Source organism: Cecembia sp., from assembly GCF_007126775.1.
Taxonomy (GTDB): Bacteria; Bacteroidota; Bacteroidia; order Cytophagales; family Cyclobacteriaceae; genus Cecembia.
Genome location: NZ_SLAP01000123.1, coordinates 1 through 56798, shown reverse-complemented (window position 1 = coordinate 56798; position 56798 = coordinate 1). Strand labels below are relative to the sequence as shown.

The 56798-nt window shown below is 40.9% G+C and carries 65 protein-coding genes and 4 tRNA genes (1 of these 69 running past the window's edge); 12 read left to right on the top strand and 57 right to left on the bottom strand.

Features of this window, described 5'->3' with window-relative positions; all coding sequences use genetic code 11:
- The 7 genes from QZT73_RS08650 to QZT73_RS08620 all read left to right on the top strand — a co-directional run.
- Positions 1–676, top strand: partial view of a chemotaxis protein CheB gene (locus tag QZT73_RS08650; RefSeq protein ID WP_291787654.1) — the 3' end only. 2801 nt of this gene lie to the left of the window's left edge; the window shows 676 of its 3477 coding nt (coding positions 2802–3477); its start codon lies beyond the left edge, outside the window; its stop codon occupies positions 674–676.
- Complete coding sequence (locus tag QZT73_RS08645; protein ID WP_291787652.1) at positions 676–1128, top strand: response regulator; 453 nt, start codon at positions 676–678, stop codon at positions 1126–1128. Before QZT73_RS08650 ends, QZT73_RS08645 begins: the two co-directional genes overlap by 1 nt.
- A 49-nt stretch (positions 1129–1177) precedes the next feature.
- Entirely contained in the window at positions 1178–1717 is a 540-nt protein-coding gene (locus QZT73_RS08640) for an AraC family transcriptional regulator (RefSeq protein ID WP_291780613.1), read from the top strand.
- A gap of 287 nt (positions 1718–2004) precedes the next feature.
- The gene (locus QZT73_RS08635; protein WP_291787650.1) at positions 2005–2454 is read left to right on the top strand and encodes a hypothetical protein; all 450 of its coding nucleotides are present in this window, start codon (positions 2005–2007) and stop codon (positions 2452–2454) included.
- Between the two features lie 369 nt (positions 2455–2823).
- Entirely contained in the window at positions 2824–3528 is a 705-nt protein-coding gene (locus tag QZT73_RS08630; RefSeq protein ID WP_291780607.1) for a hypothetical protein, read from the top strand.
- A 12-nt stretch (positions 3529–3540) separates the two neighbouring features.
- Positions 3541–4707 carry a hypothetical protein gene (locus QZT73_RS08625; protein ID WP_291787647.1) on the top strand — a complete coding sequence of 389 codons (1167 nt, stop codon included), beginning with the start codon at positions 3541–3543 and terminating at the stop codon, positions 4705–4707.
- Positions 4708–4769: 62 nt separating this feature from the next.
- Positions 4770–5831 (top strand): DUF6340 family protein, encoded by a 1062-nt coding sequence (locus QZT73_RS08620; protein WP_291787645.1) that lies wholly within the window; start codon positions 4770–4772, stop codon positions 5829–5831.
- Positions 5832–5943: 112 nt separating this feature from the next.
- Here QZT73_RS08620 and QZT73_RS08615 read toward each other — a convergent pair whose 3' ends face one another.
- The 51 genes from QZT73_RS08615 to QZT73_RS08365 all read right to left on the bottom strand — a co-directional run bounded on the left by QZT73_RS08615 (position 5944) and on the right by QZT73_RS08365 (position 46004).
- The gene (locus QZT73_RS08615) at positions 5944–9144 is read right to left on the bottom strand and encodes a S41 family peptidase (RefSeq protein WP_291787643.1); all 3201 of its coding nucleotides are present in this window, start codon (positions 9142–9144) and stop codon (positions 5944–5946) included.
- A 164-nt stretch (positions 9145–9308) separates the two neighbouring features.
- Positions 9309–10589 (bottom strand): phosphopyruvate hydratase, encoded by a 1281-nt coding sequence (eno, locus tag QZT73_RS08610; RefSeq protein WP_291780597.1) that lies wholly within the window; start codon positions 10587–10589, stop codon positions 9309–9311.
- 24 nt (positions 10590–10613) lie between these two features.
- Complete coding sequence (gene carA, locus QZT73_RS08605) at positions 10614–11708, bottom strand: glutamine-hydrolyzing carbamoyl-phosphate synthase small subunit (protein WP_291780594.1); 1095 nt, start codon at positions 11706–11708, stop codon at positions 10614–10616.
- 128 nt (positions 11709–11836) lie between these two features.
- Positions 11837–12409: a 50S ribosomal protein L17 gene (gene rplQ, locus QZT73_RS08600; protein ID WP_291780589.1), complete on the bottom strand. Its 573-nt coding sequence runs from the start codon at positions 12407–12409 to the stop codon at positions 11837–11839.
- A gap of 5 nt (positions 12410–12414) precedes the next feature.
- Positions 12415–13404 carry a DNA-directed RNA polymerase subunit alpha gene (locus QZT73_RS08595; RefSeq protein WP_291780586.1) on the bottom strand — a complete coding sequence of 330 codons (990 nt, stop codon included), beginning with the start codon at positions 13402–13404 and terminating at the stop codon, positions 12415–12417.
- A 31-nt stretch (positions 13405–13435) separates the two neighbouring features.
- Entirely contained in the window at positions 13436–14038 is a 603-nt protein-coding gene (gene rpsD, locus QZT73_RS08590; RefSeq protein ID WP_291780583.1) for a 30S ribosomal protein S4, read from the bottom strand.
- Positions 14039–14058: 20 nt separating this feature from the next.
- Entirely contained in the window at positions 14059–14457 is a 399-nt protein-coding gene (gene rpsK / locus QZT73_RS08585; RefSeq protein ID WP_009034192.1) for a 30S ribosomal protein S11, read from the bottom strand.
- 15 nt (positions 14458–14472) lie between these two features.
- The gene (gene rpsM / locus QZT73_RS08580) at positions 14473–14850 is read right to left on the bottom strand and encodes a 30S ribosomal protein S13 (RefSeq protein WP_291780579.1); all 378 of its coding nucleotides are present in this window, start codon (positions 14848–14850) and stop codon (positions 14473–14475) included.
- A 5-nt stretch (positions 14851–14855) separates the two neighbouring features.
- On the bottom strand, positions 14856–14972 hold the full coding sequence (gene rpmJ / locus QZT73_RS08575; RefSeq protein WP_009034194.1) for a 50S ribosomal protein L36: 117 nt from the start codon (positions 14970–14972) through the stop codon (positions 14856–14858).
- Between the two features lie 6 nt (positions 14973–14978).
- A complete protein-coding gene (gene infA, locus QZT73_RS08570; RefSeq protein WP_219290765.1) occupies positions 14979–15197 on the bottom strand; it encodes a translation initiation factor IF-1 in 219 nt (72 codons plus the stop codon).
- A 2-nt stretch (positions 15198–15199) separates the two neighbouring features.
- Positions 15200–15973, bottom strand: a complete 774-nt coding sequence (gene map / locus QZT73_RS08565; protein ID WP_291780571.1) for a type I methionyl aminopeptidase — start codon at positions 15971–15973, stop codon at positions 15200–15202.
- The gene (gene secY, locus QZT73_RS08560) at positions 15970–17292 is read right to left on the bottom strand and encodes a preprotein translocase subunit SecY (RefSeq protein ID WP_291780568.1); all 1323 of its coding nucleotides are present in this window, start codon (positions 17290–17292) and stop codon (positions 15970–15972) included. Before secY ends, map begins: the two co-directional genes overlap by 4 nt.
- A gap of 4 nt (positions 17293–17296) precedes the next feature.
- On the bottom strand, positions 17297–17743 hold the full coding sequence (gene rplO, locus QZT73_RS08555) for a 50S ribosomal protein L15 (RefSeq protein WP_291780565.1): 447 nt from the start codon (positions 17741–17743) through the stop codon (positions 17297–17299).
- Between the two features lie 2 nt (positions 17744–17745).
- On the bottom strand, positions 17746–17925 hold the full coding sequence (gene rpmD / locus QZT73_RS08550) for a 50S ribosomal protein L30 (RefSeq protein ID WP_009183363.1): 180 nt from the start codon (positions 17923–17925) through the stop codon (positions 17746–17748).
- A gap of 4 nt (positions 17926–17929) precedes the next feature.
- Positions 17930–18448, bottom strand: a complete 519-nt coding sequence (gene rpsE / locus QZT73_RS08545) for a 30S ribosomal protein S5 (protein WP_291780560.1) — start codon at positions 18446–18448, stop codon at positions 17930–17932.
- Between the two features lie 8 nt (positions 18449–18456).
- Complete coding sequence (gene rplR, locus QZT73_RS08540; protein ID WP_291780556.1) at positions 18457–18807, bottom strand: 50S ribosomal protein L18; 351 nt, start codon at positions 18805–18807, stop codon at positions 18457–18459.
- 5 nt (positions 18808–18812) lie between these two features.
- Positions 18813–19370 carry a 50S ribosomal protein L6 gene (rplF, locus tag QZT73_RS08535; protein WP_291780553.1) on the bottom strand — a complete coding sequence of 186 codons (558 nt, stop codon included), beginning with the start codon at positions 19368–19370 and terminating at the stop codon, positions 18813–18815.
- A 9-nt stretch (positions 19371–19379) separates the two neighbouring features.
- The gene (gene rpsH, locus QZT73_RS08530) at positions 19380–19775 is read right to left on the bottom strand and encodes a 30S ribosomal protein S8 (RefSeq protein WP_291780550.1); all 396 of its coding nucleotides are present in this window, start codon (positions 19773–19775) and stop codon (positions 19380–19382) included.
- Between the two features lie 84 nt (positions 19776–19859).
- Positions 19860–20129, bottom strand: a complete 270-nt coding sequence (rpsN, locus tag QZT73_RS08525) for a 30S ribosomal protein S14 (protein ID WP_009183368.1) — start codon at positions 20127–20129, stop codon at positions 19860–19862.
- Between the two features lie 8 nt (positions 20130–20137).
- Positions 20138–20692: a 50S ribosomal protein L5 gene (gene rplE, locus QZT73_RS08520; protein ID WP_291780547.1), complete on the bottom strand. Its 555-nt coding sequence runs from the start codon at positions 20690–20692 to the stop codon at positions 20138–20140.
- Positions 20685–21029, bottom strand: coding sequence for a 50S ribosomal protein L24 (rplX, locus tag QZT73_RS08515; RefSeq protein WP_291780545.1), 345 nt, complete (start codon positions 21027–21029; stop codon positions 20685–20687). The genes rplE and rplX overlap by 8 nt, the downstream gene beginning before the upstream one ends.
- Before the next feature lie 2 nt (positions 21030–21031).
- Positions 21032–21400, bottom strand: a complete 369-nt coding sequence (gene rplN, locus QZT73_RS08510; RefSeq protein ID WP_009183371.1) for a 50S ribosomal protein L14 — start codon at positions 21398–21400, stop codon at positions 21032–21034.
- Between the two features lie 2 nt (positions 21401–21402).
- Complete coding sequence (rpsQ, locus tag QZT73_RS08505) at positions 21403–21666, bottom strand: 30S ribosomal protein S17 (protein WP_291780616.1); 264 nt, start codon at positions 21664–21666, stop codon at positions 21403–21405.
- Between the two features lie 8 nt (positions 21667–21674).
- A complete protein-coding gene (rpmC, locus tag QZT73_RS08500) occupies positions 21675–21869 on the bottom strand; it encodes a 50S ribosomal protein L29 (protein ID WP_291780537.1) in 195 nt (64 codons plus the stop codon).
- An 8-nt stretch (positions 21870–21877) separates the two neighbouring features.
- On the bottom strand, positions 21878–22297 hold the full coding sequence (gene rplP / locus QZT73_RS08495) for a 50S ribosomal protein L16 (protein WP_291780535.1): 420 nt from the start codon (positions 22295–22297) through the stop codon (positions 21878–21880).
- Positions 22298–22320: 23 nt separating this feature from the next.
- Positions 22321–23052 (bottom strand): 30S ribosomal protein S3, encoded by a 732-nt coding sequence (gene rpsC, locus QZT73_RS08490; RefSeq protein ID WP_291780532.1) that lies wholly within the window; start codon positions 23050–23052, stop codon positions 22321–22323.
- A 9-nt stretch (positions 23053–23061) separates the two neighbouring features.
- On the bottom strand, positions 23062–23451 hold the full coding sequence (rplV, locus tag QZT73_RS08485) for a 50S ribosomal protein L22 (protein WP_291780529.1): 390 nt from the start codon (positions 23449–23451) through the stop codon (positions 23062–23064).
- 2 nt (positions 23452–23453) lie between these two features.
- Positions 23454–23732, bottom strand: coding sequence for a 30S ribosomal protein S19 (gene rpsS / locus QZT73_RS08480; protein WP_009034213.1), 279 nt, complete (start codon positions 23730–23732; stop codon positions 23454–23456).
- A gap of 2 nt (positions 23733–23734) precedes the next feature.
- On the bottom strand, positions 23735–24559 hold the full coding sequence (rplB, locus tag QZT73_RS08475) for a 50S ribosomal protein L2 (protein WP_291780510.1): 825 nt from the start codon (positions 24557–24559) through the stop codon (positions 23735–23737).
- 13 nt (positions 24560–24572) lie between these two features.
- On the bottom strand, positions 24573–24860 hold the full coding sequence (rplW, locus tag QZT73_RS08470) for a 50S ribosomal protein L23 (RefSeq protein WP_291780507.1): 288 nt from the start codon (positions 24858–24860) through the stop codon (positions 24573–24575).
- 4 nt (positions 24861–24864) lie between these two features.
- Positions 24865–25494: a 50S ribosomal protein L4 gene (gene rplD, locus QZT73_RS08465; protein ID WP_291780504.1), complete on the bottom strand. Its 630-nt coding sequence runs from the start codon at positions 25492–25494 to the stop codon at positions 24865–24867.
- Between the two features lie 4 nt (positions 25495–25498).
- Entirely contained in the window at positions 25499–26131 is a 633-nt protein-coding gene (gene rplC, locus QZT73_RS08460) for a 50S ribosomal protein L3 (protein ID WP_291780501.1), read from the bottom strand.
- 253 nt (positions 26132–26384) lie between these two features.
- Positions 26385–26690 (bottom strand): 30S ribosomal protein S10, encoded by a 306-nt coding sequence (gene rpsJ, locus QZT73_RS08455; RefSeq protein ID WP_009183381.1) that lies wholly within the window; start codon positions 26688–26690, stop codon positions 26385–26387.
- A gap of 12 nt (positions 26691–26702) precedes the next feature.
- The gene (fusA, locus tag QZT73_RS08450; protein WP_291779314.1) at positions 26703–28823 is read right to left on the bottom strand and encodes an elongation factor G; all 2121 of its coding nucleotides are present in this window, start codon (positions 28821–28823) and stop codon (positions 26703–26705) included.
- A 6-nt stretch (positions 28824–28829) separates the two neighbouring features.
- The gene (gene rpsG, locus QZT73_RS08445; protein WP_291779312.1) at positions 28830–29297 is read right to left on the bottom strand and encodes a 30S ribosomal protein S7; all 468 of its coding nucleotides are present in this window, start codon (positions 29295–29297) and stop codon (positions 28830–28832) included.
- Positions 29298–29320: 23 nt separating this feature from the next.
- A complete protein-coding gene (rpsL, locus tag QZT73_RS08440) occupies positions 29321–29710 on the bottom strand; it encodes a 30S ribosomal protein S12 (protein ID WP_009183384.1) in 390 nt (129 codons plus the stop codon).
- 101 nt (positions 29711–29811) lie between these two features.
- Positions 29812–30141, bottom strand: coding sequence for a DUF3467 domain-containing protein (locus QZT73_RS08435; protein ID WP_291779302.1), 330 nt, complete (start codon positions 30139–30141; stop codon positions 29812–29814).
- A 71-nt stretch (positions 30142–30212) separates the two neighbouring features.
- Complete coding sequence (rpoC, locus tag QZT73_RS08430) at positions 30213–34523, bottom strand: DNA-directed RNA polymerase subunit beta' (RefSeq protein ID WP_291779299.1); 4311 nt, start codon at positions 34521–34523, stop codon at positions 30213–30215.
- A gap of 47 nt (positions 34524–34570) precedes the next feature.
- Positions 34571–38446, bottom strand: coding sequence for a DNA-directed RNA polymerase subunit beta (rpoB, locus tag QZT73_RS08425; protein WP_291779296.1), 3876 nt, complete (start codon positions 38444–38446; stop codon positions 34571–34573).
- Between the two features lie 155 nt (positions 38447–38601).
- Positions 38602–38985: a 50S ribosomal protein L7/L12 gene (rplL, locus tag QZT73_RS08420; RefSeq protein WP_291779293.1), complete on the bottom strand. Its 384-nt coding sequence runs from the start codon at positions 38983–38985 to the stop codon at positions 38602–38604.
- Positions 38986–39027: 42 nt separating this feature from the next.
- Positions 39028–39570 carry a 50S ribosomal protein L10 gene (gene rplJ, locus QZT73_RS08415; protein ID WP_291779290.1) on the bottom strand — a complete coding sequence of 181 codons (543 nt, stop codon included), beginning with the start codon at positions 39568–39570 and terminating at the stop codon, positions 39028–39030.
- 2 nt (positions 39571–39572) lie between these two features.
- A complete protein-coding gene (gene rplA, locus QZT73_RS08410) occupies positions 39573–40271 on the bottom strand; it encodes a 50S ribosomal protein L1 (protein ID WP_291779287.1) in 699 nt (232 codons plus the stop codon).
- 10 nt (positions 40272–40281) lie between these two features.
- Complete coding sequence (rplK, locus tag QZT73_RS08405; protein WP_291779284.1) at positions 40282–40725, bottom strand: 50S ribosomal protein L11; 444 nt, start codon at positions 40723–40725, stop codon at positions 40282–40284.
- A 3-nt stretch (positions 40726–40728) separates the two neighbouring features.
- Entirely contained in the window at positions 40729–41286 is a 558-nt protein-coding gene (nusG, locus tag QZT73_RS08400; protein WP_291779281.1) for a transcription termination/antitermination protein NusG, read from the bottom strand.
- 20 nt (positions 41287–41306) lie between these two features.
- Positions 41307–41495, bottom strand: a complete 189-nt coding sequence (gene secE, locus QZT73_RS08395) for a preprotein translocase subunit SecE (RefSeq protein ID WP_291779277.1) — start codon at positions 41493–41495, stop codon at positions 41307–41309.
- Between the two features lie 18 nt (positions 41496–41513).
- Positions 41514–41584, bottom strand: a tRNA-Trp gene (locus QZT73_RS08390).
- Between the two features lie 110 nt (positions 41585–41694).
- The gene (gene tuf / locus QZT73_RS08385) at positions 41695–42882 is read right to left on the bottom strand and encodes an elongation factor Tu (RefSeq protein ID WP_291779274.1); all 1188 of its coding nucleotides are present in this window, start codon (positions 42880–42882) and stop codon (positions 41695–41697) included.
- 60 nt (positions 42883–42942) lie between these two features.
- Positions 42943–43014: transfer RNA gene (locus QZT73_RS08380), tRNA-Thr, on the bottom strand.
- A 30-nt stretch (positions 43015–43044) separates the two neighbouring features.
- A tRNA-Gly gene (locus QZT73_RS08375) sits at positions 43045–43117 on the bottom strand.
- A 42-nt stretch (positions 43118–43159) separates the two neighbouring features.
- Positions 43160–43242 (bottom strand) — tRNA-Tyr (locus tag QZT73_RS08370).
- 155 nt (positions 43243–43397) lie between these two features.
- Positions 43398–46004 (bottom strand): M1 family metallopeptidase, encoded by a 2607-nt coding sequence (locus QZT73_RS08365; protein WP_291787640.1) that lies wholly within the window; start codon positions 46002–46004, stop codon positions 43398–43400.
- Positions 46005–46054: 50 nt separating this feature from the next.
- On the opposite strand from QZT73_RS08365, the gene QZT73_RS08360 reads away from it, so the two are divergent.
- The 4 genes from QZT73_RS08360 (at position 46055) to QZT73_RS08345 (ending at position 48582) form a co-directional block, all read left to right on the top strand.
- Positions 46055–46549, top strand: coding sequence for an acetyl-CoA carboxylase biotin carboxyl carrier protein subunit (locus QZT73_RS08360; protein ID WP_291779267.1), 495 nt, complete (start codon positions 46055–46057; stop codon positions 46547–46549).
- Between the two features lie 102 nt (positions 46550–46651).
- On the top strand, positions 46652–47362 hold the full coding sequence (pyrH, locus tag QZT73_RS08355) for a UMP kinase (RefSeq protein ID WP_291779264.1): 711 nt from the start codon (positions 46652–46654) through the stop codon (positions 47360–47362).
- Positions 47363–47373: 11 nt separating this feature from the next.
- Positions 47374–47934, top strand: coding sequence for a ribosome recycling factor (gene frr, locus QZT73_RS08350; RefSeq protein WP_291779261.1), 561 nt, complete (start codon positions 47374–47376; stop codon positions 47932–47934).
- Between the two features lie 72 nt (positions 47935–48006).
- The gene (locus tag QZT73_RS08345; protein WP_291779258.1) at positions 48007–48582 is read left to right on the top strand and encodes a sugar O-acetyltransferase; all 576 of its coding nucleotides are present in this window, start codon (positions 48007–48009) and stop codon (positions 48580–48582) included.
- A gap of 514 nt (positions 48583–49096) precedes the next feature.
- Here the strand turns inward: QZT73_RS08345 and QZT73_RS08340 are convergent.
- Both QZT73_RS08340 and QZT73_RS08335 read right to left on the bottom strand, forming a co-directional pair.
- Positions 49097–49891 carry a purine-nucleoside phosphorylase gene (locus QZT73_RS08340; protein WP_291779255.1) on the bottom strand — a complete coding sequence of 265 codons (795 nt, stop codon included), beginning with the start codon at positions 49889–49891 and terminating at the stop codon, positions 49097–49099.
- Positions 49892–49980: 89 nt separating this feature from the next.
- A complete protein-coding gene (locus QZT73_RS08335) occupies positions 49981–50817 on the bottom strand; it encodes a purine-nucleoside phosphorylase (protein WP_291787638.1) in 837 nt (278 codons plus the stop codon).
- A gap of 122 nt (positions 50818–50939) precedes the next feature.
- On the opposite strand from QZT73_RS08335, the gene QZT73_RS08330 reads away from it, so the two are divergent.
- The gene (locus tag QZT73_RS08330; RefSeq protein WP_291787636.1) at positions 50940–51464 is read left to right on the top strand and encodes an NAD(P)H-dependent oxidoreductase; all 525 of its coding nucleotides are present in this window, start codon (positions 50940–50942) and stop codon (positions 51462–51464) included.
- Positions 51465–51468: 4 nt separating this feature from the next.
- Here QZT73_RS08330 and ftsZ read toward each other — a convergent pair whose 3' ends face one another.
- From ftsZ to murC, 4 genes are all read right to left on the bottom strand, one after another.
- Complete coding sequence (ftsZ, locus tag QZT73_RS08325) at positions 51469–53106, bottom strand: cell division protein FtsZ (RefSeq protein ID WP_291787634.1); 1638 nt, start codon at positions 53104–53106, stop codon at positions 51469–51471.
- 96 nt (positions 53107–53202) lie between these two features.
- Positions 53203–54519 carry a cell division protein FtsA gene (gene ftsA, locus QZT73_RS08320; RefSeq protein WP_291779244.1) on the bottom strand — a complete coding sequence of 439 codons (1317 nt, stop codon included), beginning with the start codon at positions 54517–54519 and terminating at the stop codon, positions 53203–53205.
- 11 nt (positions 54520–54530) lie between these two features.
- On the bottom strand, positions 54531–55286 hold the full coding sequence (locus QZT73_RS08315) for a cell division protein (RefSeq protein WP_291779241.1): 756 nt from the start codon (positions 55284–55286) through the stop codon (positions 54531–54533).
- On the bottom strand, positions 55270–56673 hold the full coding sequence (murC, locus tag QZT73_RS08310; protein WP_291779238.1) for a UDP-N-acetylmuramate--L-alanine ligase: 1404 nt from the start codon (positions 56671–56673) through the stop codon (positions 55270–55272). The genes QZT73_RS08315 and murC overlap by 17 nt, the downstream gene beginning before the upstream one ends.
- Positions 56674–56798: the final 125 nt, after the last annotated feature.

Sequence of the window (56798 nt, the reverse complement as noted above, 5' to 3'; positions counted from 1 at the left end):
TCATGACTTACAGGAGCCCCTTAGAAAGATACAGACTTTTGCAGACAGAATTCTTGATAAAGAAGTGAAGAATTTATCCGCAAAGGGAAAGGTCTATTTTGAATATATGCAAAAGTCAGCCAATCGGATGCAATCGCTCATAGAGGAATTACTGACTTTTACCAGCTTAAATTCAGTTGAAAGAAAATTTGAAAACCTCAACCTTTTGGACATTATCAAAGATGTGCAAGTTGAAATGAAGGAGAAATTGGAAGAAAAAAAAGCTTCCGTTGTAATTCAAGAAATGTGTACAGTAAGCGTTATCCCATTTCAGTTCAGGCAATTGATGCAAAACTTGATCAGTAATTCCATAAAATTTGCCAAACCCAATTTACCTCCACTTATCAAAATATCCTCTGAATTGGTAAGTAAAGAAGATATAAAAAACATAGGAAATTTAAACCAAAAACTTTATTGCCATATTGTATTCTCAGATAACGGGATTGGATTTGATCAAGAATATGGGAATAGGGTTTTTGAAGTTTTTGAAAAACTTCATAGTAAAGACGAATATCCAGGCACAGGGATAGGTCTTGCTATTGTCAAAAAAATAATTGAAAACCACAATGGTTTTATCAATGCGAGAAGCGAAATAAATAAGGGAACTACGTTTAACATTTATATACCAGCAAAATAATGAACGAAAAACCTCTTAAAATCTTACTAGCAGATGACGATGAAGCAGACAGGCTGCTTTTTGAAGAGGCTTTTGATGAATTGAAAGCCAGTACATCTGTAATGACTGTAGCAGACGGCGTAGAACTTATGGAATTTTTGAAAAGAACTGCACTTGAAAACCTTCCACATATCTTGTTTTTGGACATCAATATGCCAAAAAAAAATGGGCTGGAATGCTTAAAGGAGATAAGGGGGAATAAAAAATTCAAGGAGGTATCTGTTGCCATTTATTCCACATCGTCATCAGAAAACGACATGGAAGAAAGTTTTCTCAATGGTGCAAATGTATACATTCACAAACCCAATGATTTTCAAAAGCTTAAAAAAATTTTAGAAAAATCAATCAGCTATGCAAATGTCTACCAAGAGCCTCCTTTTAATAAAGATAATTTTTTATTAAGAGCCGAATAATGAGTAATTTAAGGAACATGTGGGAAATTTAAAGATTTATATCAAATATATGGTCAGCTTACGCTGTATCATGGTAGTAAAGGAAGAGCTAAGAAAGCTAGGGATAAGGTATGTCAATGTCATATTGGGGGAAGTAGAGATATTTGAAAAAATTTCAGAACAGCAAAGGGAAACCTTAAGGGAAAATTTGAAAAATATTGGCCTTGAATTACTCGATGATAAGAGGGCTGTTATGATCGAAAGAATAAAAAATGTAATTATTGATTTGATCCACCATTCTACTTCTGTCCCCAAAGTCAACTTTTCTGAATTCCTCAGTGAAAAGCTTGAATATGATTACACTTATTTATCAAATATTTTTTCTGAGGTCCAAGGCATTACCATTCAACAATTCATCATTTTTCACAAAATCGAAAAAGTGAAAGAATTACTGCTTTACGATGAACTTAACCTTACAGAGATTTCTTATCGGTTGGACTATAGCAGTGTATCCCATCTTTCCAATCAATTCAAAAAAATAACTGGGCTCACACCTTCTTTTTTTAAGCAAATGAGGGCACTTCGTAAAAGTAGCCTTAAAAATGAATGATTTTTGCAATAATTGCTGGAAAACCTACAACACTTTCTGTGTTTAAATATCGGACTTTTGTTAAGTAGATATCGGGAATTATATCCAGCACTGGAAATTACCGGAACCAAAAGTAAAAGCCATTATATTTTTTAAATGTACTGAGGTTCAATTATCTATACCACACAACCAGATTTTGGGTGATTGAAGGTTGTGTGGTACTTTTTTAACTTTTACTCTAAATCCACTCATACACCTTAAAATCAGAATAGTGAAAAATGAATTGATAACATCAAAAACAAACAAAGATGCGCAAGGGAATACTTAAAATAGCCATTATCGGAGGATTCATATCACTTGGCATGATGAATTGTTCACCGGCAAATGAAAACAATAGACCAAAAAAAGAGCCAATCAAGGTGGATGCTATTGTCATAAAAACGGCATCAGTGAGAAAAACCGTTGAAATAGATTCTTTAATAGATTATTTTTCTTACGCTTCTATCATTGAAGTACGATTTTTGAAAAATAATCAGACCTTAAACTATTTAAAAAAGAAGGTGAAACCAATGAATGATTCGATACAATTTAAATATAACAAAGAACTATATGAATTGAACAAACGAAATCTTGAAATTAAATCAATGGTTCAAGGACATGTAAATCAAGATCCTACTCAATGGAAAATTTTCAAAAAATCAATGAATGATGAAATGGCAAAACTTGAAAAATCTATCAGCATATTGTCTGAAAAATAATTTTAATTTTGGATTCAAGTAAAACTCCGGTCAGCATCTTATATTGCTGACCTTTTTTATGGTAAAATTTTTAGCACTTTTACCCTTAAGAAATTTTCTTTTCACTTGCCTTGACTCTTTTTTCAAGAACATTAGCATAAACCAAATGGCTTTGTCCGAAATCAGCATACCCAACATTTAGTTCTGTAGGTAGGAAAGCCCCATCTCATGCTAATTTGGGGGAGAGGTTCCCAGCTTTATCAAATAGGAAGAAAAGACGAGGTCTTGAATACTTGGAGATAGACATTTTAATATAAATATCAAAAAATTTAACCTAATTTTATTGTTTTCAGTACATTGATCTCTTAGTTTTGGAAAACTAAAAACACAATGAAGATAAAATTGAAGTTCACCTTTTTCTTATTTCTGATTTTTAACTTAGGGGTAATATCTCCCTCCATTGCTCAATTAATTGGAACCAAACCCATCACAGGATTTACTACTGCATCTGACATTCAGCAGCTAAGAAGCCATTCTGACACCAAGGGCTTTATAGAAATAGGCGATGCCTACGCCAAAGCCAGAGGTGTTACGATATTCTCGGCGATGAATGCATTGAACAACAGGGCCAAGAAAAAGCTCTTGGAAGAAGCTGCCATCCGTGGCGCCACGCATGTTTGGATAGAAAACAGGTTGCCTGATGATGCTGGTATGTTTGGACGCTTGGTCAGTTACCATGCGGTCTTATATAGGCACCCTGATGTACAAATGGACCTGATGACTGTCAAACAGGCTTTTTTGGACAACGACCTAAGAAGTTCCTCCCGAATGGTCATCAATAGAAACGCTTTTGGCGCCAAATATACCATTGCGGAAAATGTTTCCCTGATCCAGGTAAATCCAGAAACAGATATTTTTGAAAAAAACGGGAGGATATTTGTGGAAATAAAAATTCGAAAATCACCGGTCGAGGTCGTATCCTCCAAAAAAGAATACGAAGTAATTGCACTGGATGAGAGTAGCATCATGCTTTCAGAGGAACTGCTGGAAAACAAAAAGTATGCAGCTCATCTATTTAGATTGGCCAAGAAATAATTTGATGTTATTATGTGTAAGAACCTAAAGTTTGGCTACTATGCTGTCCTACTGCTAATATGGGCCTGTAATAAACCAGAAAGTAATGAAAATAAAGACCTGTCAAAACAGGCTTTTGAACTTGAGATAACCGATTCCTTGGTGGTGAATTACATTGGTTTACTTTCCTGGTCCCATATCAGTCCAGATGGCAAAAAATTTCTGGCCATGGATCATCAAAGGTCAGAAATAATTCTCATTGACCAAGAAGGCCAAGTAATCCAAAAACTCCGGAAAACCGGAGATCAACCTGAAAGCATTGGTCCAAACTTGATGGGTAGACCTCAGTTCAGAAATAATGATGAAATAGCCCTTTTAGGGGTGAAAGGCCTTTCCATTTTTGACTTTCAAGGTAATCTGAAGGAACAGTTTAAGCCTGATTTCAACCCAGCGATGAATTTCATCATCCTCAATGCTGATGTTTTTCAGTTTAGAAACCCAGATTATGCTGTTGCTTTATTGGGTGGAAGAAATAGTGAAGGTTCTGGTTTTTTTGAATCGACAGAAGTTACCAAATTAGAAACCATTGACCTTTCCAATGGTACCTATTCAGCGATTATACCTTTCCCTGAAAATTCAAGATTCAAAGCCTCCGAACTTTTCCCGGTAACCAATACCATTCCTGTACTTAGAAGTACTGTAGATGGTATTTACATTGGTTTCAAAAATGAACCGAAGCTTTTTTTCTACACCTGGGGAGACCTGAATAATCCTTCAAACGAAATCCAGCTTCAAATAAACAACTTTCAATTAATGAAAGGAAAGGATCCTAAATCAGTTGATAGGGATGTTATAAGTTTTGATACCCGGGAGTTTGCCTATGGGTCCATCAACCACCTGTACTGGACTAATGGTAAGCTGCTGCTGGGTTACTCCAAAGGTCTTTCAGATGAAGAATATGAACGTGCTACCGAAGGCATTGATGATTTCCAGGAGATGTTCAATGCCGTTGGACAGAAAAACAAGACAGAATGGGCCCTGGTAGCAGAAGACGGAAGCCTTAACCCCTTAGAAATACCTGGAAATCTGGGAAGGATTGAATTTGTGGATCAGGAAGGAAATCTTTGGATATCCCCCAACAGAAGTGAAATAGAAAGGGATTATGAAGTATTGTTTAAATCCAAAATTAAACAACAGTAATGGTCCATTGATTCCCTGAAAATTATTTTCCATTATTCAGGGAATTATGCAATCTTTATCAAATGAGACCAAAATATCTGCCTCTAATTACGCTTGCTGTTTTAGCCCTGTTGAATTCTTGTAGTAAAACAGTAACCTTAAACCGGATGGTTCCGGCCGAAATCAGTGTCCCTACTTATATTCAGCGCTTATTGCTTGTAGACAGAACAGCGCCACAGAATGAAAGCTTGGCAATCATTGAAGGAATACTTACCGGGGAAGCGCCATTTGAAGTTAAGAACGCAGCAGAGGCAACTTTGACTAGGGCCCAACAGGTTCTGAATACTTCTCCCAGATTTGAAGTCATCCGGGCAAGAGAAAGGTTAAGGGGAGGATTGTTTGCACAAACGTTCCCTGCACCATTGTTGTGGGGAGAAATAGAAAGACTTTGCTCCCAATATGATGTAGATGCCGTATTGGTTTTGGAAAAATTCTCCTCTGACTTTATTGTCACCGACAAAAGACAGATGGTGAAAATCACCCAAGGTTCGGGAAGGGATGCCAAGGAAGTAGAAGTAATGGGGGTATATATGGAAGGAGTGGCATCTGTCAATGCGGGATTTAGATTTTATGATCCCCGCTCAAAAAACATATTTGATCAGTTTAATTATGATAAAACCAATCTCTGGTCCGCAGAAGCGGAAACAAGAACGCAGGCGGCTACACTGCTAATTGATAAAGTCAGGGCGACTCAGTATGTTGGGAGAATGGCAGGGGCAAGTTATGCACATAGAATTGCCCCTATGAATGTATCCATAAGAAGGACCATGTACGAAAAACCAAAATCTAATCCAGCCCTTGGAAGGGGTTCAAGGTTTGCCCAAGTTAATCAGTGGGAGGAAGCACTTGATACATGGCATATGGGTCTGAATCAAACGAATAACAGCAAAACAGGTGGCAGATTATGCCACAATATCGCTTTGGGATACGAAGTGATGAATGATCTGGAAAATGCAAGATTTTGGGCGGGAAAAGCTTTTACAGATTATGGTTACAAGAAAGGAAGAACCTATGCCCAGGAAATTTCCAGGAGAATGAGGCAGGAAGAAATTGTAAGAGAGCAACTGGCCAGAGAAAATGATTAGGCCACACTTAAAAACACACAACATAAAGATATTTAAGTGATTGCATCCACAGAAATAAGTAAGCTATCCTGAAATTCAGGATAGCTTTTTCACTAATCTAATCTTATCTATTTCATTTGATTTCAATCAACAGCTCCTTCACTGCTGCTTCTATCTGCGCATCTTTACCATAAAGTATTTCCTCAAAAGGCGTGGCTACCTGAATATCTGGCTCTAATTGCAAATTTTCTAATGGTCTGTCTTCCTCAATGCCATAAAAGGCAATCATTGGAATCCCAAACACGATAGTCGGATCTATTTGTGTCTCCCACCATACCGCTGTACTGGTCCCTGGTACCGGCATACCAATCAGTTTGCCAATTCCTTTGGCGCGGTAAGCATATGGGAAAGCATGGGCGTCGGAATAATTGCTTTCACTCATCAAAACCACAGAGGGTCTTGACCACTTGTCCCTAGGCTCCCCGCCTCTGGCAATAAAACCATAGGGTCTGAAAGTTGCGTAAGGCTTACCATCCAGAAAAGTGGAAAGGTCCTCATGCAACCAACCCCCTCCATTGAAGCGTGTATCCACAATCAAAGCTTCCTTGTCCGCATTTTTACCCAAAACCTCATCATAAACCGTACGGAAGCTATTGTCATTCATTCCCCGAACATGTACATAACCAAGCCTCCCATCACTCAATTCCTCTACCATCGCCCGCATAGTTTCTACCCATCTCTTGTACAAAAGGTTATTTTCTTCCCCTTGGGAAATCGGTTTCACTGTCTCTTCCCAACGCGTATTTGTTTTCGGATCGTAAAATGACAATAACACATTTTTATCCGCCTTTCGGTTGAGTGTCATGTTCCAATCGATATCGGTACCCAAAGCAATTCCATCAATTTTCTCAATTACATGGCCTTCTCTAACTTTACTACCTGCTTTATCCAATGGACCACCCTTGATGACTTCCTTGATAAGCAGTCCTTCGTCCATAGAGCTCTCGTCGTAAAACAATCCCAAAGAAGCAGTCTGATCACCATTTTCCGGCCGGTGGGAGTACCTCCCCCCAGTATGGGAACCATTCAATTCGCCAAGGATTTCGCTCAATAGTTCCTGAAAATCATAATTATTGTTGACATGAGGTAAAAATCTGGCATAGGCTTGCCTATACATCTCCCAATCAACACCATGTAGTTCCGGGTCATAGAATTTCTTTTGAACCTGCCTCCATGCATGATGGAAGATGTATTCCCGCTCTGCTGCGGCATCTAGTACCATTTCCTCACTGATTCCTATATTGGAAAGCTTTCCATTTCCTGTTTCTATTTTGGATAGTCTGCCATTGGCCAAAACGAACAAGTTTTTCCCCTCCTTATCCAATTTCACTGTACCTGGACCTGAATTGGTCCTGGCCAATGATTTCAATTCCTTTGTACGGGTATCCAGAGACCATACATCATATTTATCTTCAAAACTGGCCATAAAATACACTTTGTCCCCATCTGGAGACATATCGAAAGAGGATAAATTCAAAGATCCTGGAGTCAATCGCAATTTACGGTTCTCAATATCACTGAGATCAAATACCAGAGGTTCCTTCTCTTTATCCTTTTCAGCATCTTCTTTCTCACCTTCTTTTAGCAACTCGTATTCATCTTTGCTCAACCTGAACCTATCAAATGCTGCCTGATCAAAGAATAAAGCATAAATATCAAGCTCTCTTGCACCTTGTAAGGCCAAAGGCTTCTTCCCATCTTTATCATTGGCCCAGATCAAAGCCTTTCCATTCATTGCAAACTGACCCCTACCATCTGAAAAACCACTATTTGTCAAATTCACATATTCTTTATTTCCAGCAGCATCATACAATACCATATGGCTGGCGCCATAGAGACCAAGAGAATTTCTGGCTACAAGCCACTTACTGTCCGGACTCCATGTAAAATCCTGATCTCCGTCGCTATAAGAGAAATTCTCTCCTGAAGGAATGATGGTCCTGGAAGTTTTATTTGCCAAATTGAACACTTTCAAAATGTTGCGTTCTTCCAAGTATGCGATTTCTTTACCGTCAGGCGAAACTACTGGCTGAAACTCATCTTTGTCAGTAGCGATCACAGGTTCCTCCCTGATCAGTGTAGCTGCAAAGAAATAGGGCTCTGCTGCTCTCATGATAGATGCCTGATAAATGTCCCAACTCTCCCCTCTTTCTGTAGAATAATACAAGGTCCTTCCATCTTTCCCCCAGCTTACCATGCGTTCCTGGGCAGGTGTGTTGGTGACCCTTTTGGTCATATTGTTATCCACAGAGGTAACAAAAACTTCTCCTCTGAAGACAAAAGCAATTTCTTTTCCATTTGGAGACAGGGCCATTTCGGTAGCACCGCCACTCACAGAAACAATACGCTGATCCTTACCACTGAAATCTGCAAAAATTTCCACCTTTACTTTTTGTGGTTCCTGCCCCGGACTCAAAGTATAGAGTTCTCCATTCCATGAAAAACTCAGAACATCTGTATTGGATTGGCTCAGATGTCTTACTGGATGGTCTTGGAAGCTGGTCAATTGTTGCTCTTGGCCAGTCTCTAGGTTTCTTTTGAATATATTCTGCGAACCTTTTTTCTCACTCAAATAAAACACAGACTGCCCGTCAGCAGAAAATAGTGGCTCCCTGTCCTCTCCTTCGAAATCGCTGATTTGTTCGTAAGTATTTTCCTTTATATCAAAAACCCAAATGTCCCGGGTCACAGAAGAGGTATGGTGCTTTCTCCACTCATCTTCATAACCCTTTCTGTCCTGAAAAACGATCCTACTTCCGGAGGGATCATAACTGGCAGATTGAAAGCCTGCAGTGGAAAGCAATACACTTCTCCCTCCTTCTACAGGTACCCTATACAATTTTCCAAAAAGGCCCTTATTTGGGAACCTTACCGAACTGTATAGGTCATTTCTTGGGGAGGAAAAAACTACATTCTTTCCGTCCGGGGTGAAATCCCAAGGCAGATCATTCCCTGAATGATAAGTCAACCGATTGGCTTTCCCTCCATTGGAAGGAATAATGAAAACATCAAAATTACCAAACCTGTCACTGGCAAAAGCTATTTGCTTTCCGTCCGGGCTCCATACTGGCATAAAATCATGCGCATCATGCAGAGTAAGGGGCACAGCAGTCCCTCCCATAGCATTGACTTTAAAGATATCCCCTTTATAGCTGAATACAATCTCTTTGCCATCAGGGGAAATGGCCGGGTAGCGTATCCAAAGGGGTTCTACTTGCGCCTTAATGCTTGTACTAAGCAAAAAAAGCACAAAAAACATCCAAATATTTCTCATAAATTGTTGATTTAGTTTCAGGGGAAAGATAAAAAAATGAAAGGAATTACACGAATGAAAATACCTTGGTTGGCCGTAGAATCATTTGACAACAAATTCTTTGACTCCAAAAGAATAAAAAAAGGTGGCCAAATTGGCCACCTTACTTAAGTTTTAATGAATTTTTACTTCTTGTTGGGGAATATGGAAGAATCTCCTAATTGCTCTTCAATTCTCAACAATTGGTTGTATTTCGCCATTCTGTCTGATCTGGAAGCAGAACCTGTTTTGATCTGTCCGCAATTGGTGGCCACTGCAAGGTCAGCGATAGTAGAGTCTTCTGTCTCACCGGACCTGTGGGACATGACGCAAGTCCAACCCGCCTTATGTGCCATAGCGATGGTATTCAATGTTTCAGTCAAGGTTCCGATCTGATTCACTTTAATCAATATGGAGTTGGCAGATTTTTCTTTGATCCCTCTTTCCAAAAACTTGACATTGGTCACCAATAGATCATCGCCAACCAATTGAATTTTATCACCAATTTTGGCATTAAGCATAGCCCATCCATCCCAATCATCCTCAGCAAAACCATCTTCTATGGAATCAATGGGATATTTTTCTGTAAGATCAGCCAAGTATGCGACTTGCTCTTCTCTGCTTCTTACTTTCCCGGTAGGACCCTCAAATTTGCTGTAATCGTATTTTCCATCTTTGAAAAACTCAGAAGCCGCACAATCCAAAGCTATGGTCACCTCTTCTCCAGCTTTGTAGCCGGCATTCTTGATGGCGTCCAGAATACATCCTAATGCTTCTTCAGTTCCACCAGAGAAGTTAGGAGCGAAACCACCCTCATCACCTACCGCCGTACTTAAGTTCTTATCATGAAGGATCTTTTTAAGGTGGTGGAAAATTTCACAGCCCATTCGGATAGCTTCTGTAAAATTAGCTGCTCCTACTGGCCTTACCATAAACTCCTGGAAAGCTATAGGTGCATCAGAGTGAGAACCGCCATTGATGATATTCATCATGGGAACGGGAAGCGTATTGGCATTGACACCGCCTACATATCGGTAGAGGGGTTGCCCTGCCTCCATAGCTGCTGCTTTGGCGACAGCCAGCGAAACACCCAAAATGGCATTGGCTCCCAATTTACTTTTATTAGCCGTTCCATCCAGGTCGATCATGATCTGGTCAATGGTGTTTTGTTCGAATATATCCATGCCCAACAATTCAGGGGCAATCACATCATTCACATTGGAAACCGCTTTTAATACTCCTTTTCCAAGGTATTTGGATTTATCGCCATCACGAAGCTCCACCGCTTCGTTTGCACCTGTAGATGCACCACTAGGTACTGCAGCACGGCCAAAGGCACCGTTTTCGGTTACCACATCTACCTCAATGGTAGGGTTCCCTCTGGAGTCCAAAATTTGTCTGGCGTGAATGGATTGAATCAAAGTCATAATTGTTAAGGTTTAAGAGTATAATTATTTCTGCATTAAAGATATAAAATCATCGAATAAATACCTCGAATCGTGTGGCCCAGGAGAAGATTCTGGGTGGTATTGTACGGAAAAAGCGGGTTTGTTTTTCAATTTAATCCCGGCAACAGTATTGTCATTGAGATGAACATGGGTAATTTCTACCTGTTCGCTTTTTTCAACATCCTCTCTTTTGACCACAAAACCGTGGTTTTGGGAAGTAATTTCACTTTTCCCTGTAAGGATATTTTTGATAGGATGGTTAAGCCCTCTGTGGCCATGGTGCATCTTGTATGTAGATACTCCACAGGATTCAGCCAAAATCTGATGTCCCAAACAAATCCCAAATACTGGTTTATTGGTAGCAAGGATATCCTTGGTCGTTTTGACAGCATAGTCCATGACTGCAGGATCTCCCGGGCCATTGGACAAGAAATATCCATCAGGATTCCATGCCGCCATTTCATCTAAAGTCGTTTTGGCAGGAAACACTTTACAATAAACTCCACGCTCTGCAAGGCTGCGAAGAATATTCAATTTAATTCCAAAGTCCAAACAGGCTACCTTATAAGGTGCATCTTCTTCTCCGAAATAAAAGGGTTCCTTGGTACAGACCTTGGATGAGAGTTCCAGGCCATCCATATCAGGAACAAGGTTTAATTGTGCCTTTAATCCTGCTAGGTCATCCTCATATTCTGAACTGATGATGGCATTCATTGCTCCTTTGGAACGAATATGCCTAACTAACATACGTGTATCGATATCTGCAATACCCGTGATACCATATTGGACAAGATAGTCCTGAAGAGAACCACTGGCATCAAGCCGGCTGAATCCCTCAGAAAAGCTATTGACCACGATTCCGGAAATGCTTGGATGATCTGATTCTACTTCCGTGTCTATCACTCCATAATTACCGATATGAGATGTAGTAGTCACTACAATCTGTCCTGTATAGGAAGGATCCGTATAAATTTCTTGGTATCCGGTCATACCTGTATTGAAACATATCTCACCACCGTTTGTACCTGGACTGCCAATAAGTGTACCTTTAAAAAGAGTACCGTCTGCAAGAAGAAGGGTTGCTTTTTGTTTATTCATGGTTTTTATATGAACTCGTCAAAGTTAAGGAATTTTGATGTTTCTGTCTTCGTAAAATCAAAAGGATATAAAAAAAGGGATTGAACCAAAGTTCAACCCCTTTTATATTTTGAAATATCCAACATAAATTATTCGCCGGATTTTTCTTCTTTCTTGTCATCAGCAGCAGGCGTATCATCCGCCTTTGCTTCCGGTGTTTCCTTTACTTCAGCAGCAGGTGTTTCATCAGCCTTAACTTCTGTTGTTTCCTGTGAACCCGCAGCGGGAGTTGCTTTTCCTGCACCACCTCTTCTACTTCTTCTAGTGGTCTTCTTGGCTGGCTTGGCTTCTTTCAACATCAATTCGTTGAAATCTACCAATTCGATGATACACATTTCAGCATTATCCCCAAGACGGAATCCTGTTTTGATAATTCTGGTGTATCCTCCTGCTCTGCTACCTACTTTCTCTACTACTTCACCAAATAAGGCCTTAATTCCTTCTTTGTTCTGTAGGTAGGAAAAAGCCACCCTTCTGTTGTGGGTAGTATCTTCTTTTGCCCTTGTAATCAAAGGCTCTACATATTTTTTAAGCTCCTTGGCCTTGGCAAGCGTAGTAGAAATACGCTTGTGAAGAATCAGGGAAGTAGCCATATTGGAAAGCATGGCCTTCCTGTGACTGGCTGTCCTGCCAAGGTGATTGAATTTCTTACCGTGTCTCATTTTATTTATTCTTCATCAAGTTTATACTTAGACAAATCCATTCCGAAGGTCAAGCCTTTTTCTTGGATCAACTGCTCCAGTTCAGCAAGGGATTTTTTTCCAAAGTTTCTGAATTTCATCATGTCAGAAATTTCCAACTTGGCCAAATCACCCAATGTCTTCACATCTGCAGCTTTCAAACAGTTGAACGCACGTACAGAAAGATCGAGATCCCCGAGAGGAGTTTTCAAAAGCTTTCTCATGTGCAAAAACTCTTCATCTATAGGCTCAGGCTCTGAAATACCACCTGTGTCCAATACCATGGTTTGATCAGAAAATAACATGAAATGTTGGATCAGGATCTTTGCAGATTCCTGCAACGCTTTCTCAGGGTGAATGGAACCATCAGTCGTAACTTCTATAATCAATTTTTCAAAGTCAGTCTTTTGTTCTACCCTTGTATTTTCTACGCTATACTTGACGTTCTTGATTGGCGTAAAGATAGCATCAATAGGAATTACCCCAAATACCTGTTCTTTTGGCTTGGATTCCTCTGCTGGAAGATAGCCTCTGCCTTTTTCGACCGTCAATTCTATTTCAAAACTCTTGGTTTCGTCGAGGTGGCAAATAATCAATTCCGGATTCAAAACCTCGTAGGAAGAGGTGAACTTGGCGATATCCCCAGCTGTAAAAACTGACTGATTTTTAAGTTCAACAGTGATTTTTCCATCAATGGAATCATGCAACTTTTTGAGCCTAACCTGCTTCAGGTTAAGGATAATATCAGTCACGTCTTCAACAACACCCTCGATAGTGGAAAATTCATGGACCACTCCCGGTAGTTTCACAGAAGTGATGGCATAACCTTCAAGTGAGGATAATAAAATCCTTCTCAAAGCATTACCAATAGTAACCCCGTAGCCCTTTTCAAGTGGCTTGAAGGTGAAAAGGCCGTGGAAGTCATCGGCTTTTTCCATCACCACTTTCTCGGGCATTTGAAACGCTAATATGGACATATCAATAGTTCTATTTAAGTCTGAAAGTTAATTATTTAGAGTAGAGTTCGACAATCAGTTGTTCCTTGATATTCTCAGGAATGTCATCCCGTGTGGGAACTGATACAAACTTACCTGCTAAAGAGGTGTTATCCCACTCTATCCAAGGATAACGGTTACTTTTTCCGGCCAAACTATTGGTGATGGCTTCCAAAGATTTCGAACGCTCCCTTACACTTACCATATCACCTGGCTTTAAGGTATAAGAAGGAATATTGACTAACTCCCCATTGACAAGGATATGTTTATGGGAAACCAACTGTCTGGCGCCTCTTCTGGTAGGTGCAATTCCCATTCTGTAAACCGTGTTGTCCAATCTGGACTCCAACAATTGCAGAAGGTTTTCACCTGTGATACCTTGTTTTCTTGAAGCAATTCCAAACATTTTAGCGAATTGTCTTTCCAATACACCGTAGATGTATTTTGCTTTTTGCTTCTCAGCAAGCTGAATTGCATATTCAGACTGCTTTTTTCTTCTTCCCCTTCCATGTTGGCCAGGAGGGTAGTTCTTTTTCTGGAGAGCTTTGCTGTATCCTTCGATAGGCTCACCGAATCTTCTGGCGATTTTTGCCTTTGGACCTGTATATCTTGCCATTCTATATCTTCTTTAAGAAATTAAACTCTTCTACGTTTTGGAGGACGACAGCCGTTATGAGGAAGCGGCGTCACATCGATGATCGTAGTTACATCTAAACCAACATTTTGTAAGGTTCTGATAGCAGATTCACGTCCTGCCCCAGGTCCTTTTACAAAAACCTCAATTTTTCTCAATCCCAGATCGTACGCAACTTGTCCACAGTTTTGGGCAGCCATTTGCGCAGCATAAGGTGTATTTTTCTTTGAACCTCTGAATCCCATTTTACCGGCAGAAGCCCAAGAAATCACCTGACCAGAATTATTGGTAATAGAGATGATGATGTTATTAAAGGAAGCTTTGATATGGGCCTGGCCTACCGCTTCTACTTTAACTACTCTTTTTTTACCTTTAGCTTTATCGTTTCTTTTCTGAGCCATAATCTAATTCAAGATTTATTTAGTTGCCTTCTTTTTATTAGCAACAGTCTTTCTCTTACCTTTTCTAGTTCTAGCGTTGTTTTTGGTTTTTTGACCCCTTACAGGAAGTCCTTTTCTGTGTCTCAAACCTCTGTAACAACCGATATCCATCAATCTTTTGATGTTCAACTGAATTTCTGATTTCAGTGCACCTTCTGTTCTGTACTCCGCAGAAATAATGTTACGGATAGCGGTAGATTCATCATCATCCCACTCACCTACTTTTTTATCGAAAGAAATACTTGCCTTTTCCAGGATCGCCCTGGCAGAACTTTTACCTATACCGAAGATATAAGTTAGGCCTATTTCACCACGTTTGTTGTCTGGTATGTCAACACCTGCAATTCTTGCCATAATGATTAACCTTGTCTTTGTTTAAACTTAGGATTCTTTTTATTGATGACGTAAAGCTTACCTTTTCTCCTGATAACTTTACAGTCAACGCTTCTCTTCTTGATTGATGCCTTAACTTTCATGACATTTTATTTATATCTGTAAACGATTCTACCTTTTGTCAGATCGTAAGGTGACAATTCCAGTTTCACTTTGTCACCAGGAAGGATCTTGATGTAATTCATTCTCATTTTACCCGAAATATGAGCAATCAATTGATGCCCATTCTCAAGTTCCACTTTAAACATTGCATTAGACAATGCTTCCACAATCGTACCATCTTGTTCTATAGATGTCTGCTTTGCCATATTTAGAATTTAAAATTTTCTTCTATGTACTGGTGCGTAGTCAATATTTCGGTTCTGTCCTCAAAGATGGCTACAGTATGCTCATAGTGCGCCGAGGGTTTTCTATCCGCAGTACGGATCGTCCAACCATCTCTTTCCTGAACAATATTTCTGGTTCCTAAGTTGACCATAGGCTCGATGGCAATTACCAGACCATCTTTCATCAAAACACCACTTCCTCTTTTTCCATAATTCGGGACTTCAGGAGCTTCATGAAGATTCCTGCCCAAACCATGACCAACCAGCTCGCGAACAACAGTGTAACCCTTTGCTTCTACAAACTTTTGAATGGCATTGCCTATGTCACCAATACGATTTCCAAAAATAGCTTTCTCAATACCTAAATAAAGAGATTCTTTTGTTGCATGAAGCAATGATAATACTTGGGGGGAGACTTCACCGACAGGGTAAGTATAAGCACAATCGCTATGAAAACCTTGGTGAAAGACTCCACAATCCACTGAGATTATATCGCCATCTTTCAATACATAATCACTAGGGAAACCATGAACCACCACCTCGTTAACGGAGATACAGAGTGATGCAGGGAAACCGTTGTAACCTTTAAAAGAAGGTACACCGTCATTATCTCTGATGTACTCTTCTGCTATTTTGTCCAGGAAGGATGTCTTTACACCTTCTTTAATATATTTTGCTACTTCACCGTGAGCTTTACCTAATATCTGCGCGCTTTCTTTGATCTTTAGAACTTCCTCAGAAGTCTTATAATGAATCATATTGCAGCTGCATAATTTGAAGGATTGTTTTTCATGTTGCCACTTTTCATCATTCCTTCGTAATGTCTCATCAATAGGTAACTTTCAATTTGTCTAAGGGTATCCATAATAACCCCCACCATAATCAGCAAGGAAGTACCTCCATAGAACTGGGCAAACTCTCCTCCAACACCTGCCAATATCGCAAAGGCTGGAAGAATTGCCACCACTGACAACAGGATGGACCCAGGCAATGTAATCCTGGATATGATATTATCAATGAAATCTGAAGTAGGTGCACCCGGTTTTATTCCCGGTACAAATCCTCCATTTCTTTTCAGATCTTCAGCGATTTGTTCTGGGTTTACAGTAATAGCTGTATAGAAGAAAGTGAAAAGAATAATCATGATGGCAAATACCAAATTGTACTGCCAAGATGTAAAGTCACTGAATGTGCTTCCAATGTAATTGGCAATGTCATTGTCTTCAGACCATATCTGTGCAATAAGTGCCGGTAAGAACATCAATGACTGTGCAAAGATGATCGGCATTACACCCGAAGCGTTCACTTTAATCGGTATATACTGACGCTGACCACCATACACCTTTCCACCCACTACCTGCTTGGCATATTGAACAGGAATTCTTCTAGTTGCTTCTGTCAGGGCTACTGTTCCCAATACTACGAAGAACAATACCGCGGCTTCAAGCAACAATAAGAGCATTCCTGAAGTACCTTTTGATAACACTTCTGCAATGATTGCTCCAGGAAATCTAGAAATGATACCGATCATGATCAGCATGGAAATACCATTACCGATTCCCTTTTCAGTAATCTTTTCACCCAACCACATACAAAACATGGTTCCCGCAGAAAGCAGTACCAATGAACTGAACATAAACAAAGAAGTGCTTACCATAACAGCCCCGGTCGGCAATATAGTGGCCGTAATATAACCAATACCCTGTGCAACCGTAATGGCAATCGTGAGCACCCTTGTGATTTGATTGATTCTTTTCCTTCCGGATTCTCCCTCTTTTTGTAATTTCTGAAAGTAGGGTACACCAACAGTTAATAACTGCAACACGATGGAAGCAGATATATATGGCATGATCCCCAAACCGAAGATGGATGCATTGCTAAAAGCACCACCTAGAAATGTGTCAATCAGGCCAAAGATACCTTCTGGTGCATCTCCCAATTTAGAAGGATCTACACCTGGTAGTACGATAAAAGACCCTAATCTGAATACAACCAGAAAACCGATTGTATTCAGGATACGGATCCTCAAATCTTCAATAGAAAAGATATTCTTAACTGTTGAGATAAACTTTTTCATCTAATTAAAGCTTGTTTACTGTTCCGCCAACTTTTTCTATTGCTTCTACAGCTGAAGCTGAGAAAGAGTGGACACTTACATTTAATTTGGCTGTAAGTTCGCCACTACCCAAGACTTTTACAACATCCTTTCTAGAAACTAGACCATGGTTAACCAAAGTTTCCATAGTAATCGTCTCTAAATTATGCTGCGCAGCCAAATCTTGAAGCACGTTCAAGTTGATGGGTTTGTAAACTACTTTGTTTAAGTTTTTGAACCCAAACTTAGGAACCCTTCTTTGAAGAGGCATTTGACCACCTTCAAATCCAAGCTTTGTTTTATAACCAGATCTGGATTTGGCGCCTTTATGGCCTCTGGTAGAAGTACCACCTCTACCTGAGCCTTGGCCCCTACCTATTCTTTTTCTGGATTTTATCGAACCTTCAGCAGGTTTAAGTGTATGTAATTTCATAATTAAGCTTCCTCCACTTTTACAAGGTGACTTACTTTTCTTACCATACCAGCGATTGCAGGGTTGTTTTCAACCTCCACAGTCCTGTTGATTTTACCAAGTCCCAAAGCGATAATCGTTGCCTTTTGATCCTTAGGTCTTTTAATGGTGCTTTTAACCTGAGTTATTTTGATCTTCGCCATCTTCTTATCCGTTAAAAACTTTTGACATTTTCACACCGCGTTGCTGACTGACAGCAATTGCATCCCTCAACTGTACCAGTGCATCAATAGTCGCTTTTACCACGTTGTGTGGATTAGAAGATCCTTTTGACTTGGCCAATACATCTGTAACACCGGCACTCTCAAGAACGGCACGCATCGCACCACCTGCAATTACTCCTGTACCAGGTGCTGCTGGTTTGATCAATACAAATCCGCCTCCATACTTGCCAAGTTGGTCATGTGGAATGGTTCCTTTCAAAATCGGTACCCTTACCAAATTTTTCTTCGCATCTTCAATGCCTTTGGTAATGGCGTCAGTTACTTCGTTTGCTTTTCCCAAACCATAACCTACAACTCCGTTGCCGTCACCAACAACCACAATTGCAGAAAAAGAAAATCTTCTACCACCCTTTACTACCTTAGCAACACGGTTGATAGCTACTACTTTCTCTTTTAATTCTGTATCTGTTGCCCTAATGGGTTTTCTTCTTAACTGAGACATAATATCTATTAAAATTTAAGGCCACCTTCCCTTGCGCCTTCGGCAAGAGCTTTAACATTACCATGATAAATGTATCCACTTCTATCGAAAACGACTTCAGTGACACCTTTCGTTGCAGCTCTTTCCGCAAGCTTCTTACCAACTTCCTTGGACAAAGAAACAGTGATATTCTTAGCTGTTCCAATTTCTTTGGAGGAGGCATGGGCAAGGGTATGACCCTTAAGGTCATCTACCAGCTGTGCGTATATACCAGTATTGCTTTTAAATACTGACAAACGAGGTCTAGAATCAGTACCGGAGATTTTTCTTCGGATACTTTTTTTGATTCTGAGTCTTCTTAGATTCTTATTAAAAGCCATTTTTATTATTTTTTACTAGCAGTTTTACCAGCCTTACGTCTAACAATTTCACCAACAAAACGTACACCTTTGCCTTTGTAAGGCTCAACTTTACGAAGAGACTTTATTTTTGCGGCAACTTGGCCTACCAATTCCTTATCTATACCTTCCAAAGTAACCAAAGGGTTTTTACCTTTTGGAGTCTCGGTTTTCAATGAAATTGAATCCGGTAAAGCAAAGAAAATGTTGTGAGAATAACCTAAAGAAAGTTCTAATACCTGACCTTGGTTAGACGCCTTATAACCTACACCGACCAATTCAAGTTCTTTTTTGTATCCCTCAGATACTCCGATCACCATGTTGTTGACCAAAGAACGGTAAAGGCCGTGCAATGACTTATGTCTTTTAGAGTCTGTGGGTCTATCAAGGACAATTTGATTGCCCTCCACCTTCACAGCAATGTCGGGATTCACATCCCTCACTAACGTACCTTTGGGACCTTTAACAGTAACAACATTGTGTGTTGTCACGTCTACAGTAACACCCGCTGGCAGATCTATTGGTTTTTTACCTATTCTTGACATAACGGTTTTTTAATATACGAAGCAAAGTACCTCTCCGCCAATTCCTTCAACTCTGGCTTCCTTATCGGTCATTACACCTTTGGAAGTGGAAAGAATGGCAATCCCCAAGCCATTGATGACTCTTGGTAGATCTTCGTGTTTTACATACTTTCTCAAACCTGGCTTACTAATTCTTGACAGGCTAACGATGGCATTTTGCTTGGTAGATGGATTATATTTCAATGCAATTTTGATGGAACCTTGAGGCCCATTTTCCTCAAATTTGTAATTTTGAATATATCCCTTATCATGAAGCACCTTCGTGATATCCTTCTTGATGTTAGAAGCAGGTATCTCAACGATTCTGTGAGAAGCCTTGATGGCGTTTCTCAATCTTGTTAGATAATCAGCTATTGGATCAGTCATATTTATATAAGTCTAACTACACTCCCCATTTCGGGCGTGCAAAGTTACACAATGATTTTTAGAATAAAAACTCTTGCTTGTATTTTACCAGCTAGACTTGGTTACACCCGGTATTTTACCGGCAGATGCCATTTCTCTGAAGGTAACCCTGTTGATACCAAACTTCCTCATATATCCCTTAGGACGACCTGTCAATTTACATCTATTGTGCAATCTCACGGGTGAAGAGTTTTTTGGTAGTTTGTCCAAAGCCTCAAAGTCACCTGCAGCTTTCAGTTCCGCTCTTTTTTTAGCATACTTCGCTACAAGCCTTTCTCTTTTTCTCTCACGAGCTTTTAATGACTCTCTTGCCATAATATTTCTTAGTTATTTTTGTTAACAAAAGGCATCCCAAATGCTTTCAAAAGTGCATAGCTCTCTTCATCTGTATTGGCGGTGGTCACAAAAGTGACATCCATACCGGAGATTTTGTTTACCTTCTCAATACTGATTTCAGGGAATATAATCTGTTCTGTTACGCCCAGCGTATAATTACCCCTTCCGTCAAAGCCTTTATCACTGATACCTTTGAAATCCCTTACACGTGGCAAGGCAACGGTCATCAACCTATCAAGGAATTCATACATTTTATCACCTCTTAGTGTAACCTTGGCACCGATAGGCATACCTTCTCTCAACTTGAAGTTGGAAACAGAAGTCTTTGCAATGGTTGCTACAGCTTTTTGTCCGGATATAAGAGAAAGCTCTTCTACCCCATGATCTACAAGCTTTTTGTCCGCTACTGCTGCACCGATTCCCTTGTTGATCACGATTTTGGTCAACTTTGGAACCTGCATGACAGATTTGTACTGGAATTTTTCCTTTAATGCCGGAACAATTTCCGCATTATATCTTTCTTTAACTCTAGGTTTAGCCATTGATCACCTCCCCGGTTTTCTTAGAATACCTTACTAATTTTCCATTCTCACCAAGCTTTCTTCCTGTTCTCGTTGCTTCCCCCGTTTTGGGATCCACTAGCATCAGGTTACTTGCATTGATAGGGGCTTCTTTCTTCTCGATGCCTCCTTGTGGGTTGGTAGCAGTAGGCTTCACGTGTTTGGTTACCATGTTCAAACCTTCTACTATAGCCCTTCTTTTTTGAAGATCTACAGAAAGGACTTTACCTGACTTGCCCTTGTCATCACCTGACAATACCTTCACAGTATCACCGGTTTTGATATGCAATTTGGGTTGCTTATTGAATTTTCTTTCCATGATTACAATACTTCTGGGGCCAAAGACACAATTTTCATAAACTGCTTCTCTCTCAACTCTCTCGCTACAGGGCCGAAAATACGGGTACCTCTTGGCTCATCATTGTTGTTGAGAAGGACGGCAGCATTGTCCTCAAAACGGATATAAGATCCATCTTTCCTTCTGATTTCTTTCTTCGTTCTCACGATAACCGCTTTAGAAACGGTACCTTTTTTCATATTGCTGGAAGAAAGAGCTGACTTAACAGTCACCACAACTTTATCACCGATGGAAGCATATCTTTTCTTGGTTCCACCCAACACTCGGATTACCAGCACTTCTTTAGCACCGGAATTATCCGCTACGCCTAATCTTGATTCTTGTTGTATCATGATTACTTAGCCCTTTCTATAATTTCAACTAATCTCCAACGCTTGTTCTTACTCAGCGGACGAGTTTCACCAATCTTGACGACATCGCCTTCTTTAGCATCATTTTTCTCGTCATGAACCATAAATTTTGTAGTCTTGGCAACAAATTTACCGTAGATAGCGTGTTTAACCCTTCTTTCTACGGCAACAGTAATGGACTTATCCATCTTGTTGCTGACTACTTTTCCTATTCTTTCTTTACGAAGATTTCTCTCAGTAGTAGCCATCATCATTCTTATTTAGCTAGTTGTTTTGCTTTCAAGATCGTTTGCAGTCTTGCGATGAAACGTCTTGATTCCTTGATTTTATTAGGATTCTCGATTGGAGAGATAGCATGAGCGAATCTTAACTTGGTTAAGTTTTCCTGCTCAGCGGCTATGCGGTCTGCGATTTCACTTTCTGAAAGTGATCTGATATCTGAATTTTTCATAGTTATTATTATCCAACGTAATCTCTACGTACTACGAATCTTGTACTAACTGGAAGCTTTTGCTGGGCCAATCTCAAGGCTTCTTGAGCCAATTCTTGGCTAACACCAGTTGCTTCGAATAGAATGGTTCCCGGCTTGATAACTGCTACCCAATATTCAGGAGCACCCTTACCTTTACCCATACGTACCTCAGCAGGCTTCTTCGTGATAGGTTTGTCCGGGAAAATTCTGATCCAAACCTGACCTTCTCTTTTCATGGCTCTCGTCATGGCAATACGCGCTGCCTCAATCTGACGGGAGGTGATCCATCCAGCTTCAAGGGATTTGATACCAAAGTTGCCAAAAGAGAGTGTGTGTCCCCTTTGGGCAAGGCCTTTGATCCTCCCCTTATGCATTTTTCTATATTTAGTTCTTTTTGGCTGTAACATGATTTCTCACTTAAAGGTGAAAATTAGTTATTTCTCTTTCTTCTTTTTGGACCGCCCTCTCTTCTCTTGCCTCTGGCTCCGGAAGACTTTGGCTCATTCGTGGCACCGATGTTCGGAGAAAGATCTCTCTTTCCGAAAACTTCACCTTTGAAAATCCAAACTTTAATTCCAATGATACCATACACGGTATTGGCTTCGGAAACAGCGTAATCAATATCTGCTCTCAGGGTATGCAAAGGAATTCTTCCCTCTTTATACATCTCAGACCTTGCCATTTCAGCTCCGCCCAATCTTCCCGATAATTTAATCTTGATACCTTCTGCACCTACACGCATTGCCGCAGCAATTGATTGCTTCATGGCACGTCTGAAAGAAATTCTGGCCTGTAGCTGTTGAGCAATGGATTCACCTACCAGTTTGGCGTCAATCTCAGGACGCTTGATTTCAAAAATGTTGATTTGAACATCTTTGTTGGTAAGTTTTTTCAATTCTTCTTTTAGCTTGTCGACTTCAGCCCCGCCTTTACCAATAACCACTCCTGGACGTGCAGTATGAATAGTCAGGGTTATTCTCTTCAAAGTCCTTTCGATAATGACTTTAGAGATTCCCCCTTTGGGAATTCTGGCACTGACGTATTTCCTTATTTGCTGATCTTCATATAGCTTATCGGCAAAATCTTTTCCTCCGTACCAGTTGGATTCCCATCCTTTGATTACTCCAAGTCTAAAACCAATTGGGTTTATCTTTTGTCCCATAGTCTGATTTTAATTAGATTTTTCAGTTGTTTCTACTTCATCAGCGGTAACTCCAATGTTGAAGGCATCTACAACAAGGGTTACATGATTTGATCTTTTACGAATTCTGTGTGCCCTACCCTGTGGTGCAGGTCTCAATCTCTTCAACATACGACCTCCGTCTACGAAGATAGTTTTGATATAAAGATCTGCCTCCTCAAGTTTGGCATCAGGATTTTTTGCCTGCCAGTTGGCTACAGCAGAAAGCAGAAGTTTTTCCAACTTAATGGCACCATGATTAGGGGTAAACTTCAGTATGCTCAATGCTTGTCCTACTCTTTTACCTCTCACGAGGTCAGCTACCAAGCGCATTTTGCGGGGAGAAGTAGGAACATTATTTAATCTTGCTATTGCTTCCATGATTATCTCTTTCCTTTATCTTTTTTGGCGATATGACCTCTAAAGTTTCTAGTAGGTGCAAACTCTCCAAGCTTATGGCCTACCATGTTGTCTGTAACAAACACAGGAATGAACTTATTCCCATTATGCACAGCAAAGGTATGACCTACGAAATCCGGGGAAATCATTGATCTTCTCGACCAGGTCTTGATCACTGACTTTTTGCCTGATTCGTTCATCACATCCACTTTTTTGGCCAAGTGATGTTCTATATAAGGACCTTTTTTTAATGAACGTGCCATAATTATTTGGATCTTTTACTAATGATGAATTTATTGGAATACTTCTTAGGAGACCTCGTCTTCTTACCCTTGGCAAGCAAACCTTTCCTTGATCTGGGATGACCTCCGGAAGAACGGCCCTCGCCACCACCCATAGGGTGATCTACTGGGTTCATCGCAACACCTCTTGTTCTAGGTCTTCTGCCAAGCCAACGTTTTCTACCCGCTTTTCCTAATACCACATTCATGTGATCACCATTGGATACTGTTCCAATTGTCGCCATACAAGTTCCCAATACCAACCTCATTTCACCTGAAGGCAATTTAACGGTTACGTATTTTCCCTCACGGGCCACTACTTGGGCATAGCCACCGGCACTTCTTGCCATTGCTCCACCTTTTCCAGGCTTAAGCTCAATGTTATGGACGATAGTACCCAAAGGGATATTTATCAATTGCATAGCATTACCAACTTCTGGAGCAACGCTTTCTCCGGAAATCACTGTCTGCCCAACTTGCAGACCTTCCGGAGCGATGATATAGGCCTTTGCACCATCTACATAATATAATAAGGCGATGCGTGCAGTCCTATTTGGATCGTATTCAACTGACTTTACTACAGCCGGTACACCAAATTTACTTCTCTTAAAGTCAACAACTCTAAGTCTTTGCTTATGACCACCACCAATATATCTGGAGGTCATTTTACCTGAATTATTTCTACCACCTGTTTTCCTCTTAGGCGCCAAAAGAGATTTTTCTGGCTTCGATGCAGTAATCTCATCAAATGCCGGAGCTACTCTAAATCTGGTTCCTGGGGTTACAGGTTTTAATTTCTTAACTGCCATGGTTATGATTCAATTAAATTTCTCCGTAAAAATCAATTATTTCACCATCGGCTACTTTCACAATAGCTTTCTTGAAAGCATTGCTGTAACCAGTTACGATTTTTGTCTTGGTGTATCTGGTCTTTGGCTTACCTGCATACCTCATCGTACGCACATCTTCCACCGTTACACCATACATCTTTTCTACGGCTTTCTTTATTTCCGGCTTGCTTGCGGTTTTCTCTACCACAAATCCGTAAACTCCCTGCTCATTCATCGCAGAAATTTTTTCCGTAATCAAAGGTCTTTTAAGTATCTGCATGATCTTACTTCAATAAAAGGTTTTCCAATTTACTTACAGAACCTTCGCACAGAACCAAACTGTCAGCATTCAATAGTTCGTAAGTGTTAACACTGTCTACTGTTACCACCCTTGCTTTAGGTAAATTCCTGCTTGACAGGTATACATTCTTATTAACTTCAGGTAATACCAACAAAGTCTTTTTGTCAGAAAGTGCCAATCCATTTAAAAGAGCAATATAACTCTTGGTTTTTGGTGCATCAAAAGATACATTTTCCAAAATAACCAAGCTATTCTCTTTTACTTTATAGGACAATGCAGACTTCCTGGCCAAAACTTTAAGGCTTTTATTCAGTTTGAAAGAATAATCTCTTGGCTTAGGGCCAAAAACCCTTCCTCCACCTCTGAATATAGGAGACTTTATTGAGCCTGCCCTGGCACCACCCGTACCTTTTTGCTTCTTGATTTTTTTGGTCGAACCAGCTACTTCATTTCTTTCTTTCGATTTGTGAGTACCCTGTCTCTGGTTAGCCAAATATTGTTTGACATCTAGGTAGATGGCATGATCGTTAGGTTCGATCGCAAAAATGTCATCTGAAAGACTGACATTTCTACCTGTTTCTTCGCCGTTATGTTTTAATACTGCTAATTCCATTTTCTTACTTCTCTAGAATAACGAAAGAATTTTTTGGACCAGGAACAGAACCACTCACTACCAGTAGATTCTTTTCAGGATATATTTTTAGGACTTTAAGGTTAATCACTTTAACCCTGTCCCCACCGGTTCTACCAGCCATTCTCATGCCCTTAAAAACCCTTGAAGGCCAAGAGCATGCACCAATAGACCCAGGGTGTCTCTGCCTGTTGTGCTGACCGTGGGTTTGTCCACCTACACCGGCAAATCCATGCCTTTTTACTACACCTTGGAAACCTTTACCTTTGGAAGTTCCGATAGCATCTACGAAGTCACCTTCTACGAATACCTGACCAGCTTCCACGGTTTTTCCAAGATCAACCTGACCTTCAAATTCGACCCTGAAGTCTCTGAATTCAACAACTTTCTGCTTTGGCGTTGTACCGGCTTTTTTGAAATGTCCGATCAATGGTTTTGGCGTATTTTTCTCCTTACGCTCACCATAAGCCAACTGAACAGCGTTGTACCCGTCTGTTTCTAAATTTTTTACTTGCGTCACTACGCAAGGACCAGCTTCTATTAGCGTGCATGCGACATTTCGTCCATCGGCACTGAAAATGCTAGTCATTCCTACTTTTTTACCTATTATTCCAGACATCTTCTGTTATATAATAATCTTGAAACCCAAGCGCTTATGCACAGGGGTGCTTTTTAAGGACTGCAAAGTTAGAAATTTAATTCCACCTTACAAACCCCAACTTTAATATTTTCAATTATTTACGAAAATAATTGGAGGGTAAACCTCCAACTATAGTGTACTATCCTCAAAATACTGTTGACAAAATTTTAAAAAAGAAAAACCCACCCGTAAATACGGATAGGTTTTTCAGGGATTTTTTAACAGATGCCTGTCAGACTTTGATCTCTACATCTACACCGCTGGGCAGTTCAATTTTCATCAAGGCATCTACTGTCTTAGAGCTGTTGCTATAGATATCCACCAATCTTTTGTAAGTACAAAGCTGGTATTGATCTCTCGCTTTTTTATTCACGTGTGGTGATTTCAACACAGTGAATTTTTCCTTTTTGGTAGGCAAAGGAATAGGCCCTACAACGATGGCTCCGGTTGCTTTTACCGCTTTGACGATCTTCTCTGATGACTTATCCACCAGGCTGTGATCGTAAGACTTCAATTTTATTCTTATTTTTTGATTCATGTCGATTAAAATTTAGGCTTTTTCACCTTTAACTTTTGCGATTACACCTTCCGCTATGTTGGTAGGTACCGGTTCATAGTGAGAGAAGGTCAGTGAAGCTGTAGCCCTTCCGGAAGAAATTGTTCTTAAATCAGTAATGTAACCGAATAGTTCTGATAATGGAACAGCCGCTTTAACTACTGTAGAAGTACCTTTGGTATCCATACCTTTCATCAGACCTCTTCTCCTATTCAAATCACCTGTAATGGGACCTGTATAGTCATCAGGAGTAACCACGTCTACTGACATGATCGGCTCCAATAACTGAGGCTTACATTTCTTCGCTGCGTCTTTGAATCCGAGTCTTGCAGCCATTTCAAATGAAAGGGCATCTGAATCGACATCGTGGAAGGAACCATGGAACAACCTTACTTTCATTGCCTCGATCGGATAACCCGCCAGAGGACCATTTTTCATCGCCTCTGCAAATCCCTTCTGAATGGATGGAATAAATTCCTTTGGAATTACACCACCTACAATGCCGTTGACAAAATCAAGTCCAGGTTTGATTTCATTCGTCTCTGGATCTGGATCCTTTGGACCAATTTCAAATACAATATCAGCAAATTTACCTTTACCTCCAGTTTGCTTTTTATACACTTCTTTGTGCTCGACTGAACCAAATAATGCTTCTTTATAGGCAACCTGAGGAGCTCCTTGGTTGATCTCAACCTTGAATTCTCTTTTCAATCGGTCTATGATGATATCTAAGTGAAGTTCACCCATACCCCTCAAAATAGTCTGACCAGTTTCATGATCTGTATTGACTACCAAAGTAGGATCCTCTTCCACCAATTTTGCAATGGCCATACCCAATTTGTCTACATCGGCCTGGGTTTTGGGCTCAATAGCATATCCAATAACCGGTTCCGGGAAAATCATAGATTCCAATACTACCTTACGCTTTTCATCGCATAGGGTATCACCGGTCTTGATATCTTTAAACCCAACCACCGCGCCGATATCACCGGCTTGCAATCTTGGAATTTGATTCTGCTTATTGGCGTGCATCTGGAAAACCCTGGAAATACGCTCTTTGTTACCTGAACGGCTGTTGAATACGTAAGAACCGGACTCCAACACACCGGAGTATGCTCTCACAAAACATAGTCGGCCTACAAATGGATCCGTTGCAATTTTAAAAGCAAGTCCTGTAAATGGCTCGTCTTCATTTGGAGATATCCTCACGTTCTTTTCCTCACTGTCGATCTCTGATGCAAAAATATCATCCTTATCCAAAGGAGAAGGCAATAATTCCATCACAAGATCAAGCATGGTCTGAACACCTTTGTTCTTAAAAGAAGACCCACAAACCATTGGAACAATTTTCATCTGTATCGTAGCTTCTCTCAAAGCAGAAAGAATTTCAGCTTCTGTAATTGAATCTGGATCTTCAAAGAATTTTTCCATCAATGACTCATCGATGTCCGCTACAGACTCCAATAAGTGCTCTCTCCATTGGTCTACTTCCTCCTGCATATCTTCAGGAATAGGCACAACCTCGTAAGTCATACCCATGTCTTCCTCATTCCATACAATCGCTCTGTTGTTGATCAAATCAACCACGCCTCTGAATTTATCTTCGGCACCGATAGGAAGCTGCAATGGTACTGCATGGCTTCCCAACATTTCTTTTACTTGTTTACAAACGTCAAGGAAATTGGCTCCGGCACGGTCCATTTTATTGACAAAACCGATTCGGGCCACTTTATAATTATCAGCAAGTCTCCAGTTAGTTTCTGACTGTGGCTCCACACCATCAACAGCACTAAAAAGGAAAACAAGACCATCCAAAACCCTCAAAGATCTGTTGACTTCTACTGTAAAGTCTACGTGACCCGGAGTATCGATGATGTTGATTTGGTATTTTTGATCTCTGTAATTCCAAAAAACTGTGGTAGCTGCAGAGGTGATGGTAATTCCTCTTTCCTGTTCCTGGGCCATCCAATCCATAGTAGCAGCACCATCGTGCACTTCACCGATTTTGTGACTCACGCCGGAATAAAATAGGATCCTTTCTGTAGTCGTAGTTTTTCCCGCATCAATATGTGCGGCAATTCCAATGTTCCTAGTGTATTTTAAATCTCTTGCCATTATAAATTAAAATCTAAAATGTGAGAATGCTTTGTTTGCTTCTGCCATTCTGTGTGTATCGTCTTTCTTCTTCACAGCTGCTCCTTCTCCTTTTGATGCGGAGATGATTTCACCTGCAAGTCTGTCCGTCATGGTCTTCTCACCTCTTTTTCTGGCAAAAGTGATCATCCACTTAATACCTAAGGACACTTTTCTTTCGGGTCTAACTTCCATTGGAACCTGGAATGTCGCACCACCAACTCTACGACTCTTCACCTCTACGGCTGGAGTAATATTGTTAAGCGCTTTTTTCCAAACCTCAAGACCGTTCTCACCTACTTTTTGTTCTACCTTCTCGACTGCGTCGTAGAAGATCTTGTAAGCAATACTCTTCTTTCCATCAACCATCATACAGTTAACGAACTTGGTTACCAAAGTGTCGTTAAACTTTGGATCAGGAAGAATATATCTCTTCTTTGGTTTCGCTTTTCTCATTTTTTTTTAATGTTTTTAATCAATTATTTTTTTGCTGGAGCGGCCTTAGGACGCTTAGCACCGTACTTGGAGCGACCTTGCTTACGGTCTTTTACCCCGGCAGTATCCAATGCACCTCTGATAATGTGGTAACGCACACCTGGTAAGTCCTTTACACGACCCCCTCTGATCAATACGATAGAGTGCTCCTGTAGATTATGACCCTCTCCCGGAATGTAAGCGTTTACCTCTTTACCGTTTGTCAATCTTACCCTGGCCACTTTTCTCATCGCTGAGTTAGGCTTCTTAGGGGTGGTAGTGTACACCCTGGTACATACACCACGTCTCTGAGGACAAGCATCCAAAGCCCTTGACTTGGATTTCGTCTCTAACGTGGTTCTACCTTTTCTTACTAACTGTTGTATAGTAGGCATTAACTGATAGATTTATAATTACTTCCTTTAAACTTGTAAATTTTGGACTGCAAAGGTAGGCAAATCGATAAAACAAACAAAATTAAGCTGTTATATTTTTGTCAAGCTTCTCCAAAGCCCCCACCAAAATTCATCGGAAAATTTGGCCCCTCTGAACCACCCTGAATTTTGCCAAAAGCCTGCTCATATTTGGCAATGTTGTCTTTCAATGCTGCCAATAATCTTTTGGCATGGTCAGGGGTCATGATGATCCTGGATTTGACTTTAGCCTTGGGTACTCCTGGCATCAATCTGATAAAATCAATGACAAATTCTGAATTGGAATGGGCGATCATGGCCAAGTTGCTGTAAATACCCTCCGCCACTTCCTCGGACAACTCCACATTGATCTGCTGCTCCGGATGTTGTTTTGGTTTCTTTTCGTCTTCCATGGTATTCATTGTTTTGATTAAAAAAGGCCTGTATTTGACTACAGGCCTTAAATTTTAAATCGAGTTTTTACTTACTTAACAGGCTCTTTGGACTTTCTGATTGTTCTTTCCTTTTCAGAAGACATTCTATCATAATCCTCCTGAGAACCTACTATGACATGCTTGAGGTGTCTCTGACCCGTACCTGCCGGGATCAAATGACCTACAATTACATTCTCTTTCAATCCTAACAATTCATCTCTCTTACCTCGGATGGCAGCTTCGCTCAATACCTTTGTAGTTTCCTGGAAGGAAGCAGCCGATATAAAGCTTTCTGTACCCAAAGAGGCAGCCGTGATACCCTGTAAAGTAGGTCTGGAAACTGCAGTTTCCGCATCACGGACCTGTACCAGTTTCAAATCCTTACGCTTCAAACTTGAATTTTCATCTCTCAATCTCCTTGAAGTGATGATCATCCCCGGCTTTAAAGTAGAAGAGTCTCCTGCATCCATCACCACTTTCTTGTCAAGGATATTGTCGTTCTCTTCTCTGAAAGCCCATTTGTCCACAATCTGACCTTGAAGGAAATTGGTGTCTCCTGGCTCAAGAATCTCAACCTTCTGCATCATCTGGCTCACAATTACCTCGATATGCTTATCATTGATTTTCACACCCTGCAAACGGTATACTTCCTGAATTTCATTTACCAAGTATTCCTGAACAGCAGTTGGTCCTTTGATGGCCAAGATATCATTAGGTGTTATGGCTCCATCAGAAAGTGGTTCACCGGCTCTGATAAAGTCATTTTCCTGCACGAGAATGTGCTTGGACAATGAAACCATATACCTCTTCTTAACACCATCTCTGGATTCAATAAAGATTTCCCTATTTCCTCTCTTGATACCTCCGTAAGTAACTACACCATCGATTTCTGAGACCACAGCTGGGTTAGATGGATTCCTCGCTTCAAAGAGCTCTGTTACCCTTGGAAGACCACCCGTAATATCTCTTGTTTTACCAACAGATCTAGGGATCTTGACCAATATCTGACCTGCTCTCACTTTATCTCCTGCTTCAACAGAAAGGTGGGCACCAACAGGGATATTGTAAGCTTTGGTCTCATCCCCATAATTTACCAAGACTGCAGGGTTTTTGGTTTTATCTTTGGTGTCAATGATTACTTTTTCACGATAACCTGTCTGATCATCAGCTACTTCTTTATATGTAATCCCTTCGATTATGGACTCAAAATCAACGGTACCTTCGTATTCAGAAAGAATAACAGCATTGTATGGATCCCAAGTACAAAGAGAATCTCCCTTGGCAATTTTTTGTCCATCTTTCACATTCAGAACTGCACCATATGGCACGTGGTTAGAGACCAAAGTCTTCCCGGTTTTGGCTTCGTTGATCTTGATTTCGCCAGACCTACCCATAACGATGGAAATTGAATCTCCATCTTTATTGGTTGTTTCAATCCAACGTAATTCTTCTTCAAACTCTACAACACCCTCAAACTTGGCATTAATGCTTGCTTCAACAGAAATATTGGAAGCAGTACCACCTACGTGGAAGGTTCTCAAGGTAAGCTGAGTACCTGGCTCACCGATGGATTGTGCTGCAATCACCCCTACTGACTCACCAGATTGTACCATTCCGCCAGTAGCGAGGTTACGTCCATAACATTTGGCACAAACCCCTCTTCTGGTTTCACAAGTCAATACTGATCTTATCTCTACTTCTTCTATGGCAGATTCGTCTACTCTTTTGGCAATTTCCTCAGTAATCTCTATGCCTGAAGGAATAATCAATTCATCTGAAATAGGATCGTATACATCATGTACAGATACCCTACCCAAAATCCTTTCAGAAAGTGGCTCTACAATCTCATCATTGTCCTTCAAAGCAGAAACTACCAAACCTCTCAAGGTACCACAGTCATCTTCTGATATGATCATATCCTGTGCTACATCCACTAGACGACGGGTCAAATAACCCGCATCAGCAGTTTTCAAGGCAGTATCAGCAAGACCCTTACGGGCACCATGAGTAGAGATAAAGTACTCCAATACATCTAGTCCTTCTTTGAAGTTCGAAAGAATTGGATTCTCAATAATCTCTCCAACAGAACCTTGAAGGTTTTTCTGAGGCTTGGCCATCAGACCTCTCATACCACCCAACTGACGGATCTGCTCTCTGGAACCCCTGGCGCCAGAGTGCATCATCATGTAAATGGCGTTGAATCCTTGCTTATCTTCCTCCATCTGTTTCATCAGAATGTTGGTAAGGAAAGAATTGGTTCTGGTCCAAATATCAATTACCTGATTGTATCTTTCATTGTCTGTAATAAGACCCATAAGGTAGTTGTTCCAAACTTGATCTACTTCCTCTTTGGCCTTGTTGATCAAAGTGTCTTTATCCTCAGGAATAATGACATCATTCAATCCCATGGAAAGACCACCGGAATACGCCATTTGGAAACCAAGATGCTTGATATCATCCAAGAATTGGGCTGTTCTTGCCACACCACAGATTTTTACTACCTCAGAAATAATCTGTTGCAGTTTTTTCTTGGTCAATAATTCATTGACAAAACCTACTTCCTCAGGAACAAACTGATTGAAGATCAATCTGCCTGCTACGGTATCAATTATTTTCTCTTCTAATGATCCATCTTCATTTCTGACTTTTACTTTACACTTAATAAGTGCATGCTTTGATACCGTGCCTTCATTCATGGCTATAATTACTTCCTCTTCTCCATAGAAAGTCATGCCTTCACCAAGCACCGGTTCTTCTGCCGTGGATTTCTTGCCTTTGGTTACGAAGTAAAGTCCCAAAACCATATCCTGTGAAGGTACGGTTATAGGTGCACCGTTGGCTGGGTTAAGAATATTATGCGAAGAAAGCATTAAGGTAGAAGCTTCCAAAATGGCTTCATGTCCTAAAGGAACGTGAACAGCCATCTGGTCACCATCAAAATCGGCGTTGAATGCGGTACAAACCAGTGGGTGTAACTGTATCGCTTTTCCTTCAATCAGTTTTGGCTGGAAAGCCTGAATACCCAACCTGTGCAAAGTTGGTGCGCGGTTAAGCAATACAGGGTGTCCTTTCAATACATTTTCAAGTATATCCCAAACTACAGGGTCTTTTCTATCAACAATCTTTTTGGCTGATTTTACCGTCTTCACAATTCCTCTTTCGATCAGTTTCCTGATGATGAAAGGTTTGAAAAGCTCAGCAGCCATATTCTTAGGAAGACCACACTCGTGCAATTTTAATTCCGGCCCTACCACAATTACTGATCTACCAGAATAATCTACCCTCTTACCGAGAAGGTTTTGACGGAAACGTCCTTGCTTACCTTTCAACATATCTGAAAGTGATTTCAAGGCTCTGTTACCGTCAGATCTTACAGCATTTACTTTTCTTGAATTATCAAATAGGGAATCAACAGCTTCCTGCAGCATCCTTTTTTCGTTTCTCAAAATCACCTCCGGTGCTTTGATATCGATCAAACGCTTCAATCGGTTGTTTCTGATGATTACCCTTCTATAAAGATCATTCAAATCAGACGTGGCAAATCTACCACCATCCAAAGGAACCAATGGTCTCAGTTCCGGTGGAATTACGGGAACCATTCTGATAACCATCCATTCGGGGCGATTTTCTATCCTTGTCCTAGCATCCCTAAAGGCCTCAACAACCTTTAAGCGCTTCAAAGCTTCCGCTTTACGCTGCTGGGATGTATCAGTAGCCGCCTGATGTCTCAAGCTGTAGGAAAGATCATCAAGATCCAATCTTGCCAAAAGCATCTCGATTGCCTCAGCACCCATCTTGGCTATGAATTTATTTGGATCATCATCATCCAGCATTTGGTTTTCTTTTGGAAGCTTATCCATGATATCCAAATACTCGTCTTCAGTCAAAAAGTCAAGGTACTGAATCCCATCCTCGGCTTTTAAACCAGGTTGAATTACAGCATACCTCTCATAATAAACAATCTGATCCAATTTCTTGGTAGGCAAGCCCAACAAGTAACCGATTTTATTGGGAAGGGACTTAAAGTACCATATGTGAGCGACAGGAACCACCAATTCGATGTGTCCCATACGCTCTCTACGTACTTTCTTTTCAGTCACCTCAACACCGCATCGGTCACAAATAATGCCTTTGTATCTTATGCGCTTGTATTTACCACAATGACATTCCCAGTCTTTAACAGGACCGAAAATCCGCTCACAGAACAACCCACCCATTTCAGGCTTGTAGGTTCTGTAATTGATTGTTTCGGGCTGCGTTACTTCACCATGGGAACTATCCAGAATTGATTCTGGAGAGGCCAAACTAATAGTGACTCTGGAAAAGTCGATGTTTAGTTTTTTATTTTTTCTGAACGCCATAATTGTTGAAGAGTATGTTTAGGGCCCTGAGGCCCATTATTTTTGAATTAGTCAAGGGTAATTTCAAGAGCTAGACCTCTCAATTCATGAACCAATACATTGAATGATTCAGGAATATTTGGCTTAGGAAGGTTTTCACCTTTTACTATTGCCTCATAAGCCTTAGCCCTACCTACCACATCATCAGACTTAACGGTAAGAATCTCCTGCAGTACATGAGAAGCACCAAATGCTTCCAATGCCCAAACCTCCATTTCACCAAAACGCTGACCACCAAACTGGGCTTTACCACCCAATGGCTGCTGCGTGATGAGTGAATAAGGACCTATAGACCTTGCGTGCATCTTGTCATCAACCAAGTGGCCCAGTTTCAACATATAAGTAATACCTACTGTTACCGGTTGATCAAATTTATGCCCTGTAAGCCCATCATATAGATAAGTCCTTCCATAAGCTGGTAGCCCCGCAGCCTCCAACTCAGCCGCAACCTCTTCCATGGTAGCACCATCGAATATCGGAGTTGCATATTTTTTGCCCAAGTTAAGTCCTGCCCAAGCCAATACGGTCTCATAAATCTGACCAATATTCATCCTTGAAGGTACACCCAATGGGTTCAAAACAATATCCATTGGTGTTCCGTCCTCAAGGAAAGGCATATCCTCATCTCTTACGATCCTGGCAACGATACCTTTATTACCATGACGGCCGGCCATTTTATCCCCAACTTTTAGCTTGCGCTTTTTGGCAATGTAAACCTTAGCCAATTGCACAATACCAGCTGGAAGCTCATCGCCTACTTCTAAGGTAAATTTATCCCTTTTGAACCTGCCTGAAATTTCATTTCTGGAGTTCACGTAGTTTTTCACCAACTTTTGGATAAGGTCATTGGTATGCGCATCCTCAGTCCAATCATCCAAAATAATGTCCGATACCAAATTGGCTTCTTCAGGAACATTATAGTTAGACTCATCTCTATAAGGATTCTTGGCAGGGAAAAGGTTTTGTTCAATGTTCTTGGCATTGAATTTAACCCCTTTACTGATTATTTCATCCCCAAACTTGTGTCTAACACCCTGGGAAGTCTTACCATCTAACAAAGTCAGCAATTTGTTGATCATTTTTGCACGGATACCCAAAAGATCTTTGGAATATTTTGCTTTTAATTTCTCAACTTCTGCCTTGGCTTTAGCCCTCAAATCCTTGTCTTTCTTTGGTCTGGAAAACAATTTGGTTTCAATGACAACACCGTTAAGTGAGGGGGAAGCTTTCAATGAAGCATCTTTCACATCACCGGCTTTGTCACCAAAAATCGCACGGAGCAGCTTTTCTTCAGGCGTTGGATCAGTTTCACCTTTAGGTGTGATTTTACCTATGATGATATCTCCTTCTTTCACCTCTGCACCTACTCGGATGATTCCGTTTTCGTCCAGATTTTTAACTGCCTCCTCAGAGACGTTAGGAATTTCTGATGTCAGTTCTTCTTCACCCCTTTTTGTATCCCTAACTTCAAGTTGGAATTCCTCAATATGGATAGAGGTAAAGACATCCTCTCTTACTACCCTTTCGGAAATAACAATCGCATCCTCAAAGTTATATCCTTGCCAAGGCATGTAAGCTACCCTTAGGTTTTTACCTAAGGCCAATTCACCTTGGTTGGTTGAATAACCTTCGCACAATACCTGTCCTTTTTTCACTTTGTCCCCTTTCAAAACAAGAGGGGTAAGGTTGATTGTTGTATCCTGATTGGTTCTTCTGAATTTAATCAGGCTGTAGGTCTTGTATTCATCACTGAAATTAACCAGTAATTCATCATCTGACAGATCATATTTGATAGTGATTGTAGTGGAATCCACGTACTCAACCTGTCCATCAGCTTCTGCCAAAATCAAAGCCCTGGAATCTGTTGCAGCTTTGGCTTCAAGCCCTGTACCTACAATAGGCGATTCCGGTTTCAACAAAGGAACTGCCTGACGCTGCATGTTGGATCCCATAAGGGCACGGTTCGCATCATCATGCTCAAGGAAAGGAATCAGGGAAGCTGCAACCGATACAATCTGATTGGGCGCCACATCCATGTAGCTGATTTCATTAGGTTCAAGGACAGGGAAGTCACCTTCAAATCTGGCCTTTACCCTTTCATTGATAAAGGTACCTTTTTCATCAAGCGGAGCATTCGCCTGAGCGATATTGTTGTCATCTTCTTCCTCTGCCGTAAGAAATACGATATCGTTGACATCCATACTTACTTTTCCGTCCTTAACTTTTCTGTAAGGAGTTTCCAAGAAGCCCATAGAGTTAACTTTAGCGTGCACACAGAGAGAAGAGATCAATCCAATGTTTGGTCCTTCAGGTGTTTCTATCGTACAAAGGCGTCCGTAGTGTGTGTAGTGAACATCACGCACTTCAAAACCAGCTCTTTCTCTCGATAGTCCACCTGGTCCAAGAGCAGATAATCTCCTCTTATGGGTCAACTCAGCCAAAGGATTGGTCTGGTCCATAAACTGAGAAAGTTGGTTGGTTCCAAAGAATGAGTTGATGACAGAAGACAAAGTTCTCGCATTGATCAGATCAACAGGTTTGAAGTCTTCGTTGTCCCTAACGTTCATTCTTTCTCGTATGGTTCTTGCCATTCTTGCAAGACCTACTCCAAACTGACTGTAAAGCTGTTCACCAACAGTTCTTACCCTCCTATTGGAAAGGTGATCAATATCATCAACTACCGCTTTGGAATTAATCAATCCAATGAGGTATTTGACAATGCTGATAATATCTTCTGTAGTAAGCACAATTTTCTCAGCAGCAATGCTAAGACTTAGCTTTTTGTTGATTCTGTATCTTCCTACTTCTCCAAGATCGTACCTTTTATCTGAGAAAAACAGTCCATGGATGACCTCACGGGCTGTGGCCTCATCCGGAGCTTCGGTGTTTCTCAATTGACGGTAAATCACCTCAACAGCTTCTTTTTCAGAATTGGAATTGTCCTTTTGGAGTGTATTGTATACAATTGAGTAATCCGCTACATTCACATCTTCTCTATGAAGTATAATGGATTTTGTGCCGGATTCAAGAATCAGTTCAATGTCTTCTTCTGTCAAAACAGAATCTCTTTCCAAAAGCACTTCATTTCTATCAATAGAAACTACCTCACCTGTATCCTCATCCACGAAGTCTTCCACCCAAGTTCTCAGGACACGGGCTGCAAGTTTTCTTCCTGTGATTTTTTTAAGCGTACTTTTATTGGCTTCTACCTCTTCGGAGAGTCCAAAAAGATCCAAAATTTGCTTGTCAGATCCGAATCCGATCGCCCTAAGGAGCGTGGTAACAGGAAACTTCTTTTTCCTATCGATATAAGCATACATGACATTGTTGATGTCAGTAGCAAATTCTATCCAGCTTCCCTTGAATGGTATAATTCTGGCAGAATAGAGTTTTGTACCGTTGGTATGCTTGCTTTGTGCAAAGAATACACCCGGAGACCTATGTAGTTGTGAGACGATCACCCTTTCGGCACCATTGATTACAAATGAGCCTTTTTCGGTCATATAAGGAAGGTTTCCTAAGAATACCTCCTGCTCAATGGTTTCGAAATCCTCATTGTCCTCATCATGGCAAAGTAACCTCAATTTTGCTTTCAATGGAACAGAATAGGTCAATCCCCTATCGATACATTCTTCAACGCTATATTTAGGAGGATCTACTGTGTAGTCAATAAACTCAAGGGTGAAATTTTCCCTGGAATCGGAAATAGGGAAATTTTCGGAGAAAACCTTGAAAAGACCATCCTGTCTTCTTTTCTCAGCAGGAGTATCCAACTGAAAAAAGTCTTTGAAAGATTGTAATTGGATATCTAAGAAATCCGGATAGTCTTTGACTACCTTAATAGATGAGAAACTTTTCCTTACGGTTTGATTCTGGATAGCCAAGGCAGTATATGTTTTTAGTGAAAATAAATAACCAAAAGCGACAATTTACGCTTGAAATAGTGCAATTTTTAACCTGTGCACAAACAGGAAAAGACCTGACTATGTAGTCAGGTCTAAACCTTTAACCTTACCTGTAATAGGGAAGGCTATTCAAATTACTTAACCTCTACTTCAGCTCCAGCTTCTTCCAGAGACTTTTTCAAAGCATCAGCCTCGTCTTTAGCGATACCTTCTTTTACTGCTTTAGGTGCGCTGTCAACCAATTCTTTGGCTTCTTTCAAACCAAGACCAGTCAATTCTTTTACAAGCTTCACAACTGCAAGCTTGGCTCCTCCTGGAGCTTTCAATATCACGTCAAAAGAAGTTTTCTCTTCTTCTGCAGCAGCTTCACCAGCACCGGCTCCACCACCAGCTACCATAACAGCACCGGCTGCAGCAGGTTCGATACCATACTGGTCTTTAAGGATATCTGTCAATTCTTTTACTTCTTTTACAGTCAAGTTAACCAACTGTTCTGCAAGTTGCGTAAGATCTGCCATTTTATTACTAATTTAAATTGTTTTTTAAATGATTTGATACGATTATTTTTCTTCTCTGTCAGCCAAAGTTTTTAGAACTCCAGTTATATTGTTCTGTCCGCTTTGCAAGGCTGCCACAAGATTTTTAGCAGGTGACTGTAGCAATCCGATAAGATCGCCGAGCAATTCCTGCTTGGATTTAAGATTAGAAAGAAGTTCAAGATTGGCTTCGCCAATAAATACATCGGTATCGATGTAAGCACCTTTAAATACAGGTCTTGTTTCTTTTTTACCTAGTTTTTTTCTAAAGTCCAATAACACTTTAGCAGGAAGGTTTCCGATTTCCTTTGAAAACATGATACCGGAAAAACCTTTCAAGGCTTGGTCTGCAAAATCCCTATATTCCCCGTCAAGGTTTTCAAGGGCTTTGGCAATTAGCGTATTCTTATACACTTTGTATTCCAAACCTTTCTCAAAACATACTCTTCTGAAAGCATTTACCTGAGCCACAGAAAATCCTGAAGCATCCGTGATATAGAAGTAAGGATGTTCTTTGAACTTCTCGGTAAGACTTTCGATTATTTGTGATTTTTCTTCTCTAGTCATGATTAAATACCTTGAATACTTCCTTTATCTACTTTCACTCCAGGAGACATTGTACTGGATAAATGTATGCTCTTGAAATATGTTCCTTTCGAAGACGCAGGCTTCAACTTTGAAATGGTATTGATAAGCTCTCTTGCATTTTCCTGTATTTTCTCAGGAGTAAAAGAAACTTTACCAATACTTGCATGAATTATACCGAATTTATCAACTTTAAAATCGATTTTACCGGCTTTCACTTCTCTAACTGCTTTTCCTACATCCAACGTGACAGTTCCGGACTTAGGGTTTGGCATCAAACCTCTAGGACCTAAAACCCTACCTAGTCTACCAACTTTAGCCATTACATTGGGCATGGTGATAATGACATCAATGTCAGTCCATCCACCCTCTATTTTGGCAATATAATCGTCAAGACCTACATAATCTGCACCAGCTTCCTTAGCCTCTTCTTCTTTGTCAGGAGTACATAGCACCAATACCTTCACGTCCTTACCGGTACCGTGAGGAAGGGCAACTACACCTCTCACCATTTGATCAGCTTTTCTAGGATCCACGCCCAAACGAACGTCAAGATCAACAGAAGCATCAAATTTTACATTGGTGATGTCCTTCACAATAGTAGAAGCTTCCTCTAGGGAGTACTGCTGGCCTGGGTCGTACTTAGAAAGAGCTTCTTTTTGCTTTTTTGTTAACTTAGCCATAGTATATTTTTTATTCCTCCCAAGGAGCTTTACCAGAAACTGTGATTCCCATACTTCTAGCAGTACCTGCAATCATTTTCATGGCAGATTCTACTTTGAAAGCGTTTAAGTCAGGCATTTTTACCTCTGCAATTTCCTTTACCTGATCCCAGGTAACTGATCCGACTTTTTTCCTATTTGGTTCTGCTGAGCCACTTTTAAGCTTTGCCGCCTCTAACAACATGATCGCTGCTGGAGGAGTTTTGACAACAAACTCAAAAGATTTGTCAGAGAAAATAGTGATTAAAACCGGCAACACCTGACCCATTTTTTCTTGGGTACGGGCATTAAACTGCTTACAGAACTCCATGATGTTCAAACCCTTGGAACCAAGAGCCGGACCAACCGGAGGTGATGGATTTGCCTGGCCACCTTTCACTTGTAATTTCAAATAACCAGTGATTTCCTTAGCCATTTCTTAATCTTGTTTTTCTACTTGTATAAAGTTTAATTCGACAGGCGTATTCCGACCGAAGATCTTCACCATAACGTTTAGCTTCTTCTTGTCTTCAAACACCTCTTCTATTGTCCCCGAGAAACCACTGAAAGGACCGTCCATTACTTTTACGGTCTCTCCAACTATAAATGGCGTGTCTAATTTCTCCGCAAACTCATCAATCTCTTCAACACGGCCTAAAATCCTGTTGACCTCTGATTGACGTAATGGCTCAGGGGTTTTGGAAGCCCCCCCTTGGTTTGAACCTAAGAAACCGATAACACCCGGGATACTCGTAATCACGTGATTGGCCTCACCATGGCTTAAATCCGCATTGACTAAAACATAACCTGGAAAGAAATTCCTCTCCCTGACCCTCTTTTTGCCATTACGCATTTCGTAAACTTTTTCGGAAGGTATCAAGACTTCAGGAATGTATTCCTGAAGCTTAGCCCTGACAATTTCGTTGTCCAAGTAAGACTTGGCCTTCTTCTCTTGTCCAGCTACCACCCTAAGTACGTACCACTTGTGTTCAGCCATCAGTAATTATTAATCTTCGATTAAAACAAATCGTAAAACCACTTCATCAGATTTTCGAATCCAAGATCAATAACACCTATGACAAGCGCAAAGATCAATGAAGCTACAATTACCAACACGGCACTGTTCTGAAGAAATGAATAGGTAGGCCATGTGACCTTGTTTTTCATTTCATCAATGGATTCGATGACAAAACTTTTTATATTCATGGTTTACATCATTATTTGCACGGGCAGAGAGATTCGAACTCCCATCAACGGTTTTGGAGACCGCTATTCTACCATTGAACTATGCCCGTAGAAATTTTGGTTCCCAAAAGGAACGCAAAAGTAGTTAGAATAGGGATAAGAAACAAATGCGACCCCAAAAATCTTCGGGATCGCATTTGGATTATATCAATCGCAATGATTAGTCTAAAATTTCAGTTACCTGACCGGCTCCTACTGTTCTACCACCCTCACGGATCGCAAAACGTAGACCTTTTTCAAGTGCAACTGCATTCAGCAAGTTCACTTCGATAGTAACGTTATCACCTGGCATCACCATTTCCACATTCTCAGGAAGTTTGATTTCGCCGGTAACATCCGTAGTTCTCAAATAGAATTGAGGACGGTACTTGTTGAAGAATGGCGTATGACGGCCACCTTCTTCTTTAGAAAGAACGTAAACTTCAGCTTTGAAGTGAGCGTGGGGAGTCACAGAACCAGGCTTACAGATAATCATACCTCTTCTGATCTGAGATTTTTCAATACCTCTAAGCAACAAACCTACGTTGTCACCAGCTTCACCCCTGTCAAGGATCTTACGGAACATCTCTACACCAGTAACGGTTGATTTCAAACCTTGTGCACCCATACCGATAATGTCAACGGGGTCACCTGAGTTGATAACACCTCTCTCAATTCTACCAGTAGCTACTGTACCACGACCAGTAATAGAGAATACGTCCTCAACAGGCATCAAGAAATCCTTGTCGATCAAACGCTCAGGAAGTGGAATGTGCTCATCAACTGCATTCATCAATTCCATTACAGTATCTTCCCACTTGGTTTCACCATTAAGTGCACCAAGTGCAGATCCTGCGATTACTGGAATATTGTCGCCATCAAAATCATAGAAAGAAAGCAATTCTCTTACTTCCATTTCTACAAGTTCAAGTAGCTCAGGATCATCGACCATGTCGACTTTATTCAAAAATACTACAAGAGCTGGTACACCAACCTGACGGGCAAGTAGGATGTGCTCTCTTGTCTGTGGCATTGGGCCATCAGTAGCAGCTACCACAAGGATAGCGCCGTCCATCTGTGCAGCACCAGTAACCATGTTCTTCACGTAATCAGCGTGACCAGGACAATCTACGTGTGCGTAGTGTCTTTTTTCAGTCTGATACTCAACGTGAGATGTGTTGATGGTGATACCTCTTTCTTTTTCTTCTGGAGCGTTGTCGATAGAAGAGAAATCTCTTAATTCAGAAAGACCTTTTTTGGCCAAAACTGTAGTAATGGCAGCAGTCAAAGTTGTCTTTCCATGGTCTACGTGACCAATCGTACCGATGTTAACGTGCGGTTTGGAACGGTCAAAGGTTGCTTTTGCCATGCGTGAAAATCCTCTGTTTTAGTTAAAGATATGAATTAGTTAAATTTTTCAATGTTTCAGAGCCAACGACGGGATTTGAACCCGTGACCCCTTCCTTACCAAGGAAGTACTCTACCACTGAGCTACGTCGGCTAATAACACTAATATGCCATAAAAGCATAGAGCGGGAGACGAGGCTCGAACCCGCGACCTGCAGCTTGGAAGGCTGCCGCTCTACCAACTGAGCTACTCCCGCTTTTGAACTTATGTTTCCTCTCAGAAACTTTCATTTAAGTCGTGGGGGAAACAGGATTCGAACCTGTGAAGACATAAGTCAACGGATTTACAGTCCGTCCCAGTTGGCCGCTTTGGTATTCCCCCAAACTGATTTTTCGTCAAAAACAACTGTGACCCAAAGGTTTTTGTATTCTTAACGGATGGCAAAATTATACCCTTTTCCTAAACATTCAAAATATTGTCAAAAATTTTCAAGGTATTTTTTCGGACCACCAATTAATTAGATAAAAATCAAGGCATTAATTTTCATCAAGATAAGAGGATAGGAAAAATTCCATGTACCGCTTGGCCATTTCGTCCTGTTCCTCAGTCCATATCGCTTTCGCTTTTGCCACAAGTCCAGGTTCATCTATAAAAGCAAATAGCCCCATAAATGCGGCAATCCTCACATAATTGGCATTGTGATTTCCCGCAAGACCCTGCAGCCTTTCAATGGCCTTGTCCGAACCTTCACCTGGAAGTTTCGCGAAATAATCTCCATAGTATCCTAAAAAATAGTACAAAGACTGTCCAGTAAGTAAATCCAATTTTTCATGAAACCATTTTCCCTTTCCTTCCATCTCTTCAGCAATATAATAATCTGCCAAAGCCACTATCATGCGGATATTGCGCTCTGACTCAAACCTTGAGGCTATTTCATCCCTGTTTTTATTATTTGGTTCTTCAAGGTAGGCACTTAAGGCAGCCCCAGCCACATAATAGGAAGGGTCATTTAACCAACGCTGAAAGGCGGGAGAATATTTGTCCCCATCAATCAAGGACAAAAGCTCAATGGCCCCCAGCCTGACAGTGTTCTTAGGGTCATTTTCTGCAATTTCAAATAGCCTTTCCTCCAAATTTTCAATGGCTAATATCCACTCCGGGTGCTGAGATATTTTCATAATGGCCAACTCACGGACCGCCCAGAAATCATCACCTAAACCTTTTCCGATCAAAGGCGCTACATCCGGGTCTTCTCCATAATAAGAAGAAAGACTGTCCAAGGCCTCATACCTTGCCACACCTAGTTTGGAATTTTCGTATTGTTGGATAAAATGCTGCCTTCCTCTTAAAGTACGCTTTTCAGCCAAAATCTCTTTGGCCTCGTCTACATACAATGCTGTAACCGGAACATTGTTCACTATGGCAAACTGCTGCCAGGATTTATCTAATACCAACTCTTTCTCATACCTTTCGCCTCCCGAATACCAACTTACTTTAAAAGGTATCTTATATAAAGGTGTTGTGCTAAAATCCTGTCTCTGCGCAATCGTTAATAAGAGGTTTTCGGGTTGACTGTAATCCACTTCATATTCCAATATGGGATGGCCCGATGCCAGAAACCATTGGTTGAAATACCAATTTAAGTCCATCCCGGTCACTGCCTCAAATGCAAGGCGCAGGTCATGAACCTCCACCGCACTGAAAGCATGATTCTCCAAATAATAATTCAAAGATGCAAAAAATGCATCATCTCCAAGGTGCCTTCTGAGCATATGCAATATCCTACCTCCTTTGGCATAGGAATGGCTGTCAAACATGTCCTCTCCATCCTTATGGTAAAACCGTACAAGGTCCTCCTGCTTTTCCAAGGCTTCATCAAAATACTGCTCCATCTCGGCAACTTGGTGCATGTCTGCATCATCCTTTCCATTTTTATGTTCATACCAAAGGTATTCAGCATAATTCCCAAATGCTTCATTTAAAGTCAGATTGGCCCAAGATTCATTGGTCACATAATTACCAAACCATTGATGGAACAACTCGTGTGCAATAATGCTGTCCCACTCTGAATCAATGGCCTCCCGCTCATTCAGGTTGAGCTGTTCCATGAATATAGAAATGGTAGTATTCTCCATAGCCCCTGATACAAAATCCCTGACCACAACCTGGTCATATCGCTGCCAAGGATAAGGTACCCCCAAGCGTTCAGAAAAAAATCCAATCATCTCAGGAGTATGGGCAAAGACCTTTTTGGCCCCTTCTTCAAATTCTTTCTCCACATAATAATTGACCTGCATACCCTCCCACTCATCCTTTATTTCGACAAAATCACCTACAACGATCGCCGCCAAATAAGGTGCATGGGGAAGGTCCATTAGCCAAGTATCGCTTCGCGTACCATCTCCATTGTCAATGCTGCCCTGAAGCAGGCCATTGCTAAGTGTCCTGTATTTGGCATCCACTGTCAATTTGATTTCCTGGGTACCTCTTTCATTGGGCGTATCTATGGTGGGAAACCACTTTGAATTGTGTTCGGTCTCCCCCTGTGTCCAAATCTGTGTAGGCTTGTTGGCTTCCTCTCCCCTGGGGTTGATAAAATATAATCCTTTGGTATCAGTGATGGCTCTACTTCCCCCTCCCGCATTTTCATTCGGCTTGGCTGTATATTTAATCCTGACCCTAATGGTGTCTTCACGGGTATAAGCAGAAGGCAAGTAGGCGGTGAGTTTTTTGCCGTTATACCTGAAGTTAAGCGCCTGATCTCCAGTATCAGTCAATAATTCATACTGGTGAACATCAAAATCTTTGGCATCCAAGACCAACTCCTGCTGCGGAAAAAAGTGGGGCTTCAGGATCAATTCGGCAGTTCCCAGTACCCATTCATTTTCATAGTCAAACTTCAGATCCAAAGCTGTATGCAAAAGGTCAAAGTCTCTTTGCCTGCTGGCCTGATAAGCTTCTATTTTATACTCCAGATGCTGTATCAATTCCGATCGTTCAGATTCCAATAATGCAGCTGTATCCACTAAGGGAAAATCATCTTCTGCCCTTTCCTGTTCATTAAGGACGGTTTTGGAACTTTGGCAAGACCAAAAAACAAATACAGCCAACATCAAAATAAGCGCAGACTTCCAGACTTTCATGAAAATGGTTTTTAAAGATTTATCCTATATCTTAGCGCAAAATAATAGAAATGTATTCAGCAAGCATTAAAAATTCCGTATTTGAGGTAGAAAAGTCCGAAACACATTTTCTGGTCAACGGCAATATTCTTGAATGGACGATTTCAAAAGTCCGAGACAGGCACTTTCTAGTTATTTATAAAGAGCAATCCTACAAACTGGAGGTTGTAGAAGTAGACAGCGCCATAAAACAGGTGAAGCTCAAATTGAACAACAGGCCCTGCACAATATTACTCAAGGACAGATTTGATCTTTTATTGGAAAAACTGGGCATGAATAACCTGCAACAGAACAGGGCCAAGGATATCAAAGCACCTATGCCGGGACTGATCTTTGACATTCAGGTAAAGGAGGGACAGGAAGTGAAAAAAGGTGAGCCTGTTTTGATTTTGGAGGCCATGAAAATGGAAAATATCATAAAATCTCCCGGTGAGGGCATTGTGAAACATATCAAAGTGAATAAAGGGGACAGCGTGGAAAAAAATCAGGTTTTGATCCAATTTTAAGGTAGCAACTTTTCACATTTCCTGAGGAAGGCTTTATATTTGACGGATTTAACAATAGTAAATAAAGGAAGAGAACACCTATTTCAAACATCAATACCTACAATGAAATACAACAGAATATTGCTGAAATTGAGTGGTGAAGCCTTAATGGGGGAAAATAGCTACGGTATAGATTCCAACAGGCTTGAACAGTATGCTCAGGAAATCAAAAAAGTAAAGGATCTTGGGGTAGAAGTTGCCATCGTAATTGGAGGAGGCAATATTTTCAGGGGTGTTCAGGCCGAAAAAACCGGAATAGATAGGGTACAGGGAGATTATATGGGGATGTTGGCCACCCTGATCAATGCCATGGCACTTCAAAGTGCCTTGGAACAAAATGGCATGTTTACCCGTCTCATGTCAGGTATTAAGGTGGAAAGTGTCTGTGAGCCATTTATAAGAAGGCGTGCCATCAGGCATTTGGAAAAAGGAAGGATAGTGATTTTCGGGGCTGGAATTGGCAACCCTTATTTTACAACCGATTCCACAGCAAGCCTGCGGGCCATAGAAATAGAAGCCGATGTGGTATTGAAAGGTACAAGGGTAGATGGGGTTTATACGGCAGATCCTGAAAAAGACAAAACTGCCACAAAATACAGCGTGCTTTCCTTTCAGGAGGCCTACGAAAGAAACCTGAACATTATGGATATGACCGCCTTCACCCTTTGTCAGGAAAACCATCTGCCGATTGTGGTATTTGATATGAACAAACCCGGTAATTTGCAAAAAATTGTCGCGGGAGAAGAAATAGGAACTTTAATAACTTCAAATTAATCCAGAAGCACATGGAAGAGATTCAATTATACCTGGAAGAAGCGAAAGAAATGATGCAGAAAGCGGTAAATCACACCGCAGCCGAACTGGTGAAAATCAGAGCCGGCAAAGCCATGCCAAATTTGGTTGAAGGCATTATGGTACAATATTATGGTGCCCCTACTCCTTTGCAGCAGGTGGCCTCTGTTACCACTCCGGATGCAAGAACCCTTGCCATCAAACCCTGGGAAAAAACCCTGATCAGTGAAATCGAAAGGTCCATCATCAACTCAGACCTTGGGCTGGCTCCACAGAATAATGGGGAACTGATCATTCTGACAATCCCACCTTTAACAGAAGAAAGAAGAAAACTATTGGTAAAGCAGGCCAAGCAGGAAACCGAAAATGGTAAAATCTCCATTAGAACGGTGAGAAAAGACATCAACGAGTCTTTGAGAAAACTTCAGAAAGATGGAGCACCCGAAGATGAGGTGAAGCGGGCAGAAGATACCGTACAGAAACTTACAGATAAATATTCCACAAAAATTGATGAACTGCTTACAAAAAAAGAAGCAGAAATCATGACTGTTTGAAAAGCCCAAAGCTCAAAAAGTTCTTTCAAGGAAATCTCGAAAGAACTTTTTTTTGCGCAAATTACTAAGGTGATGGCTAAATCGGAGAAAGAAAAAATGCTCACCGGAGAGGTGTACAATAGCAGAGACCCTGAACTCTTGGAAAGGTATCATTTGGCTAGGGAGCTGATGCTTGAATTCAATCAACTTAGTTCAAGGAATTTTGAAAGGAAATCTGAAATCCTTCATCAATTGTTGGGGGAAGTTGGAGATGGTGTATGGATTGAAGCACCTTTTTATTGTGATTATGGCCAAAATATCAAACTTGGGAAAAATACTTTCTTAAACTTCAATTGCCTATTTTTAGACGACAACTCGATCACTGTCGGAAAGAATGGATTAATAGGTCCTAATGTACAGATCTATACGGCATCCCACCCATTGGCTGCCCATGAAAGAATTGTAGCAGATCCAGAGGAAAGGTATTTGACTCTGACAAAAGCCGTACATATCGGAGACAATGCCTGGATCGGAGGCAACACCTTGATTATGCCGGGGGTAACTATTGGAAATAATGTAACCATAGGCGCAGGTTCTTTGGTCACAAAGGACATCCCCGATAACTGTTTGGCAATGGGAAGCCCCTGTAAGGTGGTCAGGAAATTATGATCCTGGATTTGATGATAACATTTAACGAATGAGTAAAAAAGATAAAATACAAATGACTTTGATTTTGACTTGATCAGCGATTATTTTTCACAATTTTAAAGACAAGGCCCGCCAAGTCCCGAAATTACAATCAAAGCTTTAAGTTTTATCGAAAACCTGAATTCGACGTGCAAGATTTCCGACATCGGCTTTAAAAAAAGTATTGAAAGAATGGTGTAAATTCTTGAAAAAAGGAGATTACTTTACTTTGACAGATTCCTCAAGGTTTACAGAGGAAATAAAATTTGAGTTTGCGTTTTCAAATCGACCAGAGGGAGATTCATTAGCTCCTTTGAAAAATTACACTTCCGCGAATAAATTAGGGTCGTCTTTTTTGACTCGATTTCAAAATAGGGTTTAGTTTTTATAAAAAAAATACCCAGTACAGGGTATTTTTGGGTTTTGGACAGTATCTGTCCGAAAAAAATGCAATTTTTGTTCAAAAATTTGAAATTTGCTGGGTTTGAGAAGAAGTTTAAATCACCCCCCTTACCAAGCTTACCAACTTTTCCCCTGCCTTTTTCGCTACCGCCACCACTTCTTCATGGGTAAATATTTTGGAGACCTTAGGAATACTCTCATTGGTGATCACAGAAAAAGCCAATACTTTTATCCCCATATGCCTGGCAGCAATTACCTCAGGTACGGTACTCATGCCCACGGCATCCCCTCCTATCATCCGCAAATAATGAATTTCTGCCCTACTCTCCAATTTAGGCCCCTGCACACCGATATATACGCCTTTTTTTAAATCTATCTCTAATTTTGTTGCTGCCTGATTCACCTTGGCCATCCAATCAAGGTCGAAAGGAGCAGACATTTCAGAAAATCTAGGCCCTAAACTTTCTTTATTTGTCCCCCTTAAAGGGTTATCAGGTAAAAGGCTGATGATGTCTTCAATCAGCATGATATCCCCTACTTCGAAATCCGGATTGAGCCCTCCTGCAGCATTGGTTATTATCAGCCGCTTTACACCCATAAGGTGCATCACCCTAATGGGGAAAACCACCGTTTCCATACCATAACCTTCGTAATAATGGAAGCGACCATTCATTACTAACAAGGCCTGACCGTTTAAGTATGCAAAAATCAACTCCCCTGAATGGCCTTCGACCGTAGAAACAGGGAAACCGGGAATTTCTGCATAGGGAAACCTGTTCCTGATGTCCAAATAATGCACCAATCCACCAAGCCCTGAACCCAGAATGATACCTGTTTCCGGAACAAATGAGGTTTTATCTTTCAAATATTGCGTGGCTTCCTGAAGCATAATTTCTTTTGTACATAGTACAAAGTACCATGTACTATCTAATTCTCACTCGACTGTAACTGAAAATTTTCTAAACATAACATTAAACCTTAAACCCGCTTTACCAACTCCCGGATGATCAAGCTCATCCCAGGTTCAGCTATGGCAGCAGCTGCCAATACTTCATCGATACGTACTTTTTTGATATTTCCCGGTGAACATAAATCAGTGATCGCAGAAATGGCAAAAACCGGCAATTCCATATGTCTGGCCACAATCACCTCGGGGATAGTACTCATACCAATGGCGTCTGCACCGATTGTGCGGAGGTATTTGTATTCAGCCTCTGTCTCTAGGTTGGGCCCCTGAACAGCTGCATATACCCCTTGATGAACATGTAAACCATTGTTTTTGGCTATGCTGAAGGCATGTTGTATCAGGGATAGATCATAAGGTTCAGACATATCGGGAAATCTGACACCAAATTGATCTAAGTTATTCCCCCTTAGGGGGTTTTCCGGAAATAAATCTATATGGTCATTGATGATCATCAATTCCCCTATTCCATAATCAGGATTCAGGCCTCCGGCAGCATTGGACACAAATAGCTGATGTATTCCCAACATTTTCATCACCCTGACCGGGAAAGTAACTTGCTTCATGGAATACCCTTCATAATAATGAAAACGCCCCTGCATCGCAAGTACCCATTTACCAGAAAGCTTTCCAATGATCAATTTGCCCTTATGGCTTTCTACTGTAGAAACAGGAAAAAAAGGAATTTCCTCATAAGGAATTTCCAATACCAATTCTATATTGTGTATCAACTGTCCCAAGCCGGTTCCAAGGATAATGCCTATTTCTAAAGGACCTGAATGCTTATGATGTATGTATTCAAAAGCATGACGGATTTGCTCTTCGTAGGGAATATGGGGTTCTTCTCTCATACAACTAAAATTTTCCCTAAGTTAAGTAATAATGGCTTTTCGGCCATAAAATTTAAACAATTCGGAAACTATTTAACTTTTGGCATTGTAGTATTTCTCAAATAAAACAGACCAGCCTCAATATGATCAAAATCATCGTAAGTACCAATCGCCCTGATTCCCTCTCCCATACCATAGCACTTTTCTACCAAAAAATACTTTTAGAAAAAGGCAGTCCATCAGAAATCCTGAATTTAAAGGACTTGCCACATGATTTTGTCTTTTCTGCACTATACCAAAACAATGGCAAAAACGCTGCCTTCAATTTATTTCATGAAAAAGTCAAAACAGGAGAAAAGTTTGTGTTTATCGTTCCGGAATACAACGGCTCCTTTCCGGGAATTCTCAAATCCTTTATTGATGGGATGACCTATCCCAATGCCTTTCGGAATAAAAAATGTGCCTTGGTGGGCCTCTCCTCTGGAATAGGCGGGGGTGGCATCGCATTGAGCCACCTCACCGACATCTTCCATTACCTTGGGATGCATGTACTCGCCCTCAAACCTAAACTTGCTAAGATTGAGGAAAATTTGTCAGATAACCTGCTCACCAACAGGCTGTACATGGAATTGCTTCACTCCCAGGCAGAAATGTTGATTGATTTTTAATAAATCAATCAACATTATCGTGTAAAAACCTATTGTTTTTCAAAAATTCATTCTCATCTGTCAGATTAAATCTGGAAATGCTCCTTTCAGAACTGTGCTGTACATCCGATAATTTCACTTGCTTGCGGATATAAGCAGGAGTTTCCAATTTGTCCTTAAACTCCTCAGGAGATTGAGAATAGGTCTTTATATTCTTTAATTTTTCAAAACGCTCATATGCTTTTTGAATGGCCTTCTGTCTTAGTTGCTCATAATAATCATTGCTGTAAACCCCTACCGGCTCTTGCTTGGGCTTTTCAGTTTTTGGCAATTCAGGAGCTTCCTCTTTTTCTGAAGGCAACTCAAAAACTACTTTTTTGGTCTCAGGCTGAGCAGGTACAAATTCAAACTCTTCTTCATCTTCATCCTCCACCTGAACAGATTTCACAGGTTCAATTTCCTTTTGATTGCTGATTTTTGAAGCTTCTTCCTCTGTATTTTCATCATTGGCCGGTGTAAAAAGCGGCTTACTGAAGGTAAATGTAAATGTTTGTCCCGCCTCTGATACAGCATCCTGATCTACTTTGGAAGTTTTTCCTGACTCCAGATCAATTACTTTTTTTACGGAATCATTCTCTTCAGCCTCCTGAGCTGCACTTTTTATCTCCTTTTTAGGCCCATCAGAAGTGAGTTTGTCCATTTTAAACCCCGTCGCAATTACGGTAACCCTAATGGCTTTGCCCAATTCCTGATCAATACCCTGACCAAAAATCACATCCGCATCTTCTCCTGCTCTCTCTTGGATATATTCAGTGATTTCACTCAACTCATCCATAGAAAGTTCATCTTCTTCTCCTGACATGATCGAAAGTAAAATTTTCTGGGCTCCTTTGATATCCACATTATTCAGCAGGGGAGACGCAATGGCTTTTTCTGCCGCCCTGATGGCCCTGCCTTCTCCTTCTTCTGAAGCAGAACCCATGACTGCAGCTCCGGCATCCTTCATTACAGTCTTGACATCCTCAAAATCCACATTGACGTCTTGGTGAACTGTAATGATTTCTGCAATGGATTTTGCTGCAGTAGTCAATACATTGTCAGCCTTGGCAAAAGCAGAGCGAATGGCAAGATTTCCGTAAATTTCTCTCAGTTTATCGTTTAGAATGACCAAAACTGTATCACAACTTTCTCTCAGGGCTTCTATGCCATGCTGGGCTGCCTGCATTTTCTTTCTACCTTCAAAAATGAAGGGTGCTGTCACAATCCCCACGGTAAGAATATCCATATCCTTGGCAATTTTTGCAATAACCGGTGCTGCTCCCGTACCTGTTCCTCCACCCATTCCGGCTGTGATAAATACCATTTTGGTCTTATCGGAGAGGAGTTCACGGATATCTTCCTTACTTTCCAGGGCAGCATTTTTGCCTTTTTCAGGATTTGCTCCTGCACCTAAGCCTTCTGTTAAGTTAGCGCCTAATTGCAGCCTTAATGGTACTGGACTACTTTTAAGTGCCTGGGCATCTGTATTTACTACTACAAACTCGACATCTTTAATGCCTTGATTGTACATATGGTTCACAGCATTGGAACCACCCCCACCTACACCAATCACCTTGATGATTGATTTATGGTTTTTGGGAAGATCAAATTGGTAATCTTTCATGTTATCTGACGTTTTATTATGTTGGTGAATTTAATTTTCAAATGATTAGGAGGGAAATGAAAGGCACAGCCCATCATCTCCCCAGTATGATAAGCCCTAGTAATTATTATCTTCTCCGATATCACTGGTGATGATATCTTTTAATCTCATTCTCATTTTAGAGAATATATTTGAGGCCAAATCATTGTTTTTCTCTTTATTGTCATTTTTGACGTACATTCCAGTTTCGTAGCGTTTTCTATAAGTCTCCTCCCTTTCATCAAAAGATTTGAAGCCGGCAAGGACCAAGCCCACAGAAGTCGCATACATGGGACTTTTGATTTCATCAACTTTACATTTGCCCAAATGCTCATTGGGATATCCTATTCTTGTATCCAATCCGGTCATGTACTCAAACAATTGAGCTACTCCGGAAAGCATGGATCCTCCACCTGTCAATACGATACCCCCAGCAAGCTTTTTATAGTGCCCACTGGCAACAAGTTCATTTTGTACATGCTCTATGATTTCTTCCATTCTAGCCTGAATAATCGCTGCCAGATTCTTAATGGATATTTCTTTTGGCGGCCTGTTCCTCAAACCTGGAATAGAGACGATTTCATTGGGATTGGCTTCCTCTGCTATGGCTCTTCCAAATTTGGTCTTTAAAAGTTCGGCCTGATTGTGAAGCACCATACATCCTTCCTTGATATCCGTAGTGATGATGTTGCCCCCCAAGGGGATGACTGCTGTATGCCGGATAATGTTGTCGTAGAATATAGCTATATCTGTGGTTCCACCACCAATGTCCACCAAACAGACACCAGCCTCTTTGTCCTCTTCACTCAGAACGGAAAGTGAACTGGCCAAAGGTTCAAGAATCAGGTCTTTTGATACCAGGTCTGCTCTTTTAACACATCGGTTGATGTTATTAATGGCCGTACTTTGCGCAGTGATGATGTGGAAATCTGCTTCTAATTTAGAGCCGGACATGCCTACAGGGTCTTTGATACCGTCTTCATAATCCACTGTATAATCCTGCGGCATGACATGGATAATGGTGTTTCCCGGAGGGACTACAATATTCTCCATATCATTGGCTAACCGGCGCACATCCTCTATGGTGATTTCATCCTGGTTGGGGTTCCTGATGATGGCACCATGATGTACTGTACTTCTGATATGCTGACCGGCAATACCAACAATTACATTGGCAATGTCCACCTCTGCCATATCAGAAGCATCACTCACTGCCTTTTGGATGGCATTGACCGTCTTGTCGATATTGGTAACAATACCACGAATAACCCCATCAGAGACGGCTTTACCCATACCCAATACCTCAAGTTTTCCAAACTCGTTTTTGCGGCCTACCACCGCACAGATCTTGGTAGTTCCAATATCCAGTCCTACAATAAATTTGTCGTTTTCCATAGCATCATCAATTATTCACAAACAATCTGGCCTTTGTATTTAATGTTTACCCTGCTGTAAGTATTCCATCCCTTCTTCGGGAGGATCTCTTCGTAAAACAGGTTGATTTTCTTAAATTTTTCTTCAATATCCACAGCCTCCCCAAATTCAATGACCTGCTTACCAACCTGTTGGTACATGCGGATATCTCCTTTTTTTGGTATTTCCAGTTCAGTAATCTGGGCACTCCAAAAAGGATCTTCAGAGATATACCTGATCAGATCCATCAGCTCGGGATAACCCTTCTCTAAATTCTTCATCTCCAGAATTTTTTCCGCATAATTGCCATAAAGGATTAAAACACGGGAAGTATAATGGTTAGAAGTAGGCAGGATAAGTCCTTCCTTAGAGATGTAACCATCAGCAGCCTTGGGACGGGAGATCCTGGCCAAAGGAACATGCTGCTCTATCTCTACCTTCAAATTGCCCTTTTGGTCTCCGAATACTTCGGCATTCTTGACGAAAGGATGGCTTTCTACCTTCTTTTCAATATCATGAAGATTGATTTCCGTAAAGGCAATCCCAGGTTGTAGAAGGGGAAATTCTCCTTTTAAAGCATTAAGGATATCTTTCTCGTCAACAAAATATACATCGCTCACCGCCTTGACATGGACTTCTATCCCAGATAGTTTTCTCTCAGCACTCTTTTTCTCAATGAAACCGATGAATACCAGCAACACCAAAAGGAGAATACCGAATAAAAAGCCTTTTTTATACCTGATTTTCATGTTGTTTCATCCAGTTTGCAATCGGTTCTACCAATCTATCAATATCTCCTGCCCCTATTGTCACTAAAACTTCCACCTTTGTGCTGTTGAGGTAATCCAAAAGACCCTCTTTGCGTTGCAAAGATTTTTGTGGCGCTTGGATACCTTCCAATAACATGGAAGCTGTTACCCCCTCTATAGGGAGTTCCCTTGCCGGATAGATATCCAGCAAAATGACCTCGTCTGCCAATGAAAGGCTTTCAGAAAAGCCCTCGGCAAAATCCCTTGTTCTCGTATATAAATGCGGCTGAAATACCGCAGTTAATTTTTTACCAGGATACATGGCTTTGACCGAAGTCAAAAAGGCCCTAATCTCTTCAGGGTGATGTGCATAATCATCTATAAAAACCCTATCCTCCTCCTGAACCCAAATTTCAAACCTCCTCTTAACCCCTTTGTAGGAAGTCAAAGCCTGACGGATCACTTCTGTCTCCAATCCCTCATCCAAGGCAATAGCAATAGCTGCCAAGGCATTTTCTACATTATGAAATCCAGGCATACTCAGTTTAAGACCATCAATTCTTCGTTTCTGATCTTGATAATCAAAACGGAAAAACCCAGGCATTGCCTGCACGTTTTCGGCTTTGATTTCACCTTGGTCCTTACCATATTGCTTTACCTTCAAAGCAGCAGTCTTCGAAATACCTAATTTTTCATAGGCCTTATGATGGATGTAAAGCCTCCCGTTTTCAGGAAGTAAAGCGATAAATGCCCTAAAACCTTCCATCATAAGGCTATCATTTCCATAAATATCCAAATGATCTGGATCGGCACTGGTCAGTACTGCCGTATTGGGATGCAGGTGCAAAAATGACCTGTCAAATTCATCTGCTTCCACCACCACAGTAACTTCGGCACCATTTTCATCATGGAGAATAAGATTACTGTTGTAATTCTGCGTAAGACCTCCTAAGAATGCAGCAATATTTTTTCCGCCTGACTTGAGCAAATGGGCAATCATGGAGGAAGTGGTGGTCTTACCGTGGGTTCCTGCCACCGCAATAGTAGGCATCCCCGAAGTGATCATGCCCAGTACTTCTGCGCGTTTTTTTACCTTAAATCCATGATCAATAAAATAATTGAGCTGGATGGAATCCTTCGGCATAGCCGGTGTCCAAATGATCAAGCTAGCAGGTGGATTTCCCAATACTTCAGCAGGGACATTCTCCATCTGATCTTGATAAGTTATCAGCATGCCCTCGGCTTCAAGCGCTTCGGTCAAAGGAGAAGGGGTACGGTCGTAACCGCTAACCTTGGCGCCGATGTGGTTAAACCACCTCGCCAAAGCACTCATCCCGATACCTCCGATACCTAAGAAATGGACGCTATGTAAAGACTTCAGATTCATAAAAGAATGCCTTCTATCGCTTTCACAATTTCATTAGCCGCCTCAGGCTTGGCTAGTTTTTTTATATTTTTACCCATTTTTTCAGACTTTGAAGGATCCGAAAAGATGGTGTCTACAGAAGCTTT

Coding starts and splice junctions, on each gene's coding strand:
- QZT73_RS08645 (WP_291787652.1), top strand. CDS start 676: ATGAACGAAAAACCTCTTAAAATCTTACTAGCAGATGACGATGAAGCA.
- QZT73_RS08640 (WP_291780613.1), top strand. CDS start 1,178: ATGGTCAGCTTACGCTGTATCATGGTAGTAAAGGAAGAGCTAAGAAAG.
- QZT73_RS08635 (WP_291787650.1), top strand. CDS start 2,005: ATGCGCAAGGGAATACTTAAAATAGCCATTATCGGAGGATTCATATCA.
- QZT73_RS08630 (WP_291780607.1), top strand. CDS start 2,824: ATGAAGATAAAATTGAAGTTCACCTTTTTCTTATTTCTGATTTTTAAC.
- QZT73_RS08625 (WP_291787647.1), top strand. CDS start 3,541: ATGTGTAAGAACCTAAAGTTTGGCTACTATGCTGTCCTACTGCTAATA.
- QZT73_RS08620 (WP_291787645.1), top strand. CDS start 4,770: ATGAGACCAAAATATCTGCCTCTAATTACGCTTGCTGTTTTAGCCCTG.
- QZT73_RS08615 (WP_291787643.1), bottom strand. CDS start 9,144: ATGAGAAATATTTGGATGTTTTTTGTGCTTTTTTTGCTTAGTACAAGC.
- eno (WP_291780597.1), bottom strand. CDS start 10,589: ATGACTTTGATTCAATCCATTCACGCCAGACAAATTTTGGACTCCAGA.
- carA (WP_291780594.1), bottom strand. CDS start 11,708: ATGAATAAACAAAAAGCAACCCTTCTTCTTGCAGACGGTACTCTTTTT.
- rplQ (WP_291780589.1), bottom strand. CDS start 12,409: ATGAGACACGGTAAGAAATTCAATCACCTTGGCAGGACAGCCAGTCAC.
- QZT73_RS08595 (WP_291780586.1), bottom strand. CDS start 13,404: ATGTCCATATTAGCGTTTCAAATGCCCGAGAAAGTGGTGATGGAAAAA.
- rpsD (WP_291780583.1), bottom strand. CDS start 14,038: ATGGCAAGATATACAGGTCCAAAGGCAAAAATCGCCAGAAGATTCGGT.
- rpsK (WP_009034192.1), bottom strand. CDS start 14,457: ATGGCTCAGAAAAGAAACGATAAAGCTAAAGGTAAAAAAAGAGTAGTT.
- rpsM (WP_291780579.1), bottom strand. CDS start 14,850: ATGGCAAGAATTGCAGGTGTTGACATACCAGACAACAAACGTGGTGAA.
- rpmJ (WP_009034194.1), bottom strand. CDS start 14,972: ATGAAAGTTAAGGCATCAATCAAGAAGAGAAGCGTTGACTGTAAAGTT.
- infA (WP_219290765.1), bottom strand. CDS start 15,197: ATGGCAAAGCAGACATCTATAGAACAAGATGGTACGATTGTGGAAGCA.
- map (WP_291780571.1), bottom strand. CDS start 15,973: ATGATTCATTATAAGACTTCTGAGGAAGTTCTAAAGATCAAAGAAAGC.
- secY (WP_291780568.1), bottom strand. CDS start 17,292: ATGAAAAAGTTTATCTCAACAGTTAAGAATATCTTTTCTATTGAAGAT.
- rplO (WP_291780565.1), bottom strand. CDS start 17,743: ATGAAATTACATACACTTAAACCTGCTGAAGGTTCGATAAAATCCAGA.
- rpmD (WP_009183363.1), bottom strand. CDS start 17,925: ATGGCGAAGATCAAAATAACTCAGGTTAAAAGCACCATTAAAAGACCT.
- rpsE (WP_291780560.1), bottom strand. CDS start 18,448: ATGTCTCAGTTAAGAAGAAAACCCATTAGGGCAACAGATACAGAATTA.
- rplR (WP_291780556.1), bottom strand. CDS start 18,807: ATGGCTTTTAATAAGAATCTAAGAAGACTCAGAATCAAAAAAAGTATC.
- rplF (WP_291780553.1), bottom strand. CDS start 19,370: ATGTCAAGAATAGGTAAAAAACCAATAGATCTGCCAGCGGGTGTTACT.
- rpsH (WP_291780550.1), bottom strand. CDS start 19,775: ATGACTGATCCAATAGCTGATTATCTAACAAGATTGAGAAACGCCATC.
- rpsN (WP_009183368.1), bottom strand. CDS start 20,129: ATGGCAAGAGAGTCATTAAAAGCTCGTGAGAGAAAAAGAGAAAGGCTT.
- rplE (WP_291780547.1), bottom strand. CDS start 20,692: ATGGCTAAACCTAGAGTTAAAGAAAGATATAATGCGGAAATTGTTCCG.
- rplX (WP_291780545.1), bottom strand. CDS start 21,029: ATGGAAAGAAAATTCAATAAGCAACCCAAATTGCATATCAAAACCGGT.
- rplN (WP_009183371.1), bottom strand. CDS start 21,400: ATGATACAACAAGAATCAAGATTAGGCGTAGCGGATAATTCCGGTGCT.
- rpsQ (WP_291780616.1), bottom strand. CDS start 21,666: ATGGCTACTACTGAGAGAAATCTTCGTAAAGAAAGAATAGGAAAAGTA.
- rpmC (WP_291780537.1), bottom strand. CDS start 21,869: ATGAAAAATTCAGATATCAGATCACTTTCAGAAAGTGAAATCGCAGAC.
- rplP (WP_291780535.1), bottom strand. CDS start 22,297: ATGTTACAGCCAAAAAGAACTAAATATAGAAAAATGCATAAGGGGAGG.
- rpsC (WP_291780532.1), bottom strand. CDS start 23,052: ATGGGACAAAAGATAAACCCAATTGGTTTTAGACTTGGAGTAATCAAA.
- rplV (WP_291780529.1), bottom strand. CDS start 23,451: ATGGAAGCAATAGCAAGATTAAATAATGTTCCTACTTCTCCCCGCAAA.
- rpsS (WP_009034213.1), bottom strand. CDS start 23,732: ATGGCACGTTCATTAAAAAAAGGTCCTTATATAGAACATCACTTGGCC.
- rplB (WP_291780510.1), bottom strand. CDS start 24,559: ATGGCAGTTAAGAAATTAAAACCTGTAACCCCAGGAACCAGATTTAGA.
- rplW (WP_291780507.1), bottom strand. CDS start 24,860: ATGCAGATACTTAAAAGACCTTTGATTACGGAAAAAATTTCTGCGATG.
- rplD (WP_291780504.1), bottom strand. CDS start 25,494: ATGGAATTAGCAGTATTAAAACATAACGGCGAAGAAACAGGTAGAAAT.
- rplC (WP_291780501.1), bottom strand. CDS start 26,131: ATGTCTGGAATAATAGGTAAAAAAGTAGGAATGACTAGCATTTTCAGT.
- rpsJ (WP_009183381.1), bottom strand. CDS start 26,690: ATGAATCAAAAAATAAGAATAAAATTGAAGTCTTACGATCACAGCCTG.
- fusA (WP_291779314.1), bottom strand. CDS start 28,823: ATGGCAAGAGATTTAAAATACACTAGGAACATTGGAATTGCCGCACAT.
- rpsG (WP_291779312.1), bottom strand. CDS start 29,297: ATGAGAAAAGCGAAACCAAAGAAGAGATATATTCTTCCTGATCCAAAG.
- rpsL (WP_009183384.1), bottom strand. CDS start 29,710: ATGCCTACTATACAACAGTTAGTAAGAAAAGGTAGAACCACGTTAGAG.
- QZT73_RS08435 (WP_291779302.1), bottom strand. CDS start 30,141: ATGGAAGACGAAAAGAAACCAAAACAACATCCGGAGCAGCAGATCAAT.
- rpoC (WP_291779299.1), bottom strand. CDS start 34,523: ATGGCGTTCAGAAAAAATAAAAAACTAAACATCGACTTTTCCAGAGTC.
- rplL (WP_291779293.1), bottom strand. CDS start 38,985: ATGGCAGATCTTACGCAACTTGCAGAACAGTTGGTTAACTTGACTGTA.
- rplJ (WP_291779290.1), bottom strand. CDS start 39,570: ATGACTAGAGAAGAAAAATCACAAATAATCGAAAGTCTTACCGAGAAG.
- rplA (WP_291779287.1), bottom strand. CDS start 40,271: ATGGCTAAGTTAACAAAAAAGCAAAAAGAAGCTCTTTCTAAGTACGAC.
- rplK (WP_291779284.1), bottom strand. CDS start 40,725: ATGGCTAAGGAAATCACTGGTTATTTGAAATTACAAGTGAAAGGTGGC.
- nusG (WP_291779281.1), bottom strand. CDS start 41,286: ATGGCTGAACACAAGTGGTACGTACTTAGGGTGGTAGCTGGACAAGAG.
- secE (WP_291779277.1), bottom strand. CDS start 41,495: ATGAATATAAAAAGTTTTGTCATCGAATCCATTGATGAAATGAAAAAC.
- tuf (WP_291779274.1), bottom strand. CDS start 42,882: ATGGCAAAAGCAACCTTTGACCGTTCCAAACCGCACGTTAACATCGGT.
- QZT73_RS08365 (WP_291787640.1), bottom strand. CDS start 46,004: ATGAAAGTCTGGAAGTCTGCGCTTATTTTGATGTTGGCTGTATTTGTT.
- QZT73_RS08360 (WP_291779267.1), top strand. CDS start 46,055: ATGTATTCAGCAAGCATTAAAAATTCCGTATTTGAGGTAGAAAAGTCC.
- pyrH (WP_291779264.1), top strand. CDS start 46,652: ATGAAATACAACAGAATATTGCTGAAATTGAGTGGTGAAGCCTTAATG.
- frr (WP_291779261.1), top strand. CDS start 47,374: ATGGAAGAGATTCAATTATACCTGGAAGAAGCGAAAGAAATGATGCAG.
- QZT73_RS08345 (WP_291779258.1), top strand. CDS start 48,007: ATGGCTAAATCGGAGAAAGAAAAAATGCTCACCGGAGAGGTGTACAAT.
- QZT73_RS08340 (WP_291779255.1), bottom strand. CDS start 49,891: ATGCTTCAGGAAGCCACGCAATATTTGAAAGATAAAACCTCATTTGTT.
- QZT73_RS08335 (WP_291787638.1), bottom strand. CDS start 50,817: ATGAGAGAAGAACCCCATATTCCCTACGAAGAGCAAATCCGTCATGCT.
- QZT73_RS08330 (WP_291787636.1), top strand. CDS start 50,940: ATGATCAAAATCATCGTAAGTACCAATCGCCCTGATTCCCTCTCCCAT.
- ftsZ (WP_291787634.1), bottom strand. CDS start 53,106: ATGAAAGATTACCAATTTGATCTTCCCAAAAACCATAAATCAATCATC.
- ftsA (WP_291779244.1), bottom strand. CDS start 54,519: ATGGAAAACGACAAATTTATTGTAGGACTGGATATTGGAACTACCAAG.
- QZT73_RS08315 (WP_291779241.1), bottom strand. CDS start 55,286: ATGAAAATCAGGTATAAAAAAGGCTTTTTATTCGGTATTCTCCTTTTG.
- murC (WP_291779238.1), bottom strand. CDS start 56,673: ATGAATCTGAAGTCTTTACATAGCGTCCATTTCTTAGGTATCGGAGGT.